At 68.7% G+C, this 57671-nt stretch carries 48 protein-coding genes and 1 tRNA gene (2 of these 49 cut by a window edge); 32 read left to right on the forward strand and 17 right to left on the reverse strand.

Annotation, left to right across the window (positions count from 1 at the left end):
• The 3 genes from xdhA to ABLE93_RS20070 form a co-directional block, all read left to right on the forward strand.
• Nucleotides 1–374 carry the 3' portion of a xanthine dehydrogenase small subunit gene (xdhA, locus tag ABLE93_RS20060; protein WP_348841601.1) on the forward strand. It extends 1039 nt beyond the left edge of the window, so the window shows 374 of its 1413 coding nt (coding positions 1040–1413); its start codon lies off the left edge, out of view; its stop codon occupies nt 372–374.
• The gene (gene xdhB / locus ABLE93_RS20065; RefSeq protein WP_348841602.1) at nt 371–2656 is read left to right on the forward strand and encodes a xanthine dehydrogenase molybdopterin binding subunit; all 2286 of its coding nucleotides are present in this window, start codon (nt 371–373) and stop codon (nt 2654–2656) included. The genes xdhA and xdhB overlap by 4 nt, the downstream gene beginning before the upstream one ends.
• Nucleotides 2657–2789: 133 nt before the next feature.
• Nucleotides 2790–3323: an invasion associated locus B family protein gene (locus ABLE93_RS20070; protein WP_348841603.1), complete on the forward strand. Its 534-nt coding sequence runs from the start codon at nt 2790–2792 to the stop codon at nt 3321–3323.
• A gap of 44 nt (nt 3324–3367) precedes the next feature.
• Here the strand turns inward: ABLE93_RS20070 and ABLE93_RS20075 are convergent, their stop codons facing one another.
• The 6 genes from ABLE93_RS20075 to ABLE93_RS20100 form a co-directional block, all read right to left on the reverse strand.
• Nucleotides 3368–5302 carry an AsmA family protein gene (locus ABLE93_RS20075; protein WP_348841604.1) on the reverse strand — a complete coding sequence of 645 codons (1935 nt, stop codon included), beginning with the start codon at nt 5300–5302 and terminating at the stop codon, nt 3368–3370.
• A gap of 127 nt (nt 5303–5429) precedes the next feature.
• Nucleotides 5430–7151: an ABC transporter permease gene (locus tag ABLE93_RS20080; RefSeq protein WP_348841605.1), complete on the reverse strand. Its 1722-nt coding sequence runs from the start codon at nt 7149–7151 to the stop codon at nt 5430–5432.
• Between the two features lie 13 nt (nt 7152–7164).
• Entirely contained in the window at nt 7165–8190 is a 1026-nt protein-coding gene (locus tag ABLE93_RS20085; RefSeq protein WP_348841606.1) for an extracellular solute-binding protein, read from the reverse strand.
• A 310-nt stretch (nt 8191–8500) separates the two neighbouring features.
• A complete protein-coding gene (gene bfr / locus ABLE93_RS20090) occupies nt 8501–8980 on the reverse strand; it encodes a bacterioferritin (RefSeq protein WP_348841607.1) in 480 nt (159 codons plus the stop codon).
• Nucleotides 8981–9108: 128 nt separating this feature from the next.
• The gene (locus ABLE93_RS20095; RefSeq protein WP_348841608.1) at nt 9109–9345 is read right to left on the reverse strand and encodes a (2Fe-2S)-binding protein; all 237 of its coding nucleotides are present in this window, start codon (nt 9343–9345) and stop codon (nt 9109–9111) included.
• A gap of 207 nt (nt 9346–9552) precedes the next feature.
• Nucleotides 9553–11895 carry a PAS domain-containing protein gene (locus ABLE93_RS20100; protein WP_348841609.1) on the reverse strand — a complete coding sequence of 781 codons (2343 nt, stop codon included), beginning with the start codon at nt 11893–11895 and terminating at the stop codon, nt 9553–9555.
• A 199-nt stretch (nt 11896–12094) separates the two neighbouring features.
• On the opposite strand from ABLE93_RS20100, the gene ABLE93_RS20105 reads away from it, so the two are divergent.
• From ABLE93_RS20105 to ABLE93_RS20145, 9 genes are all read left to right on the forward strand, one after another.
• Nucleotides 12095–12658 (forward strand): phasin family protein, encoded by a 564-nt coding sequence (locus ABLE93_RS20105; protein WP_348841610.1) that lies wholly within the window; start codon nt 12095–12097, stop codon nt 12656–12658.
• A 239-nt stretch (nt 12659–12897) separates the two neighbouring features.
• Nucleotides 12898–13371, forward strand: a complete 474-nt coding sequence (locus ABLE93_RS20110; RefSeq protein WP_348841611.1) for a phasin — start codon at nt 12898–12900, stop codon at nt 13369–13371.
• A gap of 96 nt (nt 13372–13467) precedes the next feature.
• The gene (waaF, locus tag ABLE93_RS20115) at nt 13468–14490 is read left to right on the forward strand and encodes a lipopolysaccharide heptosyltransferase II (RefSeq protein WP_348841612.1); all 1023 of its coding nucleotides are present in this window, start codon (nt 13468–13470) and stop codon (nt 14488–14490) included.
• Complete coding sequence (gene waaC / locus ABLE93_RS20120; protein WP_348841613.1) at nt 14487–15527, forward strand: lipopolysaccharide heptosyltransferase I; 1041 nt, start codon at nt 14487–14489, stop codon at nt 15525–15527. Before waaF ends, waaC begins: the two co-directional genes overlap by 4 nt.
• Nucleotides 15528–15585: 58 nt before the next feature.
• Nucleotides 15586–16599, forward strand: coding sequence for an ADP-glyceromanno-heptose 6-epimerase (gene rfaD, locus ABLE93_RS20125; RefSeq protein WP_348841614.1), 1014 nt, complete (start codon nt 15586–15588; stop codon nt 16597–16599).
• Nucleotides 16600–16611: 12 nt separating this feature from the next.
• Nucleotides 16612–18084 (forward strand): D-glycero-beta-D-manno-heptose-7-phosphate kinase, encoded by a 1473-nt coding sequence (gene rfaE1 / locus ABLE93_RS20130; RefSeq protein ID WP_348841615.1) that lies wholly within the window; start codon nt 16612–16614, stop codon nt 18082–18084.
• A 520-nt stretch (nt 18085–18604) separates the two neighbouring features.
• Nucleotides 18605–19156 carry a bifunctional adenosylcobinamide kinase/adenosylcobinamide-phosphate guanylyltransferase gene (gene cobU, locus ABLE93_RS20135; RefSeq protein ID WP_348841616.1) on the forward strand — a complete coding sequence of 184 codons (552 nt, stop codon included), beginning with the start codon at nt 18605–18607 and terminating at the stop codon, nt 19154–19156.
• Nucleotides 19153–19785 carry a cob(I)yrinic acid a,c-diamide adenosyltransferase gene (gene cobO, locus ABLE93_RS20140; RefSeq protein WP_348841617.1) on the forward strand — a complete coding sequence of 211 codons (633 nt, stop codon included), beginning with the start codon at nt 19153–19155 and terminating at the stop codon, nt 19783–19785. The genes cobU and cobO overlap by 4 nt, the downstream gene beginning before the upstream one ends.
• Nucleotides 19786–19789: 4 nt before the next feature.
• The gene (locus ABLE93_RS20145) at nt 19790–21256 is read left to right on the forward strand and encodes a cobyric acid synthase (RefSeq protein ID WP_348841618.1); all 1467 of its coding nucleotides are present in this window, start codon (nt 19790–19792) and stop codon (nt 21254–21256) included.
• Between the two features lie 3 nt (nt 21257–21259).
• Here the strand turns inward: ABLE93_RS20145 and cbiB are convergent, their stop codons facing one another.
• Complete coding sequence (cbiB, locus tag ABLE93_RS20150) at nt 21260–22225, reverse strand: adenosylcobinamide-phosphate synthase CbiB (protein ID WP_348841619.1); 966 nt, start codon at nt 22223–22225, stop codon at nt 21260–21262.
• Nucleotides 22226–22458: 233 nt separating this feature from the next.
• On the opposite strand from cbiB, the gene ABLE93_RS20155 reads away from it, so the two are divergent.
• The 4 genes from ABLE93_RS20155 (at nt 22459) to ABLE93_RS20170 (ending at nt 26684) form a co-directional block, all read left to right on the forward strand.
• Complete coding sequence (locus tag ABLE93_RS20155; protein WP_348841620.1) at nt 22459–23148, forward strand: metallophosphoesterase family protein; 690 nt, start codon at nt 22459–22461, stop codon at nt 23146–23148.
• A 277-nt stretch (nt 23149–23425) separates the two neighbouring features.
• Complete coding sequence (locus tag ABLE93_RS20160; protein ID WP_348841621.1) at nt 23426–24616, forward strand: polysaccharide biosynthesis/export family protein; 1191 nt, start codon at nt 23426–23428, stop codon at nt 24614–24616.
• A gap of 317 nt (nt 24617–24933) precedes the next feature.
• A complete protein-coding gene (locus ABLE93_RS20165; protein ID WP_348841622.1) occupies nt 24934–26106 on the forward strand; it encodes a vWA domain-containing protein in 1173 nt (390 codons plus the stop codon).
• Nucleotides 26103–26684, forward strand: a complete 582-nt coding sequence (locus tag ABLE93_RS20170; protein ID WP_348841623.1) for a hypothetical protein — start codon at nt 26103–26105, stop codon at nt 26682–26684. Before ABLE93_RS20165 ends, ABLE93_RS20170 begins: the two co-directional genes overlap by 4 nt.
• Here the strand turns inward: ABLE93_RS20170 and ABLE93_RS20175 are convergent.
• Nucleotides 26673–27677 carry a YcjF family protein gene (locus ABLE93_RS20175; protein WP_348841624.1) on the reverse strand — a complete coding sequence of 335 codons (1005 nt, stop codon included), beginning with the start codon at nt 27675–27677 and terminating at the stop codon, nt 26673–26675. The genes ABLE93_RS20170 and ABLE93_RS20175 overlap by 12 nt on opposite strands.
• A 197-nt stretch (nt 27678–27874) precedes the next feature.
• Here ABLE93_RS20175 and ABLE93_RS20180 point away from each other — a divergent pair, with 197 nt between their 5' ends.
• From ABLE93_RS20180 to ABLE93_RS20200, 5 genes are all read left to right on the forward strand, one after another.
• Entirely contained in the window at nt 27875–28606 is a 732-nt protein-coding gene (locus ABLE93_RS20180; RefSeq protein WP_348841625.1) for a cytochrome c biogenesis CcdA family protein, read from the forward strand.
• Between the two features lie 116 nt (nt 28607–28722).
• Nucleotides 28723–29439, forward strand: coding sequence for a metal-dependent hydrolase (locus ABLE93_RS20185; protein ID WP_348841626.1), 717 nt, complete (start codon nt 28723–28725; stop codon nt 29437–29439).
• Nucleotides 29440–29560: 121 nt separating this feature from the next.
• Nucleotides 29561–30058: a pantetheine-phosphate adenylyltransferase gene (gene coaD, locus ABLE93_RS20190; protein WP_348841660.1), complete on the forward strand. Its 498-nt coding sequence runs from the start codon at nt 29561–29563 to the stop codon at nt 30056–30058.
• Nucleotides 30059–30147: 89 nt separating this feature from the next.
• Nucleotides 30148–30711: a peptidylprolyl isomerase gene (locus tag ABLE93_RS20195; protein ID WP_348841627.1), complete on the forward strand. Its 564-nt coding sequence runs from the start codon at nt 30148–30150 to the stop codon at nt 30709–30711.
• A 191-nt stretch (nt 30712–30902) separates the two neighbouring features.
• Entirely contained in the window at nt 30903–31364 is a 462-nt protein-coding gene (locus tag ABLE93_RS20200) for a peptidylprolyl isomerase (protein ID WP_510183059.1), read from the forward strand.
• Between the two features lie 63 nt (nt 31365–31427).
• On the opposite strand, the gene ABLE93_RS20205 is transcribed toward ABLE93_RS20200, so the two are convergent.
• The 4 genes from ABLE93_RS20205 to ABLE93_RS20220 all read right to left on the reverse strand — a co-directional run bounded on the left by ABLE93_RS20205 (nt 31428) and on the right by ABLE93_RS20220 (nt 34782).
• Nucleotides 31428–32198, reverse strand: a complete 771-nt coding sequence (locus ABLE93_RS20205; protein WP_348841629.1) for a proteasome-type protease — start codon at nt 32196–32198, stop codon at nt 31428–31430.
• A 117-nt stretch (nt 32199–32315) separates the two neighbouring features.
• Nucleotides 32316–33488 carry a GNAT family N-acetyltransferase gene (locus ABLE93_RS20210; protein WP_348841630.1) on the reverse strand — a complete coding sequence of 391 codons (1173 nt, stop codon included), beginning with the start codon at nt 33486–33488 and terminating at the stop codon, nt 32316–32318.
• 64 nt (nt 33489–33552) lie between these two features.
• Nucleotides 33553–34296, reverse strand: a complete 744-nt coding sequence (locus tag ABLE93_RS20215; RefSeq protein WP_348841631.1) for a glycerophosphodiester phosphodiesterase family protein — start codon at nt 34294–34296, stop codon at nt 33553–33555.
• Nucleotides 34297–34317: 21 nt separating this feature from the next.
• On the reverse strand, nt 34318–34782 hold the full coding sequence (locus ABLE93_RS20220) for a RidA family protein (RefSeq protein WP_348841632.1): 465 nt from the start codon (nt 34780–34782) through the stop codon (nt 34318–34320).
• Between the two features lie 162 nt (nt 34783–34944).
• Here ABLE93_RS20220 and ABLE93_RS20225 point away from each other — a divergent pair, with 162 nt between their 5' ends.
• The 10 genes from ABLE93_RS20225 (at nt 34945) to ABLE93_RS20270 (ending at nt 48380) form a co-directional block, all read left to right on the forward strand.
• Nucleotides 34945–35769, forward strand: coding sequence for a cell envelope integrity EipB family protein (locus ABLE93_RS20225; RefSeq protein ID WP_348841633.1), 825 nt, complete (start codon nt 34945–34947; stop codon nt 35767–35769).
• Nucleotides 35770–35774: 5 nt separating this feature from the next.
• Nucleotides 35775–36065, forward strand: coding sequence for an acylphosphatase (locus tag ABLE93_RS20230; RefSeq protein WP_348841634.1), 291 nt, complete (start codon nt 35775–35777; stop codon nt 36063–36065).
• 217 nt (nt 36066–36282) lie between these two features.
• On the forward strand, nt 36283–37812 hold the full coding sequence (locus ABLE93_RS20235; RefSeq protein ID WP_348841635.1) for an ArnT family glycosyltransferase: 1530 nt from the start codon (nt 36283–36285) through the stop codon (nt 37810–37812).
• 41 nt (nt 37813–37853) lie between these two features.
• The gene (locus tag ABLE93_RS20240; protein ID WP_510183060.1) at nt 37854–38273 is read left to right on the forward strand and encodes a GNAT family N-acetyltransferase; all 420 of its coding nucleotides are present in this window, start codon (nt 37854–37856) and stop codon (nt 38271–38273) included.
• A 200-nt stretch (nt 38274–38473) separates the two neighbouring features.
• On the forward strand, nt 38474–39187 hold the full coding sequence (locus tag ABLE93_RS20245) for a glutathione binding-like protein (RefSeq protein ID WP_348841637.1): 714 nt from the start codon (nt 38474–38476) through the stop codon (nt 39185–39187).
• A gap of 101 nt (nt 39188–39288) precedes the next feature.
• A complete protein-coding gene (locus ABLE93_RS20250; protein ID WP_348841638.1) occupies nt 39289–41277 on the forward strand; it encodes a tetratricopeptide repeat protein in 1989 nt (662 codons plus the stop codon).
• A complete protein-coding gene (locus ABLE93_RS20255) occupies nt 41274–41714 on the forward strand; it encodes a DUF6165 family protein (protein ID WP_348841639.1) in 441 nt (146 codons plus the stop codon). Before ABLE93_RS20250 ends, ABLE93_RS20255 begins: the two co-directional genes overlap by 4 nt.
• Nucleotides 41715–41762: 48 nt before the next feature.
• Nucleotides 41763–41854, forward strand: a tRNA-Ser gene (locus ABLE93_RS20260).
• A 471-nt stretch (nt 41855–42325) separates the two neighbouring features.
• Nucleotides 42326–47173 (forward strand): VWA domain-containing protein, encoded by a 4848-nt coding sequence (locus ABLE93_RS20265; protein WP_348841640.1) that lies wholly within the window; start codon nt 42326–42328, stop codon nt 47171–47173.
• A gap of 346 nt (nt 47174–47519) precedes the next feature.
• A complete protein-coding gene (locus ABLE93_RS20270; protein ID WP_348841641.1) occupies nt 47520–48380 on the forward strand; it encodes a hypothetical protein in 861 nt (286 codons plus the stop codon).
• 318 nt (nt 48381–48698) lie between these two features.
• On the opposite strand, the gene ABLE93_RS20275 is transcribed toward ABLE93_RS20270, so the two are convergent.
• A complete protein-coding gene (locus ABLE93_RS20275; RefSeq protein WP_348841642.1) occupies nt 48699–49526 on the reverse strand; it encodes an oxidoreductase in 828 nt (275 codons plus the stop codon).
• 100 nt (nt 49527–49626) lie between these two features.
• Between ABLE93_RS20275 and ABLE93_RS20280 the strand changes: the two genes are divergently transcribed.
• A complete protein-coding gene (locus tag ABLE93_RS20280; protein WP_348841643.1) occupies nt 49627–50541 on the forward strand; it encodes an AraC family transcriptional regulator in 915 nt (304 codons plus the stop codon).
• 75 nt (nt 50542–50616) lie between these two features.
• Here the strand turns inward: ABLE93_RS20280 and ABLE93_RS20285 are convergent, their stop codons facing one another.
• The 4 genes from ABLE93_RS20285 to cheB form a co-directional block, all read right to left on the reverse strand.
• Nucleotides 50617–53427: an autotransporter domain-containing protein gene (locus ABLE93_RS20285; RefSeq protein WP_348841644.1), complete on the reverse strand. Its 2811-nt coding sequence runs from the start codon at nt 53425–53427 to the stop codon at nt 50617–50619.
• A gap of 159 nt (nt 53428–53586) precedes the next feature.
• Nucleotides 53587–54768, reverse strand: a complete 1182-nt coding sequence (locus ABLE93_RS20290; RefSeq protein WP_348841645.1) for an EAL domain-containing response regulator — start codon at nt 54766–54768, stop codon at nt 53587–53589.
• A 101-nt stretch (nt 54769–54869) separates the two neighbouring features.
• Nucleotides 54870–57416, reverse strand: a complete 2547-nt coding sequence (locus ABLE93_RS20295) for a response regulator (protein ID WP_348841646.1) — start codon at nt 57414–57416, stop codon at nt 54870–54872.
• Nucleotides 57413–57671, reverse strand: partial view of a chemotaxis-specific protein-glutamate methyltransferase CheB gene (cheB, locus tag ABLE93_RS20300; RefSeq protein WP_348841647.1) — the 3' end only. Its footprint extends 788 nt past the window's final position; 259 of the gene's 1047 nt are visible here — the last part of the coding sequence; its start codon lies beyond the right edge, outside the window — the gene reads right to left on this strand; its stop codon occupies nt 57413–57415. Before cheB ends, ABLE93_RS20295 begins: the two co-directional genes overlap by 4 nt.

The raw sequence follows: 57671 nt of genomic DNA on the forward strand, positions 1-57671 counted from the left end.
TGAAGCGCCTTGCGGCGGGCGAACGTCTCTTCGCCTGGAAGCTCTCGAAGCGCTTCGACCAGGACATCTCGACCCTGCTCGCGGCTTTCCGCCTGAAGCTCGAGGGGGCTCGGCTCGCGACCTTCGCCGCCGCCTTCGGCGGCATGGCCGAGCGGGCCAAGCGCGCGCCCGCGCTTGAGGCGGCACTGGTGGGCACGACCTGGGGCGAGGCGCCGCCTGAAGGGATCGAAGCGGCCATCGCCGCCGACTTCAGCCCGCGCTCGGACCTTCGCGCCAGCGCCGACTATCGCCGCGCCGCCGCCGCCAATCTCGTGCGGCGGCTCCATCTCGCGGTCACGCGGCCGGACCTGCCGCTGGAACTGGAGGCGTTATGACCCGCGCCGTCCATGTGCCTGCCCGCCACGACAGCGCCACCGCCCACGTCAGCGGCCGCGCCATCTATCTCGACGACATGCCCGAGCCGCCCGGCCTGTTGCATGCCGCTCTGGTGCTGTCCCCCCATCCCCACGCCCGCATTCTTGCGGTGGACGTCTCCGAGGCCCTGGCCCTCGGAAGCGTGGTGGCGGTGAGCGCGGCGGACGTTCCGGGCGTCAACGACATCGCTCCCATAAGGCCCGGCGAGCCGGCGCTGGCCGAGGGTGTCGCGGAATATGTCGGCCATCCCGTGGCGGCGGTCGCGGCCCCCACACTCGATCTCGCCCGCCGCGCCGCGGCGCTGGTGAAGGTGGACTATGAGCCGCTGCCGGCCCTGCTCGATCTCGACACGGCCTTCGCCACCGGCGCGCGGGTGGCGCCGGACCAGATCATCGGCCGCGGCGACGTGGAGGCGGCCCTTGCAGGGGCGCTGCATCGCATCAGCGGCGAGGTGCGCTGCGGCGGGCAGGACCATTTCTATCTGGAGGGCCAGATCGCCATCGCCGTGCCGGGGGAGGATCGCGACATGCTGGTCTATTCCTCCACCCAGCACCCAACCGAGGCGCAGCACGGCGTCGCCCATGTGCTGGGCCTGCCGTTCGCGGCGGTGACGGTAGAGGTACGGCGCATGGGCGGCGCGTTCGGCGGCAAGGAGAGCCAGGCCACCATCTTCGCCGCCATCGCTGCGCTTCTCGCCCACAAGGCGCGAAAGCCGGTGAAACTGCGCCTGCCGCGCGAGGCGGACATGGAGGCCTCCGGCAAACGGCACCCGTTCCGCATCCGCTACGACGTGGGGGTTGACGGTGACGGACGCATCGCCGGGCTGGACCTGGAACTGGCGGCCGATTGCGGCAATGTGGCGGACCTGTCGCCGGCGGTGGTCTCCCGCGCGCTCTGCCATGCGGACAATTGCTATTTCATCCCGGCGGCGCGGTTCCGCGGCGTGCCGGTGAAGACCAACACCGTCTCCAACACCGCCTTCCGTGGCTTCGGCGCCCCGCAGGGCATGTTCGCCATCGAGGCGGTGATGGAGGCCATCGCCCGCCGCCTCGGCCGGCCCATCGAGGCGGTGCGGGCGGCGAATTTCTATGGCGATGCCCCGCGCAACGTGACGCCCTACGGCCAGGAGGTGGAGGACAACATCATCGCCGAGGCCGTCGCGCATCTCGACGCGGTAGCTGACCTTGCGGCCTGGCGCGGCGCGGTGGACCGGTTCAATGCGGCAAGCCCGGTGATCCGCAAGGGCCTTGCCACCATGCCCATCAAGTTCGGCGTCTCGTTCAACCTGACGGCGCTGAACCAGGCCGGCGCGCTGGTGCATGTCTATACGGACGGCTCGGTTCATCTGAACCACGGCGGCACCGAGATGGGGCAGGGGCTGTTCGTGAAGGTGGCGCAGGTGGTGGCGGACGCCTTCGGCATCCCCCTCGATCATGTGCGCGTTTCAGCCACCAGCACGGGTAAGGTGCCCAACACCTCGCCCACCGCAGCCTCCTCCGGTTCCGACCTCAACGGCATGGCGGCGCTGGTCGCGGCGCGGGAGATCCGCGGCCGGATGGCCGGCGTTGCCGCCGCGGAGTTCGGCGTGGCGGTGGAGGATGTGACGTTCGCCGACGGCAGGGTGTCGGCGGGCAACCGCAGCCTGGGCTTCGGCGAGGTGGCGAAGCGCGCGTGGCAGCAGCGGGTGCAGCTCTCGGCGGCGGGGTTCTACAAGACGCCGAAGATCCATTTCGACCTCGCCACCGGGCAGGGCCGCCCCTTCTATTATTACACCTACGGCGCGGCGGCGGCGGAGGTGGCGGTGGACACGCTGACCGGCGCGGTTCGCGTGCTCCGGGCAGAAATCGTTCAGGATTGCGGGCGTTCGCTGAATCCCGCCATCGACCTCGGGCAGGTGGAAGGGGCCTTCGTGCAGGGGCTCGGCTGGCTCACCTGCGAGGAACTGGCATGGGATCCGTCCGGTCGCCTCGCCACCCGCGGACCGTCCACCTACAAGATCCCCGGCTCGCGCGACGTGCCGCCTGACTTCAGGGTCCATCTGCTCGACCGGCCGAATCGGGAGGAGACGGTGCTGCGCTCCAAGGCGGTGGGTGAACCGCCGCTGATGCTCGCCATCTCGGCATGGCTGGCCATTCGAGACGCCATCGCCGGCCTGCCGGGGGAGGGGCCTGTCGTGCTCGACGCGCCCGCGACGCCAGAGCGGGTGCTCGCCGCCATCGCGGCACGGCGCGCGGCGATCTGAGACGCCGCTGACGCTGGGGCGGGCGCAATTCCCGTTGCCACCGGCGGTCCGCGTCGGATATGTCCCCATGGCCTGCGCGGGCGAAGACCCATGCGGCGCATGGGCAGGGCGGCGAATTCAAAGGACGAGGCAGATGGCGCTTTCCGATCTTCTCCCCACCCTGCGGATCGCCGTGCTGCCTGCGGCGGCGCTCGCGGGCCTCGCCGTGGTCACTCCCGCTGCGGCCCAGACCGCCAAGGCCCCTTCCGAGACGCGGTCCACTCATGACGATTGGGCGGTGCGCTGCGCCGGCGCGGACGCCAAGCGCGAGTGCGAGGCGGTGCAGACCCTTCAGACCGCCGACCTCAAGGGCATCCTCGCCCATGTGGCGGTGCGGGCGGAGAAGTCCGGCCCCATCCGCCTTATCGTGCTGACCCCGCCCGGGGTGTGGCTGCCCTCTAACGTCACCCTGAAGGTGTCCGGCGTCGCCGATGTGGTGCTGACCTTCAAGCGGTGCGGCCAGCATTGCGTGGCCTCCACCGAGCTCACCGATCCGCAGGTCACGGCACTGAAGGCCAGCGCCGGCAAGGGCGAGCTGGTGTTCGAGAACGGCTCGCGCCAGCCCATCATCCTGCCCGTGTCGTTCAAGGGCCTCGGCGCCGCCCTGGAAGCCAGCCTGAAGGGCTGAGCGCCCGCATTCGGGATCGCTCCGCGGGTTTTGGCGCGGTGAGCTCAGTTGGCCGGGGCGGTGCGCTGCGCCGGGACGCCGGCCCCGTCTAGCGCCCGCTCCAGCGTCGCGCCGCCCGCGCGGCCCTTGACCGCCTCCAGCAGCGGAAGCGCGGCGCCCGAGCGTTCGATGAGGCTCAGCGGATCCGCCATGATGACCGGCGCGTCCCAGGCCCCGCGCACGCTGAACGGCAGCTCGATCCCGCCTGTCTTCTCGGCGCTGGCGCCGGCACGGGCGGGCGTCGCGGCCAGCGCCGCGCGGCCCGCGAGGTCCAGGGTGCGGTCGGCGATGGAGACGGTCCCGGTCATGTCGAGCTGGGCCTGGGCGCCGTGCAGCGCCAGTTCTTCCACTGTGCCGACGCCGTCGCTGATGGCGAGGCGGCCGCTGAGACCGGCGAAGGCGGTGCGCCCGCCACGCAGCTCGCTGTTGGCCGAGAGGGGCCGCCGCTCGATCCGCTGGAGCATCTGCGCCACGTCGAAACCGGCGAGATGGCCGTTGTCTGCTGAAACGGCGGCGCTGCCGGTGAGGCTGCGGGCAATGTCGAGCACGCTGCGACCCTTGCCGGCCACATCCAGCTGAAGCGTGCCGACGCCCTCGATGCGCCGGAAGGCGGCGATCTCGTCCAGCGCGCGGGCGAGGTCCACGTCGGTGGCCTCCGCCTCCAGCCGCACCTCCGCGCCGGTGGGCCGGCCGGGGGAGGCGTCCGCATCCGGAGCGCCGGGGGCCAGGGTGAGCGAGGCGCGCAAGGCGCCGCCCCAGCCGCGCGCATCGCCAAGCGCCACCACCAGGCGGCGGTCCGCAAGCACGGCACTGGCCGCCATGGAGTCGAGCGTAGTGTCGCCGGCCTGCAGCCGCGCCGCGGAGAAGCGCAGGTCGAGGTCGCAGGTGTCCAGCAGGGACAAATCGATGGACTGGCGGTCCCACGCCTTGCCGTCGGCCGTGGTGAGGCGCAGCGCGCCGTATGGGGTCAGGTCCATGTGGTCGGCGGCGAAGGTGCCCTGCACCAGCGGCCGGGCGCCGCCGAGCTTGAGCAGCAATCCCCCGTCGCCGCGATTGCCATCGAGCTCGATGTCGGCTTCCGTCAGCGCTGCCTCGCCCTTCTGGAGCGACAGCTCGCCGGTGAGGGAGAAGGAACCGAACCCGCCGCGGGTGGGCGCTTCATAACCGGCCCAGTCCAAGAGGTCGCGCAGGGAATCGGCCTGGGCCGTGGTCGTGCCCTTCATCATGGGGGCGTCGCCCAGAGCGGCCTGGCCCTGGAACCGCACCTTGGCGCCTTCCGTCGACACCACGAGGCGTGTCGTTGCCGGGGTGCCGGCCATCAGCGCGCCGGCGTCGTCGACGAACAGGGTGGCCGTGATGCGCACGTCGCGCCAGTCGAGGGCGGCGGCGATGGCGATGCCTTGGCCGTCCATGATCTTGTCGAGGCTGGCGTTGACGCCGCTGATGAGCTCGCGCGTCAGACCGCTCTCGGAACGCCATGCGATGGTGCCGTCGACGATGCGCAGCTCGGGGCGATCCGCCGCGGCAAAGATGGGCGCCACGGCCAGCGCCGGGGCCACGCCCTCGCCGGTGAGCACCAGAGTGGGGCGCTCGACGATCACGTCGGACACGTCCACCGTGCCGGTCAGAAGGTGCAGGAGGCTGAGCCGGGTGACGACGTTCTCGGCGTCGAGGGACTGCCCATCAGGAAGCGGGAAGCTGACCTTGCCAAGCATGACGCGCGGGGAGGGCAGGAGGCGGATGCTGGGCTCGCCGACAATCACCACCTTCTGGCCGGTGGAACCGGCGAGCGCCTGGGCCGCCACGCGACGCAGCTCCGAGGCCGGCACCAGAAGCGGCAGAACCGCCATGGCAACGAGCAGGAGCGCCACCCCGGCGCCGAGCGCCGTCGCGGCAATGAGCCCGGCCCGGCGGGCGTTCTGGCCGAAACGCAATATCAAGATACAGATGGCTCCGATGGGGAGGCCCGCGCCGCGCGCGAAGGTCTCGGCCGCGTCGATACGTGGCGGCACCTTCAGCGGGTTCTGTGTCGCTTTGATGGCCTCGGCCAGGCCGTCCGGAGGGCCCTCAGCGGCCTGACGAAGACGAGCCGCGGATGGTGTCCGAAGAGGAGCGCAAGGCGGAGGCGGACATGCGCGCCAGCAGGATGACCGGGCCCAATCCCACCAGCAGAATCACCAGCGCGGCGAGGGCGCCGTCCTCATAGGTGCCGCGGGCAGCCTCGCCATAGACGTGGGTGGCGAGGGTTTCGAGGCCGAGGGGCCGCAGAAGTAGCGTAGCCGGCAGCTCCTTCATCGAATCGACGAAGACCAGCAAGGCGGCGGTGGCCAGCGCCGGCCGCAGCAGCGGCAGATGGATCCGCCGCACCGTGCGCGGCTGCGACGAGCCGAGGCTGCGCGCCGCCATGTCGAGATGCGGGGAGAGCTTGGCGAATCCCGCCTCGATGCCGCCGATGGGAATGGCGAGAAAGCGGATGGCGAGCGCCGCCACCAGCGCGGCGCCGGACCCGGACAGCAGCAGGCCGGTGGAGATGCCGAGCATCTCGCGCGCCGCCGCATCCAGCATGTTGTCGAAGCCGGCAAGGGGGCTCAGCAGGCCCACCGCCAGCACGGTGCCCGGTACCGCATAGCCGAGGCTGGCGAGGCGCGCGAAACCCGATGCGAGGGAGGCCGAGGTGAGGCGCTGGGCCAGCGTGACCACCAGCCCGAAGCCGAGGGCGACGACGGTCGCGACCGCTGCGATGGTGGCGGTGGTCGCAGCCTCTCCCACCACCCGCTCGGGAAACCCCACTTCCGCGATCCGCCGCGCGGCGGAGACGGCCAGATGGACGAACGGCACGAGGAAGCCGACGGTGACCGGCACCGCGCAGAAGGCAGTTGCCGCAAGGCCCGCCACGCCGGTCAGGCGCTTGGGCGCCTGGGGCCGCGCCGAGCCCGACGCCACGAACCGCCGGGAGCGGCGTGCCGCCCGTTCGGCGAGGATCAGCATCAGCACGATGGCGAGCATCACCAGAGCGATCTGGGCCGCCCCCGGCAGGTTCGATCGATTGACCCAGGTGGAATAGATGGAGACGGTGAGGGTCCGCACGCCGAGAAACTCGGAGGCGCCGATGTCGCCGAGGGTTTCCAGCAGCACCAGCGTGAGGCCGGCGACGATGGCGGGGCGGGCGAGGGGCAGGCCGATGCGGAAGAAGGCCCGCCAGCGGCTGGCGCCCAGCGTGCGTGCCACCTCCAGCGCCGCCGCGGACTGGAGCACGAAGCTCGCCCGCGCGGACAGGTAGACATAGGGATAGAGGACCGCCGCCAGCACCAGGATGCAGCCGCCGGTGGAACGTACGTCCGGCAGGCGGAAGTCACGCGGGCTGGCGATGCCGAGCAGCGCCCGCAGCGCTTCCTGCACCGGCCCGAGGGGGTGCAGCACCTCCAGATAAGAGAAGGCGACAATATAGCCCGGCACGGCAAGCGGCAGCAGCAGCGCCCACTCGAGCAGCGCGCGGCCGGGAAAGCTGCAGGTGGCGACGAGCCAGGCGCAGGGCACCGCCACCGCAAGCGTCACCAGCCCTACGCCGAGCACCAAGAGGCCGGTCTGCGTGAGCGCGGCTGGCAGGACGGTGGCGATGAGGTGGGGCCACATGTCGCCCGACCCCTCTGCCGCGATGGCGGCGAGGGCGATCAGCGGCAGCAGCACGAAGAGCGCGACAAGACCGGCCGCCGCGAGCAGCAGCGAAGGACGCCCCGGGACGGCGAGGCGCGCCCGCAGGGGCTCCGGTGTCAGCAGCGCGTCAGCCACGTTGGCCCGGCCTTCAATTGTCGAAGCCGACCTTGTCGATGAGCTCGCTCGCCAGCTTGCGGTTCTTGGCGATCTCCACCAGCGGAATCGGATCGACCTTCAGCGGGCCGAGCTCGGCGATGATGGGATCGACCACCGCCGCGGAGATCACCGGATACTCCATGTTCTGCTTGGCGTAGATCGCCTGCATCTCCGGGGAGACGGCGAACTCCAGCAGCTTGATGGCGGCGTCCTTGTGCGGGGCGTTCTTCGCCACCGCCGCGCCGGACACGTTCACATGGGTGCCGCCGCCCTGGAAGGTGGGGAGCAGCACGCCGATGCCGTCGCCCCACTTCTTCTGGTCGGCGCCGCCCTTGCCGGAGCGCATGAGGCCCACATAGTAGGAATTGCCCACCGCGAGGTCGCAGATGCCGCCGAGGATGTCGCGCGCGCCTTCGCGGTCGCCGCCGGCCGGCTTGCGGGCGAGGTTGGCCTTCACCCCCCGCAACCACGCCTCGGTCTTCTCGGCGCCGTGATGCACGATGGCGGCAGCGACGAGGCCTACATTGTAGGGGTGCTGGCCCGAGCGGATGCACACCTTGCCCTTCCACTTCGGATCGGCGAGGTCCTCGTAGGTGATGGCGGACAGCTTGACCACGTCCTTGGCGGTATAGACCAGCCGGGCCCGCAGTGAGAGGGCAAACCAGTTGCCGTTGGGATCGCGCAGGTTCGCGGGGATGGCCGACAAAGCGGGGGTCGAGACCGGCTGGGTCACACCCGCCTCCACCACGTCGAGCAGGTTGCCCACATCCACCGTCATCAGCACGTCGGCGGGGGAGCTGGCGCCCTCGGCCTTCACCCGCTCGGCGAGGCCGTCCTTGATGAACACGCTCTTCACCTCGATGCCGGTCGCCTTGGTAAAGGCCTCGAACAGCGGCGCGGCGAGGCCCGGCTCGCGGGTGGTATAGACGTTGACCACTTCCTGGGCGCTGGCGCCCTGTGCCGCAAGAAGCAAGGCGCCGCCGGCGAGAACGCGGCGAAGGGTGCGGAACTGCGGCATGGAAACCCTCGAATGTTACGGCGGCCCGAAGCGGCCGAAAGAACTCGTGGAGCTTGGCTAGCCTCTAGCTTTGCCTAACGTCAATGAAGAAGCAGGTGAAGTGAAAGACATTGGAAGTTGTCTAAATCAAATCTGCATTGAACAATTCTAAGCTGGCCCGCTTTCGCTTCAATGCAGCACCTTTCGGAACGGAACTTGCTCATCGCGCGTGGTGACGGGACTTTGCTGTGCGCGCGTGCAGCCCAAAAACGCAAAAAGCCCGGCCAGAGCCGGGCTTTTCGAATGCGGGTGGGACCGGTCGGCTAAGCGATCAGTCTTCCAGCTCGCCGATGTGGTGTTGGGCGTAGAGCTGCAGACCGAGCTTCGACACCAGGTCGAGCTGAGTCTCGAGGAAGTCGATGTGGCCTTCCTCGTCGCCCATCAGTTCCTCGAACAGGTCGCGGCTCGGATAGTCCTTCACCGAGTGGCAGTAGGTGGCGGCCTCCTGATAGAGGGCGCGGGCGTCGAGCTCGGCGGCCAGATCGGCGTCGAGGATTTCCTTCACATCCTGGCCGATCCGCAGCGGATCGAGCACCTGCATGTTGGGGAAGCCATCAAGGAATAGGATGCGATCGGTGAACTTGTCCGCGTGCACCATCTCCTCGATGGACTCGGCGCGCCACTTCTTGGCGAGCGCCTTGTAGCCCCAGTTGTCGAGCATGCGGTAGTGCAGCCAGTACTGGTTGATGGCGGTGAGCTCCGAGCGCAGGCCACGATTGAGGTATTCGATGACCTTCGGGTCGCCCTTCATTTTCAGCTCCTGTGCCTTTGGCAATGGCAGTTTGAAGTCACAGTTAGACTAATTCTAATCTCGTGGCAAGACCGGTGCTAGCATACCCGGCATGTCCGCCGGGGCCAGCAGATGGAGGGGATGAGGCGCTACTCCGCTGCGACGAGACCAGTCAACCCGGCAACCGGGCATTCCTCGGCGCAGGCACCGCAATTATGCGCCTGAACCTGGTCCATCAGCGCGCGGATGGTCCGAGCGCAGCGTCCGCATTGGGGGGAGCATCCGAGGCAGCGATAAACTTCGCCGGGAGTGCGCAATCCCTGGGAACCGGCAAGAGCGTCGAGCACTTGACGGTCTGAAACGACGTTGCATGAACAAACGATCATGGCCGGCTCGAAGGCTAATTGGAGTGTTTCTAAAAACTTGGTTCTATTACATTTTTCGCAGAGGGGGCGTGCTTCCGTCAACTCCGTAGGAATGCGACATGGTGCTTCGCACGCCGTTCTGACAGTATCTGCAAGCACAATAGAGTAGTTCTATTATAGCGGACGCAGCCGTAAAAGGTGCTAAGGCACCGCCAGGGCCGGTCGCGCTCAAGCCATAAGGGTGAGGGAAGCGAGCATTCCGCGGCCTGAGCTCGGCCGCACCTCAAGTATTCCCCCCGCCGCCTCCGCCTCGGCCGCCATGCGCGCGAGACGCAGCGGCCGCCCCGCGGTGGCGAAGCGATCGTCAGCGGGCAGGCCAGACAGGGGATCGAGGGCGGCAGCCACCGCCGGCTCGTCCAGCCCGGGGCCGCCGTCGCTCACCTGAAGGCGCGCGCGGGCCTCTCCATCTTCCAGCACGGACAGCACCGAGACGGTCACCGTTCCGCCCGGGGGCGTGGCGTCGAGGGCTTCTTCCAGCATCCGGCGCGCCAGGCGGGCGACAAAAGCGCCGTGCCCCGTCACCGGGAGCTGCGCCGGAGCATCGAGGCGGAGTGCGATTCGCCGGCGGCGGGCGGTCGCTGCATGCGCCGCGACGGCATCGCGCACGAGGCGTGCGAGGTCGCACCGGTCCGCAGGCACCGGTGGCTCGGGCTCGGCGAGCGCGGAAAGGTCGTCAAGGGTGGCGGCGAGCGCATCGAAGGCGGCCTCGGCCGGCGCGGGCAGCCCGGCCGATCCCGCGTCCCGCAGTGTGGCCAGCGGCCCGGCCAGACCGGCGCGCAGCCGGCCCGCCAGACGCGGCAGCAAATCGGGCGCCGGGGGGTTGGGCAGCGCGGGCGCGACGGCGGGGGCCGCAGGACCGATCACGACGCAGAGCAACTGATCGTCGGCCCCGGCCCGCGTCACGGCGGCACGTCCCGGCGTGAGGGTGCCGGTCCGATCCCGCAGGGCAAGGGCGATCTCGTCAGAGAGGTTGGCCAGCGCAACGCGGTCGAGGGCTGCTACTGCCGCTGCCCGGTCCTCCGGTGCCACCGCGATGGTGAAGGGCTCCCCTGCCAGCTCATGGGCGGGGAAGCCCAGCCGCTCGGCGCCGGCGCGATTGACGAGGCGGATGGTGCCGTCCCCTTCCAGCAGGAAGATCGGCCACGGCACCATGTCGAGCGCAGCGCGGCGGGCCGAGGCCCGGGCCTCGCGATCGTCGGTTGCGTTCAGCGGGCGGACGACATGGATCAGGGCCGGCCGGCCGAGGAATGGCGCGGCCACCAGCCGAACCTCCACCGGCAGTCCGCCGCCGTCCGCCATGAGCGCATGCAGTCCGCCGCCTTCGCGGCTCATGACCCGCTCGAGACCGCCCGCCTCGGCAAGCGCCGCAAGGTCTGGCCAGCCGGTCATTTCCAGGAAGGTGCGGTTGGCATAGGTCAGGGCGCCGTCCTGCTGGACGAGCAGGCCCACCGGCAGGCGATCGAGCAGTTCCGCTTCGTCGCTCGGCGTGGGTGGGGCCGGCTCCTCCGTCATCTCCTCGGGGCCGTCGGACGGCTCGGGCATTTCGACGGCGCGGGGCTTGGGCCAGTCCTCGATGGCGGCGGCGAGCGTGCGGGCGATCTCGCTGAACGCCGAGCGTTCCTGCGGCGAGAGGGTCGCCGACCGCAGCGGCACCACGTTGCGGCCGAAGTCCGGGGCCTGCGGCGCGGTCTGCGCCGGCGGGGGGACTTCTTCCCTGACATTGGACGCCGCGGCGTCCGCCCGGGCCGAGGCGCAGGCGATGCCGAAGCCGCGCATGCCCACCCGGCGGCGCGCGGGATCGAGCATGGGCACGGCGCCCAGGGTCAGGTCCAGGGCAGGGTCGGCCCCCGCCGCGGGCACGAAAACCGCAAGATCGGTGAAGCTGGCGCCGGTGGCTATTGCGTGAGCGACCGCGCCCGCATCGCGGACCAGTCCGTCGTCCTCCAGCGTCGCAAAGCTCCGGCCGATCAAATGGGGCGCACGGGCGCCAAGGGCGGCTGCGAACAGGGGTGACAGGGCGCGCAGGCGTCCTTCGCCATCAGCCTCCCAGGTCACTCTCACCGGCTGGGCGAGGAGGGGACGCAGAGCCGCGGGCACCGCAGGCGCGACGGCGGGCGTCGGAGCGCCGGGCGCCGCATCGAAGGCCGCAGGATCGGCGAAGAGGATGGCCGCACCGTCCGGCAGCGCCAGCGGGGCGAAGCGGAACAGGCGGGGCGCGAGGCAGCCGGGCAGGGTGAGGCGCGCGAGGCCGAACCCGGCGGCGGTGCGGCGGGCAAGCCGTCTGGCGGTCGCGACGAGGGCGGGCGGCGCCAGCTCGCCGGGTCGCAGGCCGAAGCGCCCGACCGCGGCCGTCGCCGTGCGGACCCGGCCGGTGGGCAGCTCCAGCAGAAAGGCGGGCAGGTCGTGACGATCAAGGGGCGCCAGCACCGCCGCGGCGCCGGCCACGAGGCCGTCGGCCGATCCGTCGGCGGGGGAGGAGAGGCTGTGCTTGATGCCCTGCTGCTGCGTCATGGCCTGCCGTTGCGTCCTGCCGCCGCAAACCGGGAAACGCTGCGCGACGGTGGGACGATATTGTCACGGGGATTGATTAACGTCAGTGCAACTGTGGCGCGCGGCGCGCCATTCATATTGGCGAAGCGGGACCGCCGCATACTAAGATTGGTCACGGCGCGGTCGCTCGCGCCGCCCAAAACCCGGAGGAGTGACGGCCATGACGACGAAATTCGGCCCGGATCTCGAGCTGCCCGCCGAAATGCGGGCGATCGCCGAGAAGAACGTGGCGCAGGCGCGCCAGGCGTTCGAAACGCTGTTTCACAGCGCCCGCGAGGCGGTGGGTGACAGCGAGGGACATTTCGAGGAGGTCCGCACCGGCATGAAGGACCTGCGCCAGAAGGCCATCGGCCTAATGGAGGCCAATGTGGAGGCGAGCTTCGACTTCCTGCACAAGCTGGTGGCCGCCAAGAGCCCGCAGGAGATGATGAGCCTCCAGGCCGAATTCCTCACCAGCCAGATGAAGGCCGTGGCCGAGCAGGCCAAGGACTTCGGTGCCGACGCCAAGAGCATCGGCGAATCCACTGTGCGCAGCATGGACGAGCACGCCCGCGCCCTTGCCGAGCGCCTGAAGACCCTCGCCGCCTCCGCCGCCCAGAATGCCCAGGCCGCCGCTCAGGACTTCAAGTCCGTGAGCGAGACGGCGGTGCGCGATGCCAAGGCGACCGCCGAGCACGCCGCCACCACCGCCACTCAGGCAACCGATCCGAATCAGTCCTACTGACCGCGATTTCCGGGGCCACCCGGATCGGTTTCAGACCCCTTAAGCTTGGCTTGTGCAGCGCAGAATTTCATTTTGCGCTGCACGGTTGCTTGCGATATGATTTTTTCTGTCGGGGTCACATAGCTGCCATTGCAAGCGTTCGAAGGGTTGGTGCTGCGCGGCGCGCGACATCGTCTTCGGCATTGCGGGAAAGTCGCCTCGGCCACGCCGTCCGGGTTGCCCCGTTTTCCGAGGATGACATGAACGACACCTTCATCAAGGCCTATCAGGACCAGATCGAAGCCGCGAAAAAGGCGTTCGCGAGCAATGCCATTCCCGGCATGGAAGTGCCCCCGGCGGTGCGTGAGATCGCCGAGAAGGGCCTTTACACCTGCCGCGAGAATTACGCGAAGCTCAAGGACACCGCCGAGCAGGTGAACTCCGCCCTGGAAGACACCTACACCACCGCCTCCAAGGGCGTGGCGCAGTACAATGCGAAGGTGCTCGAGGCACTTCAATCGAACGTGAACTCGGCCTTCGACTATTTCACCTCGCTGCTCACCGCCAAGACGGTGGCCGAAGCCGTGGAGCTTTCCGCCGGCCACGCGCGCAAGCAGTTCGAGAGCCTGACCTCGCAGGCCAAGGATCTGTCGGCCCTGGCGCAGAAGGTGGCGGCGGATTCCTCCGAGCCCCTGAAGACCTCGGTCGAGAAGACCATCCGTCCCGCCGCCTGAGGCCTCCCGTCCTTTCCCGTCGCGTCCGGCCCCTGCGGCTTGACGCGGCGGGTTCGCCTTGTCATGACGCGGGGCGTCCCACCCCGCGAGCTTCGTATGCGTGCCCTTGGTTCCGTCTCGCCTTTGCTGCTCGTCGGCCCGTCCTGGGTCGGCGACATGGTCATGGCGGCGAGCCTCGTGGACGTCCTCCGCCTGCGTGAACCGGGCCGGCCCATCGACGTGCTGGCGCCCCCTGCCTCCTTGCCCATCGCCCGCATGATCCCCGGCGTCCGGCGGACCATTCCGCTGGGCCTCGGCCACGGGGAACTCGGCCTCCTCGCGCGCTGGAAGGCCGGTCGCGCGCTGAGGCACGAGGGATACGGCAAGGCCATCATCCTTCCGCGCGCCTTCAAGGCCGCCATCGTGCCGCTGGCCGCCGAGATCCCCGAGCGCGTGGGCTACCGGGCCGAGCTGCGCAGCGCCCTCCTTACCGATGCGCGCCCCGATCCCAACCGCAAGACCGCCCGCACGCTGGACCGCTTCGTGGCGCTCGGCCTGCCACCGGGTTCCATCGCCCGCGCGCCGCGACCCCGGCTGATCCTGCCCGACGGCGCGGTGGACGTGAGTGCCGCCAAATTCCCGCTGGAAGGCGAGGGGCCGGTGATGGTGCTGTGCCCCGGCGCCGAATACGGCCCGGCCAAGCGCTGGCCGGCCGCCAAGTTCGCCGAGCTGGCCGGCCTTGCGGTGCGGTCCGGCTATCGCATCCGTATCCTCGGCTCGCCCAAGGACCAGGAGGCCGCCGATGCCATCGCCGCCGGCGCGGGCGTGCCGGTGGACAATCTCGTCGGCCGCACCACCCTCATCGAGGCGGCGGCCATCCTCGCCGCGGCGGATGTGGTGATCTCCAACGATTCCGGCCTTATGCACGTGGCCGGCGCCTTCGACCGGCGGCTGGTGGTGCTCTATGGCGCCTCTTCGGAGAAGATGACGCCGCCCGCCTCGCCCTCCGCCAAGGTGATGGCGCGCGAGCTGCCCTGCCGGCCGTGCCACAAGCGGGAATGCCCGCTGAAGACCCTCGCTTGCCTGGAAGGGATTGCCGCGGACGAGGTTCTCGCCGCGGCCGAGCAGATCCGCCGATGAAGGTGCTTCTGGTGAAGCTGTCGTCGCTGGGAGATGTGGTTCACACTTTTCCGGCGCTGACGGATGCCGCCGCCCGCGTGCCAGACCTCGTTCTGGACTGGGCGGTGGAGGAGGCCTTCGCCCCCGTCGCCCGCCTTCATCCCGCGGTGCGCCGCACCCTCCCTGTGCCGCTGCGCCGGATGCTGCGAACCCCGGGCCTGGCCCTGCGCTCCGGCGAGGCCGGGCGGGTGCGGGCGGCGCTCGCCGCCGAGCGCTATGACCGCATCATAGACGCCCAGGGCCTGATGAAGAGCGCGGGTGTGGCCGCCCTTGCCCAGGGCCGGCGCCACGGCTTCGATCGGGCCAGTGCTCGCGAGGGGCTTGCCCCATTGCTCTACCATGTGCGCCACAATGTGCCCGAGGTGGAGCACATGGCGGTGCGCATCCGCAAGCTGTTCGCCGCCGCGCTGGGCTATGACCTCGACGGCCTCCCGGCGGATTCCGGCCTTCGACCGGCGCCGCTCTCCGGAGCGCCCTATCTCGTCTTTCTCCACGGCACCACATGGCCCACCAAGACCTGGACGCTGGACGGCTGGCGCGCGCTGGCCAGCCGCGCCGGGGCGGCGGGAATGGCCGTGCGCCTTTTTGCCCAAAGCGGGGAGGAACGCGTCCGCGCCGAGGCCATCGCAGCGGATCTCCCTTTCGTCCACCTTCTGCCGCCGCAGGGGCTCGACACGCTCGCACCGCAGATTGCCGGAGCTGCTGGCGTGGTGAGCGTCGACACCGGCCTCGGGCACCTGGCGGCAGCTTATGGCGTGCCGACGGTTGGCCTCTATGGCCCGACCGACCCGGTCCTGACCGGCCTCTACGGCCCGCGCGCGCTGGAGCTGAAGGCCCGCCGCGATTGCGCGCCGTGCGAGAAGGCCAGATGCCGCATCGCCCCGGAGGTGCGCGAGGGCCCGCCGTGCCTTGCCGACATCAGCGCCGTCGAGGTCTGGCAGGCGCTCGAGCGCCTCGGGGCGCTCGCCCCTGGTGGTCCCGAGATGGACAAGCGGTGAGCGGGGTGGCACACCCTGCGCCCGATGGAACGGATGGGGCGGCCAAGGAGATCGCTGCATGACCCGATCGGTGGCGCTGAGCCGCGACCTCCTGCTGGTGACCGGCGGGGCTGGCTTCATCGGCTCGAACATCGCCCGGGCTGCGGCCGAGGACGGCTACCGCGTGGTCGTCGCCGACTGGCTGGAGGACGGGCCCAAGTGGCGCAACATCGCCGACATCGTGCTGCATGATGTGATCCGGCCCGAGACGGTTAATGCCTTCGTGGAGAAGGAAGGCGGGCGCCTCGCCGCCGTGGTGCACATGGGCGCCATCTCCGCCACCACCGAGCGCGACGCCGACAAGATCGTGTCGCGCAACATCCGCGCGACCCTCGATCTGTGGGAGCTGTGCGCGCGCAAGGCGCTCGGGCTCGTCTATGCCTCCTCCGCCGCCACCTATGGCGACGGTTCCTCGGGCTTCACGGATTCGCAGGAAGAAGCGGACCTTGCCGCCCTCGCGCCGCTCAATCCCTACGGCTGGTCCAAGCTGTTCGTCGACCGGCGGATCATGGCCGACGTGGCGGCCGGCCTGCCGCGGCCGCCGCAGTTCGCGGGCCTGCGATTCTTCAACGTCTATGGACCCGGCGAGGCCCACAAGGGCGACATGCGATCGGTGGTGCACAAGATCTATCCCGCGGCGGCGGCCGGCGAGAGCGTGACGCTCTTCAAGTCCCACGACCCGCGCTATGTGGACGGCGGGCAGCTGCGCGACTTCATCCATGTGTCCGATTGCGTGGAAGTGGTGCGCTGGCTGCTGGAGAGCCCGGACGTCTCCGGCGTGTTCAACGTGGGCACCGGCGAGGCGCGCTCCTTCGCGGACCTTGCCACCGCCGTGTTCACCGCGCTCGGCAAGGCGCCGGACATCACCTACGTGGACATGCCCGAGACGCTGCGGCCGGCCTACCAGTATTTCACCCAGGCCGACGTGACGAAGCTGCGCGCCGCCGGGTTCAGCCGCCCCTTCACGTCGCTGGAGGAGGGCGTTTCCTCTTACGTGAACGGATACCTGAAGCCGCGCAACGCGGCGGTGTGAGGACAGGCGAACATGGTGCGTGAGATCGGGGCAGGGGCGGCGGGCCCCATCTGCGTCGTCGGCGACGTGATGGTGGACCGCTACATCGTCGGCTCGGTTTCGCGCATCTCGCCGGAGGCGCCGGTTCCGGTTCTGGTGCATGGCGCCGAGCGCGTCGTGCCCGGCGGGGCCGCGAACGTCGCGGCCAACGCCGCCGCCCTCGGCGCGCCGGTGCGCCTCGTGGGCCTCGTCGGCGCGGACGCGGAGGCCGGCCAGCTCGCCCGCGCGCTCGGCGCCTGGCCTGAGATCGACCTTTCGGGGCTCGTGGCAGACCCCACCCGCCCCACCATCACCAAGACCCGCGTGATGAGCGGGCGCCAGCAGATCGTGCGCATCGATGCCGAGATGTTGGCGCCGCCCGCGGCGTCCACCGCCGCCCGTCTCATCGCCGCGGCCGAAGCGGCGGTGGCCGGCTGCGTGGTGGTGGTGCTTTCCGATTACGCCAAGGGCGTGCTGGCCGATGCGGTGATCGCGGCGGTGATCGCGGCGGCCCAGGCGCGCGGGGTGCCGGTGATCGTCGATCCCAAGCGCCGCACGTTCGAGGCGTATCGCGGCGCCAGCCTCGTCACCCCCAACCGGCTGGAGCTCACGGCTGCCACGGGCCTGCCCGACGGCACCGACGAGGAGGCCGCCGCGGCGGCGGAAGCGGCGGCCCGCCAATTCGGCGGCGAGGTGCTGGTGACGCGCGCCGAGAAGGGCATGACCCTGTGGCGCAGCGACGGACGCGTGCTGCATGTGCCGGCGCAGGCGCGGGAGGTCTTCGACGTGTCCGGTGCCGGCGACACGGCGCTGGCTGCGCTCGCGGTATCCTTGGCCTCCGGCCAGACGCTGGAAACCAGCGTGCATTTCGCCAATGCCGCTGCCGCCGTGGCGGTGGGCAAGATCGGCACGGCAGTGGTGACACGGGCGGAGCTGAACGCCGCGCTGGACGCCGGCGTGCCCGAGGGCGCGCAGGCCGGCGCGCTGGTGGACCGGATCAGCGCGGCTTCCATCGTTGCCCGTTGGCAGGCTGCGGGCGCGCGGGTGGTTTTCACCAACGGCTGCTTCGACCTGCTTCATCCGGGCCACGTGGCCATCCTGGAAGCGGCGGCCCGTGAGGGCGACCGGCTGGTGGTGGCGCTCAATACGGATGCCTCGGTGCGGCGCCTGAAGGGTCCGGCGCGCCCGGTTCAGGACGAAAAAGCGCGGGCGCGGGTGATGGGGGCGCTGCGGTGCGTGGATCTCGTCGTGCTGTTCGACGAAGACACCCCGCTGGAGCTGATTACCGCGCTGCGGCCCGATGTTCTGGTGAAGGGCGCGGACTATCAGGAGGACCAGGTGGTCGGCGCCGATGTGGTGAAGGCGGCGGGCGGTCGCGTGGCCCTTATCCCCCTGGTGGAAGGCCGATCGACGTCCGCCCTGGTGGCGAAGGCGCGCGGGGGAGGGGATGGGAATATCATCCTATAATGAAATAAAATATTATTTTTCAATAACTTAAATCGATAACCTGCAGTCTTAATTCATCGCTTTAAGTCGTTATCCCGCCCCGCATTTAGTGGCTTTAATCCGCGTCTTAAAGTGAAGAATTAACCATAAATTATTGATTTTATTAGGCTTCGAGCGTCTTAGAGAGTCAATCAGAGGCGTGAATGGTAGCAGAATCCGCCTTTCGCTCGAATTCGGCTCCGGAAAGTGTCATAATTAACTATAATCCCACAAGAATTCTGCTCTCTTAATGCTCCTTGCGAACCCCGCGTGCGTTGACTGGGGCTTGGCTGAACGCGAGAGCCGTTGCGGCGTTGGGGGTGGACCCTATAGTCGCCGACTGGGCGCCAAGGGCGATTCCGCCGGCGCGAGGCGAGGGACTGCAGATGGTGGGAGAGACGGGACGACGCCGCACGTCTGCGCGGGGTATCCCGCGGCCGCATCGGCCGGCGACGCTGCCGGACCGAGGCCAGGCGCGCGCCTGCAGCCCGTCCTGCCCCTGATGACGGACGCAGCGGTGGGCGGCGGCCTCGTCCTGATCCTCGGCGGCGCGCGCTCGGGCAAGAGCCGGCATGCAGAGGCGCAGGTGGAGCTCTGCCCGCCGCCCTGGACCTATGTGGCGACCGCCGACCTTGCCTTTGGCGGCGTCCACGATGCGGAGATGAACGAGCGCGTGGCGCGGCATCGGGCGCGCCGCGGCGCCGGCTGGGAGACGCTGGAGGCGCCCCTCGCCCTCACCGATTGCCTTAACGCCCTGCCGTCCGATCGTCCGGTTCTGGTGGATTGCCTGACACTCTGGCTCACCAACCACCTCCTCGCCGACCACGACCTCGATGAAGAGGCGGAAAGGCTGGAGAGGGCGCTGGCAGCCCGCACCGGCCCCACGTTCTGCGTCGCCAACGAGGTCGGCTTCGGCATCGTGCCCGACAATGCGCTGGCCCGCCGCTTCCGCGACGCCGCCGGTCTGCTCAACCAGCGCCTCGCCCGCCGCGCCCGCGCGGTGGTGCTGGTGGTGGCCGGGCTGCCCCTGATCGTGAAGGAGGAGACGCCGTGAGCGATCCCGCCCCCGCCGCCCCGGTCTCGCCCGACGAGGCAGCCCGTCATCGCGCCAAGATGGAGAAGCGCAAGGCGGTGCAGGACAAGGAAGTGGCGCAGAAGACGGTCGAAAAAGGCCTCCTCATCGTCCACACCGGCCCCGGCAAGGGCAAGAGCACGGCTGCCTTCGGCCTCGCCTTGCGCATGCTGGGGCGCGGCGGCCGGGTGGGCGTGGTGCAGTTCATCAAGGGGGCCTGGCAGACCGGCGAGCAGGACGCCTTCCGCGCCTTCGGCGATCGCGTGAGCTGGCACACCATGGGCGAGGGCTTCACCTGGGAGACGCAGGACCTCGCCCGCGACAAGGCCGCCGCCGCCCGCGCCTTCGCCATGGCGCAGGAGCTGATGGCCGACGAGACCATTTCGCTCCTCGTCCTGGATGAGCTCAACATCGCCTTGCGCTATGAATATCTCGACCTCGCCGCGGTCGTCGCGGCCCTCGCGGCGCGCCGGCCCGACCTGCACGTGGTCGTCACCGGACGCAATGCCAAGCCGGAGCTTCTCGCGGCGGCGGACCTCGTGACCGAGATGGGGCTGGTGAAGCACCATTTCACCGCCGGGGTGAAGGCGCAGCCGGGCATCGAGTTCTGACGCGATGACCGCGTCGTCCGCCCGCGCGCTCATGTTCCAGGGCACAGGCTCCGACGTCGGCAAGTCGCTGCTCGTGGCCGGCCTCGCCCGCGCCTACACGTTGCGCGGGCTGAAGGTGCGGCCGTTCAAGCCGCAGAACATGTCGAACAACGCCGCCGTGACCGCCGACGGCGGGGAGATCGGCCGGGCCCAGGCGCTTCAGGCACGCGCCGCCCGTGTGCCCCTCAGCGTCCACATGAACCCGGTGCTGCTGAAGCCGCAGGGCGAGAGCGGGGCGCAGGTGGTGGTGCAGGGCCGCGTCCACGCCACCGCCAAGGCCGCGGCGTATCAGACCATGAAGCCGTCCCTCATGCCTTATGTGCTGGAGAGCTTCCAGCAACTGAAGGCGGAGGCGGATCTGGTCCTGGTGGAAGGGGCGGGCAGCGCCTCCGAGGTCAATCTGCGGGCTGGCGACATCGCCAACATGGGCTTCGCCCGTGCAGCGCACGTGCCGGTGGTACTCATCGGCGACATCGACCGCGGCGGCGTCATCGCCAGCCTCGTCGGCACCAAGGCGGTGATCGACCCGGACGATGCCGCGCTCATCCGCGGCTTCATCGTCAACCGTTTCCGTGGCGATCCGACGCTTTTCGCCGCCGGCATGGAGACGATCGCCCGCGCCACCTCCTGGGCCCCGCTCGGCCTCGTGCCGCACTTCGCTGAAGCCGCCCGCCTGCCGGCGGAAGATGCGCTGGCCCTCGCCGCGCCGCCACCGCCCAAGGCCGGGGCGCGGCTCAAGATCGCCGTTCCCGTGCTGCCCCACATCTCCAATTTTGACGATCTCGACCCGCTGGATGCCGAGCCGGGGGTGGAGGTGCGTCGCATCCGCCCGCACGAGACCCTGCCCCTCGATACCGACCTTGTCCTGCTCATCGGCTCCAAATCGACCATTGCGGATCTCGCGGCGCTGAAGGCCGGCGGGCTGCACCATGACATCCTCGCCTTCGCCCGGCGCGGTGGCCATGTGCTGGGCCTGTGCGGGGGCTACCAGATGCTCGGGGTGACCATTGCCGATCCCGAGGGCATCGAGGGCGAGGCCACGATCGCCCGCGGTCTCGGCCTTCTCGACGTGCACTCGGTTCTGTCGGGCGAGAAGCGGCTCGTGGAGGTGGAGGGCGTCGCGGAAGGTGCGCCCTTCCGCGGCTATGAGATGCACATGGGGGTCACGCAGGGGTCCGACACGGCGCGCCCGTTCGGCCACCTCGCGGATGGCCGCCCGGAAGGCGCACGCGCCGCGTCCGGGCGCGTGGCGGGCACCTATGTGCACGGCCTGTTCGCCTCGGACGCCTTCCGTTCCGTCAGTCTCGCCCACCTCGGCGGTGCGGCGGCTGGCTTCGCCTATGAGGACGGCGTGGAAGCGGTGCTCGATGGCCTTGCCGCGCACCTCGCAGCCCATCTCCACCTCGATCGGCTGCTCACGCTGGCCGCGTGAGGCTCAGGCCAGAAGGCTGAGCAGGGCGCCGACCAGCACAATAAGGATCATCAGGGCGTCGGCGCGGCGGTAGAGCCGCAGTGCAGCGCGCACGTCGAGCGCCGTCGCCTCGCGCCGGCCGTCGCCCATGTACGCGTCCTCTGTGGGGACACCGGCATAGACCTTGGGGCCGTTGAGCTTGAGCCCCAGGGCGCCGGCCATGGCCGCCTCCGGCCAGCCAGCGTTGGGCGAGCGGTGGCGTGGGGCATCGCGCAGCATGGCTCTGTGGGCGGCGCGGGCATCGGCCCCCGGGGTGAGCGCCGCCGCCGCTATGAGCAGCATGCCGGCGAGGCGCGAGGCCGGCAGGTTCACGTAATCATCCGCGCGGGCCGAGGCCCAGCCGAAGGCAGCATGGCGCTCAGTGAGATGGCCGATCATGCTGTCAGCGGTATTGAGCGCCTTGTAGGCGGCGCCTCCCGCCAGCCCGCCAACGCACATCCACAGGGCGGGCGCGACCACGCCGTCGGAGAAATTCTCGGCAAGGCTCTCGATGGCGGCGCGCGCGACGCCATGGTCATCCAGCGTCTGCGGATCGCGGCCGACGATATGGCTCACCGCACTGCGGGCGTCCTCGATGCTGCCACCGTCCAGCGCATCGGCGACGCGGGCGACGTGCCAATGCAAGGAGCGCTGGGCGATGAGCGTGCTGCCCGCGAGGCCGGCGAGGAGAAGGCCGAAGGGCAGCGACCGCAAGCCAAGTTCGAGAAGGAAGGCGGGCACCGCCGCGCAGGCAACCACCACCAGAATGGCAATCATGCCCATCAGGCGCCGCCGCGCCGCGGTCCAGCCGGCGCGGTTCAGGCCATGATCGAGCACGACGATCAGCCTGCCGATCCAGATCACCGGATGACCGATCCGCCGCACCAGTCCGGCCGTATAGCCCAGAGCCGCCTCGATCACGACGGAGAGGAACGCCAGATCGAACGCCATTCTTCCCCCTGCTACCGCGTTTTCGGCGATTTGAACCCGATCAGGTTGCTGTGGACGCGGTTCTTGTTGCAATGCAACGAAAAGTTCGCAAGACTCTCGAAGTGGAGATACACTGGTGTCTTCCCAAGAGATGCGGGGGCATTGACACCGTCGGGGATGTTGCGGTCATGACGATGCTAAAGCTCCGCCCGAATGCCGTCAGCGAAGGTTCTCGCGAGCCGACGATCCCTCTCGTGCCGGATCACATGCGCATCTACGCCATTGGCGACGTGCACGGTCGCCTCGATCTGCTCTCGGCGCTCCAGGCGGCCATCGACGAGGACATGGCCGCCCATCCGGGGCCGGACTGCGTCGAGGTCTATCTCGGCGATTATGTCGATCGCGGGCCCCAGTCCTCCGGCGTGCTCGATGCGCTGATGGCGCGGCGGGAGAGCCGCAAGGCGGTGTGCCTCTCCGGCAATCATGAAGCGGTGATGCTCGAATCGCTCATGTCGCAGGAATCCTTCTCGCGCTGGCTGCGCATGGGCGGGCTGGAGACCGTGTTCTCCTATATCCGTCCCACCGCCGGCGGCGACGAGGCGCGCATGTGGAACGAGTGGCGCAGCGCCGTACCGGCCGAGCACATTTCCTTCCTGCGGCAGCTCTCCAGCCATTTCGTCTGTGGCGACTACCTCTTCGTGCACGCGGGCCTGCGCCCCGGCATCCCGCTAGAGGAGCAGAGTCGCGACGACATGATGTGGATCCGCCGCGAGTTTCTCGACTGCGCCGACTGGTTCGGCCACTGCGTGGTGCACGGGCATACGCCGATGAAGGATCCCGAGGTTCTGGGCAATCGAATCAATATCGATACCGGCGCATACGCTACCGGCTGCCTGACCTGTCTGGTGCTCGAAGGCGCCGACCGGTTCCTGATCGCCACCTGAGCATCGGTATCCTGTTGATCCGGGCGGTAGGCCAGGGCTTGCTCCGGTACGGATGCGCGGCCTGCGTTAATTCCTCCGCGTCGCAACTCCCAGTCTTCGAACGCCGACATTAACCAAGCCAGCGCTAATGCCGTACCATAGTACGGATAGTTCTGTGGCACTTCGGCCACAACCCTGACGGAAACGGCCTCCGCATTACCGTTTCATCAGGCGTTGCAATAGGCGTCCCCCGGCCCTCGTGCTACTCAAGGGCATGTTTCGCAGGGGGGTCCAGGTAGTGCATTTCGCCCTGAACAATTTGCTCGGACGGTTCCGCATCGCGACCTGCGTGGCCGTTTCCGTTGCGTTGTCCGGCTGCAACCTTCTTCCCGCGTCGGGTCCCTACAGCGTGGAAGTCACGAGCCAGGCGACGCAGGACACGGACGGTGTCGGCTACAAGCTGGTGCCCATGACGGCCCAGGTGGTGCACGTCCTGACGCAGCTGGACTGCGAGGGGCTGATCGGCACCTTCCGCAACGATCGCCGTCCCATCCCGGACATCAAGATCGGCGTGGGCGACATCGTCGGCGTGTCCATCTTCGAAGCCTCCTCCGGCGGCCTCTTCATCCCCGCCGAAGCCGCCTCGCGCGCTGGTAACTTCGTCGACATCCCGACCCAGACGGTGGACAGCAACGGCTTCATCTCCGTTCCCTATGCCGGCCAAGTGCGGGCGGCGGGCATGCGCCCGGCCCAGGTGGAGCAGGAGATCGTCGAGCGCCTCCGCAACCGCGCCATCGAGCCCCAGGCCGTGGTTTCGGTGAAGTCGCAGCGCTCCAACTCCGTGACCGTGATCGGTGAAGTGACCGCTCCGATCAAGTTCCCGCTGACCTCGGCGGGTGAGCGCGTGCTCGACGCGGTCAGCCGCGCCGGCCAGACCACCAGCAAGGGCTACGACCTTCTGGTCACCCTCCAGCGCGGCAACCGCGAGGCGACCATCAGCTTCAACCGGCTGGTGCGCGAGCCCGCGAACAACATCTACCTCCAGCCGGACGACACTGTTTACGTGTTCAGCCGTCCGCGCACCTTCCTCGCCTTCGGTGCCTCCGGCCGCCAGGGTCAGTTCAACTTCGGCGACGACTCCATCAGCCTGAGCGAGGCGGTGGCCAAGGCCGAGGGCCTCGTGGACCAGCAGGCCGATCCGCAGTCGGCCTTCCTGTTCCGCGTGGAGAACCGCACCACGCTGGAGCGCATGGGCGTCGATGTCTCGGCCCTTCCCGAGCGGCGCATCCCGACCATCTACCAGATCAATTTCCGCGAGCCGACGGGCTTCCTCCTCGCCACCAAGGTGCCGATGCGGGACAAGGACATCATCTACATCGGCAATGCCGGCTCGGTGGAGATGACCAAGTTCCTCAACCTGGTCCTCCTCGGCGCCCTGACCGTGGAATCCATGACCAACGCCAACGCCAACATCTACGGCGTGAACTGAGCAGCCGGGCCGCTGCGGCGGCCCGTCCCGCGAGATCGAATGCCCCGGCCAGCGGCCGGGGCATTTGCGTTTTGGGGGCGACGCGCCATCGGTCCCTCGGTGCGCGAGAGCGGCAGGGTGAGCCCCCGAGGCTGCTCGTCCGGCATTGGGTCCGAGGCGACCGTGACGGAGTGGTGCTGGAACTGCGCGGGCTCTTGGGGGCGCCGGCGTTGCGGCGGACCTGGGCCGCGCTCGTGCGCCGCCGGGCTTTGGCGTTCGGCCGGGACCCGCGCTATCCTTCACATCCAGCGGGCGAGCGGCAGCGAGGATCGACCGGGATGTTCATAGCCTTCTTCGAGGCCCTCAAGGCGGCCGGGGTACCGGTCTCCGTCCGCGAATACCTGACCCTGATGGAGGCCATGGACCGCGACGTGGCCAGCCGGCAGGTGGATGCCTTCTATTATCTCTCCCGCTCCTGCCTGGTGAAGGACGAGCGCCATCTCGACCGCTTCGACCAGGTCTTCGGCCGATGCTTCAAGGGCCTGGAGACCGCCCTCGGCGAGGCGGGTCCGCAGATCCCCGAGGACTGGCTGCGCAAGCTCGCCGAGAAGCATCTCACCGACGAGGAGAAGGCCCAGATCGAGGCCCTCGGAGGCCTCGACAAGCTGCTGGAGACGCTGAAGAAGCGCCTCGAGGAGCAGAAGGGACGCCACCAGGGCGGCTCCAAGTGGATCGGCACCGCCGGCACCTCGCCCTTCGGCGCCTATGGCTATAATCCTGAGGGCGTGCGCATCGGCCAGGAGGGCAACCGCAACTTCCGTGCGGTGAAGGTGTGGGACAAGCGCGAGTTCAAGGACCTCGACGACGGCGTCGAGCTCGGCACCCGCAACATCAAGGTGGCGCTGCGCCGTCTGCGCAAATTCGCCCGCATCGGCGCGCCGGAGGAGCTGGACCTCGACGGCACCATCCGGGAGACCGCCCGGCAGGGCTATCTCGACGTGCGCCTGCGGCCCGAGCGGCGCAATGCGGTGAAGGTGCTGCTCTTCCTCGACGTGGGTGGCTCCATGGACTGGCACGTGGAGCAGGTGGAGGAGCTGTTCTCCGCCGCCCGCATGGAGTTCAAGCACCTGGAGCACTTCTACTTCCACAACTGCGTCTATGAGAGCGTCTGGAAGTCCAATGCGCGCCGCGCGTCCGAGCGTGTCGGGCTCTACGACGTGCTGCACACGTACGGCCACGACTACAAGCTGATCTTCGTCGGCGACGCGTCCATGAGCCCCTACGAGATCACCTTCGCCAACGGTTCAGTGGAGCACAACAATACGGAGCCGGGCAAGGTCTGGCTCTCGCGGCTCACCACCACCTATCCCAAGGCGGTCTGGCTCAATCCGGTGCCCGAGCCCCATTGGGGCTATACGGAATCCATTCGTCTCATGCGCCACCTCATGGAGTACCGCATGTTCCCGCTGACCGTCCAGGGCATTGATGCCGCCATGCGGGAGCTGACGTGAACGCACCGGCCTCGGCTGTCATCACCTACGCCTATCTTCCCCGCCTCGGCGGCGCCGGCGTGCGGCTTGAGCTCGTTCCGGGCGCGCTGCTGTGGTCCGTGGGCCCGAAGGAGGGCCGCCTTCCCCTGGCGGACGTGGCGGCGGTGGAGCTGCGCTTCCTGCCCGCCAAGTTCGCCGCGCCGACATTCGAGATGGCCATCGCAGGGCGCGATGGCACGCGAATCAAGGCGGGCTCGGCGTCGCGCATATCCCTCACCGGCGTGCGCGACCAGAAGGAGGACTATGCCGCTTTCGTGCGCGCCTTCCACCGCGCGCTCACGGCCGCCGGGGCGGCGCCACGCCTTTCCGGCGGCTATGCGCCGTGGCGCTTCTGGGCGATGGTCGCAGCCGGCGCACTGGCCCTTGCGGGGCTGCTCGCGGTGTTCGGCTTCGCGCTGGCGGAGAGTCAGTGGAGCTTCGCTTTGTTCCTCAGCGGCATGGGCGCCTTCGTGGTCTGGCCAACGGCGGAGATGATCTGGCGCAACCGGCCGGTCACCTACACCCCGGCCACGTTGCCGCGCCATCTCCTACCGGCGTGAGGCGACGGCCTCGTCCTCCTCCGCCTTGCGCATCAGGCCGCCTGCCACGTCGGTGAGGCGCGGCGCGGGCAGGGCGGTGAAGGGCAGGGGCCGGGTCACGGCAATGGCGGCGACCCCGAGGCGCGCGGTGAGCAGGCCGTTCACCACGCCTTCGCCCAGCCGCGCCGAGAGACGGGCGGCGAGGCCCTGGCCGACGATCTGCTGCACCAGCGTGTCGCCCGCCGCCATGCCGCCGGTCACCGCGAGATGGCCGAGCACGTGCCGCACCAAGCGGAAGGTGCCGAGCGTGCCGGGGCGTCCGCCGTACAGCATGGCGAGGCGGCGCATGAGCATCACGGCACTGTAGAGCACGAAGGCGAGGTCCACTGCCGCCCGCGGTGAGACCGCCGTGACCACAGAGACGTTGCGCGCCGCATCCGACACCATCTGCCGCGCGCGGGAATCGAGCCCTGCCAGAAGGGTGCGCTCGGCAAGGCGCAGCAGGTCTGCCCCGTCGATGATGCCGGAGAGGTGGCCCTCCAGCTCGCTGCGGGCGCGGGCGAGGGTGGGCATGCCGGCGGAGAGGTTCAGAACATCGCGTACCACCGCTTCCGCTGCCGGCCGGTCGTCGGCGGCCAGCGCCAGGGTCGCGCGTTCGCGGATCTCGTCGATGCGGGTGAGGCGGCGAAGGCCCGCCAGTTCGCGCCCCGCCAGCAGCACCGCTGCCGCCACCAGAACGCCGGTGAAGGCGACGCCCACGTATCCGAGCCATTCGGCCCGGGCGAACAGGCTCTCCACCAGCCGGCTCAGGCCCACATAAGCGGCAAGGCTCGCGACGCCGCCCAGCGCCGACCAGAACAGGCCTGCGAGGGACATGCCCCAGCTGCGGCGCGGCACGACGGGCACGGGAAGCGCCGCCTCCGCCTGCGCCACCTCCGGTGGGGCGAGGGTGATGCTGGCCTCGTCGAGGCGGAACACCTGGGGCCGGCGGGGGGAAGTGCGCTCGTCGCTCATGGCGATCAGATGTCCCTGAAGTGCGGCGGTTGCAAGGAGGTGCGGCGTGGAATGCCGGGGTCGGACCGGGGGTGAGGGGCGCTCCGGGCCCTGCTCACAAGCCGGCGAGCGCGGCGATGTGCAGCTTGCCCCGGCCGGCGGGCCGGCCCATGAGAGGCCCAACGGACCCGAACAGAAGAGAGCCGCGACCCGAAGCCATGGCCGATGTGACCCTGCCTGCCGCCTTCCTCGCCGGCCTCGTGAGCTTCGTCTCCCCCTGCGTGCTGCCCTTGGTGCCGCCCTATCTGTGCTTCCTCGGCGGCAGCACGCTGGACGACCTCGCCGGGGCCGAGCCGGTGAAGGAAGTGGAGCGGCGGGCGCTGGCGGGAGCGGCCCTGTTCGTGGCCGGCTTCTCGGTTGTGTTCGTGGCCCTGGGCGCCGGCGCTTCCGCTGTCGGCGATCTGCTGCGGGCGCATCTCGACGTGCTGTCCATCATCGCCGGCCTCGCCATCATCGTCATGGGGCTCAATTTTCTCGGGGTGTTCCGCATCCATCTGCTGCATCGCACGGCGCGGCCCCATGTGCACGAGGTGACAGGCCTTTGGGGTGCGTTCGTGATGGGGCTGGCCTTCGCCTTCGGCTGGACGCCGTGCCTTGGCCCGGTCCTCGGCGCCATCCTCGCGGTGGCGGGGTCGGAGGCCACGGTCTCCAAGGGGGCCGGCCTGCTGGCGGTCTATTCGCTGGGTCTCGGCGTGCCGTTCCTGGCCGCCGCCTTCGCGGTGCGCCCCTTCCTGCGCAGCCTCGTCCACATGCGCAAGGTGCTGCCCATGGTGGAGAAGGCCATGGGCGCGCTGCTGGTGCTCACCGGCATCGCCTTCATGTCCGGCTGGATCGCCCATGTCAGCTACTGGCTGATCGAGACTTTCCCCGCGCTCTCCACCATCGGCTGAGCGCTCGTCGCGGCACGCGTCCGCGGCCCGCGCGCCGCCATGCCGCCGTTGCCTCTTGCGGGACGTTCCGGGATACTCCGCGGCCCGAGCTTCCACCTTTCCAAGGCCCCATCCCCATGAAGATCACCTGGTTCGGCCACGCCGCATTCCGGCTGGATTTCGGCGACAAGGCGGTGCTGATCGACCCCTTCTTCACCGGAAATCCCACCTTCCGCTCCACCGTGGAGGAAGCGGCCCGCGGCATCACCCACATCCTCCTCACCCACGGCCATTCGGACCATGTGGGCGACACGCTCTCCATCGTCGAGGATGCCGCCGACGCCAGCCGTACCCTTCCGGTGGTGGCGAACCCTGAGCTGTGCGCCTTCCTCGCCGCCCGCGGGGCCGGCAATGTGGGCCAGATGATGAACACCGGCGGCACGCTCGACTGCGGCGGCTTCACCGTAACCATGGTGCGCGCCGACCATTCCTCGGGCGGTGACGGCAAGCCTTCGGAATATCTCGGCAATCCCACCGGCCTCATCATCAAGGCGCCGGGCGAGCCGACCATCTGGCACATGGGCGACACGGACATCTTCTCCGACATGGCGCTGATGTGCGAGATCCACGCGCCCAAGGTGGTGTTCATCCCCATCGGCGACCGCTTCACCATGGGCCCCGCGGTGGCGGCCATGGCGGTGAAGCGCTTCCTCCCCGGGGTGGAGGTGGTGGTGCCCATCCATTACGGCACCTTCCCGCTGCTGGTGCCCGATGCCTCGGCCTTCGTAGCGGCGCTGGAAGGCCACTCGGTGAAGGTTATGGTGCCGGAGAGCGGCGCCCCGTTCGAGGCGTAGCCCGAAGGGGCGGCCACCGCCCGCGCCGCCCCCATTGCGTCCCGGCCCGGGCAAGGCTACGCCTTCCCGCCCAGAGACGTCGCGAGACCCGCAGCATGAGACGAGCCGCGTGAGCGCCCATATTCTGCGCACCGCCATCTATGGCGGCTCCTTCGATCCGCTCACCAACGGCCATCTGGACGTGGTGCGCTCGGCCTGCCGGCTCGCCGACCGGCTGGTGCTGGCGGTGGGCATCCACCCTGGAAAGGCGCCGCTGTTCGCCGCCGAGGAACGGCTCACCATGCTGCGCGAGGTGTGCGGGCCGGTGGCGGCGGAAGAGAATGCGACGCTGGAGGCCATCACTTTCGACGGCCTCATCGTCACCGCCGCCGAGCAGATGGGCGCGACTCTGCTCATCCGCGGCCTGCGCGACGGCACCGATCTCGATTACGAGATGCAGATGGCGGGCATGAACGGCGTGCTCGCGCCGGGCATCCAGACCGTGTTCCTGCCGGCCTCGCCGCGGGTACGCCCCATCACCGCCACTCTGGTGCGGCAGATCGCGGCCATGGGCGGAGACGTCTCCGCCTTCGTGCCGGCCGAGGTGCTGGCGCGACTGAAAGACAAGTTCAAGCGTTGAGTGCCCGCGCAGGCCCGCCTGCGTTCCCCGCCGGCGCCGTCCGGCGCAGCCAACCAGCCCCGCGGAAGGGGCGTTTCCGGGAGATCTTCATGACGCGCCTCTTCGGCCGCTTCATCGCCGCAGCCCTGCTCGCGCTCGCCTTTGCGCTGCCCGCCGCGGCCCAGACCAAGCCGGACCCGCAGAACACCCTCTATCTCGAAACGCCCTATGGCCGGGTTGTGATCGCGCTGCGGCCTGATCTCGCGCCCCAGCATGTCGAGCGCCTCAAGACCCTCGCGCGCGAGGGCTATTACAACAACGTGCCGTTCCACCGGGTTATCGACGGCTTCATGGCCCAGACCGGCGACGGCCAGTATGGCAACGGCACCGGCGGCTCGAAGTACCCCAACCTGCCGGCGGAATTCTCCAGCGTGCCGTTCAAGCGCGGCGTGGTGGGCATGGCCCGGGCCTCCTCGCCCAACAGCGCCAATTCCCAGTTCTTCATCATGTTCGACGACGCGCCGAGCCTGAACGGCCAGTACACCGTCGTCGGGCAGGTGGTGTCGGGCATGGAGTATGTGGACAAGATCAAGAAGGGTCCGGCCTCCGCCAACGGCGCGGTCACCGGTCCGGACAAGATCGTGAAGATGCAGGTCGCCGCCGACGCCAAGTGACTGCCGACGCCAAGTGACTGCCGAGGCTAAGTGACCGCCGAGGTCAAGTGACCGCTGGCGCGGTTCTGCGAACGTTTTGAATGCTGCGCGAGGTCCGGCTCAGCCGGCCCGCGCGGATGTCCCCCCGCCCGGCATGACCGGGCCGACGCGGCGGCCGGCTCTCCGGTGCCGCCCTGTGAAGGATGAGATCCATGAGTGACGAAGTTCTGATCCTCGAGACCACCAAGGGCCCGGTGACCATCGCCTTCCGCCCGGACCTCGCGCCCAACCACGTCGCCCGCATCAAGGAGCTGGTGAACGAGGGCTTCTACAACAACGTGCCGTTCCACCGCGTCATCGAGGGCTTCATGGCCCAGACCGGCGACGGCCAGTATGGCAACGGCACCGGGGGCTCGGGCAAGAAGCTGAAGGCCGAGTTCAACGCCCAGCCGCACGTGCGCGGCACCTGCTCCATGGCCCGCGCGCAGGATCCCAATTCCGGCGACAGCCAGTTCTTCATCTGCTTCACCGACGCCCGCTTCCTCGACCGCCAGTACACGGTGTGGGGCGAGGTGATCGAGGGCATGGAGAATGTGGACCAGATCAAGCGCGGCGAGCCGGTGCGCGATCCCGACATGATCGTCACCGCCAAGCTCGCTCCCAAGGCGGCCTGATCCGCCCGGCGCGCCGATGCGGTCAAGAAAAGGGCGCCTCGCGGCGCCCTTTTTCGTTGCGGCTCAGACCTCGGTGGTGAGGGGGGCGCGGGCGTTCTTCAGGTAAGGCGGGCGCGGGATCGAGGAATGGGCGGAGCGCAGGGCCGCCGACCAGCGTTCGCGCAGATCGTGAAAATAGGGCTCGCCGGGCTCGATGCGATAGTTGAGCTCCGATTTCAGCGAGTCGGGACCCACCACCATCACGTCGATGGGCAGGCCGACGCCGAGGTTTGACCGCATGGTGGAATCCATGGAGATCAGGCTCGATTTCAGCGCCTCGGCGATCTCCATCTCATAGGTCACGGCGCGGTCCAGCACGGGCTTGCCGTATTTGTGCTCGCCGATCTGCAGGAAGGGGGTGTCCTGCGTGCACTCGATGAAATTGCCGGCGGAATAGATCATGTAGAGGCGGAGGGCGTCTCCAGCGATCTGGCCGCCCAGCAGGAACGACACCTCGAAGCTGACGCTGCTCTGCTCCATATAGGCGCCGTTGACCTTATGGACCTGCCGGATGGCCGTGCCCACCAGCTGTGCCGCCTGGAACATGGTGCGGCAGTCGCGCAGCTGCTTGCGCTCGCCCGCCTCGTGATCCTCCACGCCCTCGTGCAGCATGCTGACGACGGACTGGGACACCGAGAGATTGCCGGCGGTGGCGAGGCCGAGCACATGGTGCCCCGGCTCCTCGAAGACGTGGAGCTTGCGGAAGGTCGAGATGTTGTCGAGGCCCGCGTTGGTGCGGGTGTCGGCGATCATCACCAGCCCGTCCCGAACCAGAACCCCACAGCAATACGTCATCGCCATTCCCCGATTGCGCGGCGCGACTATAGCGATTGCCGGCCGAATCCGGCAACGGCCGGATGACGGCAGATGCGCGCAGGCCCGGGAAGTCTCCCTTGCCCCGACCGTCCCGGGTCAGTCCTGCTCGTCCTCGCTGCAGCGGCGGAAGGGACCGAGCTCGGTGAGCACCGCGGCGTCCTCCTCCACATGGGCGCGTTCGCGCTCCAGATACTGCGCCACGGCCCCCTCGAGGCCCTTGTGAACGATGTAGTGGGCCGAATAGGTGGTGGTGGGCAGATAGCCGCGCGCCAGCTTATGCTCGCCCTGGGCACCCGCCTCCACCACCTTGAGCCCGCGGGCGATGGCGAAGTCGATGGCCTGGTGGTAGCAGACCTCAAAATGCAGGAAGGGGTGGTGCTCCACCGCGCCCCAGTAGCGGCCATAGAGCGTATCGGCGCCGATGAAGTTGAGCGCCCCGGCGATATACCGCCCGTCGCGCCGCGCCATCACCAGCAGGACCGTTTCCGGCATGCGCTGGGCGATCAGGCTGAAGAACTCCCGGTTGAGATAGGGCGCGCCCCATTTGCGGCCGCCGGTGTCCAGATAGAACATGAAGAAGGCGTCGAAGGCCGCTTCCGTCAGTTCGGATCCGGTGAGCCATTCGATGGTGATGCCCGGACCGAGCGCCTCGCGGCGCTCCTTCTTCAGCGCCTTGCGCTTGCGGGACGCGAGCTCGCCGAGGAAATCGTCGTAGGTGGCGTAGCCGTTGTTGGTCCAGTGGAACTGCCGGTCGGTGCGCTGGAGGAAACCGACCGCCGCAAGCGACTCCCACTCCTCCTGCGTCGAGAAGGTGACGTGGGCGGAAGAGGCCCCGCGCAGGCGCACCAGCTGCTTGATGCCCGCCGCCAGCGCCGGCCGGCCCACGGGGTCCTGCGGGTCCTTCAGCAGCAGCCGCCGGCCGGTGACCGGGGTGAAGGGCACCGCCACCTGAACCTTCGGATAATATTCGCCGCCCGCGCGGTTGTAGGCGTCGGCCCAGCCCTGGTCGAACACGTATTCGCCGCGGGAATGAGACTTCAGATAGGCCGGCGCAACCGCTGACGGCGTGCCGTCCGGCCCTTCCAGGATGAGATGCTGCGGCAGCCAGCCGGTGCGGGCGGCGGCGCAGCCGGACTCCTCAAGGGCGGACAGAAAGGCGTGGGCGAGGAAGGGCTCGGGCCGTGCCGCCCCGCCCGCCGCGCAGGCGTCCCACTCGGCCGGCCGGACCTCGGAGAGCTGCGAGAGGATGCGGATGCGGGCGTCGGGCATCGAGCATATTTGTGCGCTGCATCAGGGCCTGCCTACCGCGACAGGACGCCGCAGCTTCGCCATGTCAGGCCCGGAACCCCTCGAAGACGATCTGGTCGGCGACACCCCGCGCCCGCGCTTCGTCGACGGGGCTGCGAACCGTCCAGGCGAGAATCGGGATGCCCGCGGCCTTGGCCGCAAGCACCGCCGGCCGTTCCAGATCGGTGAAGTGATAGTTGATGAACTGGTAATCGGTTGTGTCGTGGTGATCCATGTCCGCGAGCACCCGGGCGCGCTCGGCGTCGATGCCGGGCCAGTGGGCCCCGCTATAGCTGCCTTGCGCCACGATGCCCCGCACGACCCCTGGCGCGCGGGCCCTCACCTCGGTCACCTGATCGGGATCGAACGACATGAGCGCGGCCTTGCCGTCATAGGCGGCGACCAGCTCCGCCGCCCGCGCCGCTAGGCGCATGTCGCCGGAGAATGCGCTCTTGATCTCGATGACGAGGGGTACCCGTCCCGCCACGCGGGCGAGCAGCTCAGGGAGCGTCAGGAGGGTGTCGCCGGAGCCGCGCAGGGCGATCTCCCTGAGCTCCGCCGCCGTGCGGGCCGCCACGGCGCCGCGCGCCGCGGTGAGCCGGTCGAGGGTGAAATCGTGGAACACCATGGCCTCGCCATCGGCGCTCGCCTGCAGGTCGAGCTCGATGGGATAGCCGGCCGCGATCGCGGCATCCATGGCGCCGGCGGAATTCTCGACGATCCCGCGCGCCGCGTCATGCAGGCCGCGATGGGCGACCGGGCGCGCGGTGAGCCATGCCAGATCGCCCATCAGTCCTGCCTCCCGGTCCGCTCAGGCCACTTCCACCACGGCTTCCACCTCGACCGCCGCATTGAAGGGCAGGGCCGCGATGCCCACGGCCGAGCGGGCGTGACGGCCCTTGTCGCCGAGCACCTCGACGAACAGGTCGGACGCACCGTTCACCACCTTGGGATGGTCGATGAAGTCGGGCGCGGAATTCACGAAGCCGACGAGCTTCACCACGCGGACCACCTTCTCCAGGTCGCCGACGGCGGCCTTCACCTGGGCAAGTATGTTGATGGCGCAGAGGCGAGCCGCGGCGCGGCCGGCGTCGATGTCGAGGCCGGCACCGAGCTTGCCAGTGGCGATGGTGCCGCCTGCGTCGATGGAAACCTGGCCGGACACAAACAGGAGGTTGCCGGTGCGCACCACGGGCACATAATTGGCGACCGGCGGCACGGGGGTCGGCAGGGTGATTCCGAGCTCGGCGAGCTTGTTCTCGATCGGGGATGTCATGGAGGTCTCCTGCCACATGCTGTGCGCAATTGGGGCCTCCTCTTCGCCGAAGCGCGCGCCGTGCGCAAGGCGTCCAGGCGGCAGCCGAGGCGGGGTGATGGGATCGTCGGGGGACGAACGGTCGTGCGCATGATGCGCGGGGCGGACTGAAGGAGTGGCCACATGACGTTTCGTTCGCGCCTTGCATCGGCGGCCGTGGTCGGCCTGTGGTGCCTTGCATCAGTACCCGCAAGCGCGGCCGCCCTGCTGCCGCACAAGGCCACCTACCGCCTTTCCCTCGACGGGTCGAAATCCTCCGGCCAGCTGGAGGAGATGAACGGCGAGATCAATTACGAGATTACAGGCGACGCCTGCACCGGCTACACCACCTTCACCCGGCAGAACAGCATCGCCTCCACCGGCGAGGGCGATCCGCTGAAGCAGTCGGTGACGTCCAAGGCTTGGGAGGACGGGCAGGCGAAGTCCTACCGCTTCCTGTCCGTCACCGAGGGTGGGGAGGACGACGGTCTGGAGCTGCAGGCCAATGTGGAGAGGCGGGGCCGCGAAGGCCTGACCGTGACCGTCAGCAAGCCGGAGGCCGCAACCCTGCAGCTGAAGGGCGACATCCTGCTCCCCACCGAGCATATCCGGCGCGTGCTCGCCGCCGCGGCGGCGGGAGACAGCGTGCTGCAGGCCAAGGTCTATGACGGGGCGAGCGACCCGGAGAAGGTGTTCGACACGCTGGCGGTCATTGGCCGCCCCAGCACGGATGAGAGCCGCATCGCGCCGCCGGCGCGGTCTGCCCTGGCGGGGCGCACGTTCTTTCCGGTCACAATCAGCTATTTCGACGAGGGCGGGGTGGACCGCACGCCCTCCTATGTCATGACCTTCTCGCTCTACGACAACGGGGTGGTCGGCGCGCTGAAGATCGACTACGGCCGCTTCGCCCTGGTGGGCGCCATGGCGTCCTTCGAGGCGATGAAGGCGTCCGGCACCTGCGCTGAGTGAGGCCGATGCGCTACGTGCACGTGATGCTGCGCGGCCGGGTCCAGGGCGTGGGCTACCGCGCCTGGTGCGCCCGGGAGGCGGAGGCGCGGGGCCTCCTCGGCTTTGTCCGCAACCGCGCCTCCGGCGCCGTGGAAGCCGTCTTCGCCGGGCCCGACGACACGGTGGAGGCCATGCTCGCCGCCTGCCGCACCGGCCCTTCCGGCGCCCGGGTGGATGACATGCTGGTGCATGACGCCTCCGAGGCGGCCCTCGCGGCCGGCGGACGCCAGCGTTTCTTGGTGCTGGAGACCCTCTAGGTTCGCGGCGGCGCCCGCGTCGGCAGCAAAAGCAGCCCAATATGCCTGCCACCCTCGGGCGGGGGCCGGGCAAGCCAGCCTGAAATGAACCGTCGGCCCCTCACCTTGGGGCATGACCGGATTGCCACACTCGCGGCTCCCCGGCACGCCGGGGAGGGCGGTCCGGTGGCGCCTCTCCCCCCGCGCGGCTATAGAGGCGGCGCATGAGGAGTGCCCCGTGACAGACACCTATCTCCCCCGGGAGGCGCCGGCCGCCGCGGTTCCGAGCCGCGATGGCGTCCCCTTCTGGGCGACGCCCGGTGGCGTCGCGCTCATCGTCGGCATTTGGATGGTGCTGCACGCGCTCATCGCCGTGGTCTTCGAGATCGCGGTGAATGCCGACGACGCCATCGAAAGCTACATGGTGCAGTCGCTGGAGCTGTCCTACGTCCCGCGCAACCCGCCGCTGTACGACTGGCTGCTGTGGGGGCTCCAGCGCATCCTGGGCGTCGGCACCCTGTCCTTCGCCGTGCTGCGCTATACGCTGCTGTTTGCCTGCGCCATGCTGGTCTACCGCGTGGCGCGGCGGATGATCCTGGACCCGCGGCTGGCGGCCCTCGCCACCTTCTCGCTCTCCACCATCTGGGTCATCGGCTATCACAGCCACCGGATCCTCACCCATTCCAACGTGATGATCGTTGCCATCGCCGGCGCCTTCCTCACGCTCATGGCCCTGTCGCGCCGGCCCTCCCTCGGCCTCTACGCCGGTCTTGGCCTGTGGATCGCCGCGGGCGTATTGGGCAAGTTCGGCTTCGTCGCCTTCCTCGGCGTGCTCATCATCGCCTGCCTGCTGGAGCCGGCCTACCGGCGGGTGATCCTCGATCCCCGGCTGCTGGTGACACTGGCGGTCGCCGCCGTGCCGCTCGGCATCTACGGCTTCGCCTTGTGGCGCTTCGGCCAGAACGTTGCCGAGGCCACGGCGCAGACCATCGGCGCCACCGGCGCCGGCTGGGATGACGTGCTCGCCTCCATGCTCGGCGCCCTCGCCGGCTACGTGCTGCCGCTGGTGCTGCTGATGGCGGTGGTGTTCCTGCCCTACAATCGCGGCGGCGACGCCGGGCAGGACGATGCCGACCGGCGCGCGGCGCGGCGGGTGCTGCGCACGGTCATCGTCATCGGCATCGTCGCCACCCTCGCCACCACCCTGGCGGTGGGCACCACCAGCCTGCGTGACCGCTATTTCCACGTCTTCCTGCTGCTTTTGCCGGTCTATCTGTTCGCCGAGCTGGAACGTCTCGGCGGCTGGCGCGGGCGGGTGTGGATCTACGTCACCTTGCTGGCGGTCATCAGCGCCGGCGTCATGGTCTCGCGCATCGCCGTGCCGCTGTGGCCCGACCCGCGCCTGTGCGGGCGCTGCATGGCGGCGGAGCCGCTCTACAAGCTTCAGGTGGCGGTGGCGAACCGGCTCGGGTCCGCACCGACCCTCGTGGCCGACGACCGCACATCCGCCGGGCGCCTGCGGGCCGCCATTCCCGGCGCGCGGGTGGTGATCGTGCGCGAGTTCCAGTACCGGCCGCCGCCGCGTCCCGCCACCGGCTGCGCCCGCGTCACCGGCATCGCCAATGGCCTGCCGAAACTGCTGCTGCCGCCGCCGGACCAGAACACCATCGAGATGTCGGTGAAATGGTGGTCGCCCTGGATGAACCCGCACCGCTGGAGCGACTGGCAGATGACCATCCTGCCGCCCGGGGATCCGCTGTGCCGCTAGGGCAGGCGGGTCTCCTCATCCGGCCCGCCCGGAGGGAGGATCTGCCGGCCTTGGTCGCTTTGTTCGCCGCCGATGCGGTGGGCGGGCATGGCGACACCTGCGCTTCCGAGGCGGCGCAAGCCTATGGCGCGGCGTTCGACGCCATCGCGGCCGATCCCCGGACGCAGCTTTATGCTGCGGAGCTGGACGGCCGGGTCGTGGGCACCTTTCAATTGGCCTTCGTCACCAGCCTGCCGGGGCGCGGCGCCCTGCGGGCGCTCCTGGAGGCCGTGCAGGTGGATGCCGGCCTGCGCAGCCGGGGCATCGGCGAGGCCATGGTGTCCTTCGCCATGGACAAGGCGCGCGCAGCCGGCGCGGCGACGCTGGCGCTTACGTCCAACAAGGCGCGGCTCGATGCCCACCGATTCTATCGCCGGCTCGGCTTCGCCAATTCCCACGAGGGCTTTAAGATCGGTCTGTGACACCGGCTTGCGGGGCTGGCAACTGGCCCTTGCCCTTGCCGATGGCGCTGTCTACCTCTAGTGCACGCATCGACCAGCCCGCAGGGCGGGCGGGTCGGGGGCGCAGTTTCGTTCTTCAGGGGCGACGTGTCCGCGCAAGGGTTTGACCCGCTCGGATCGCGCTCGAGCGCTGGCCGCGGACCGGCCGGAGGAGGGCACCCATGGCCGCAGTCCAGTCTTCGCCGATCGAGCTCTATTACTGGCCGACGCCCAACGGTTACAAGATCTCCGTAATGCTGGAGGAGTGCGGGCTGCCCTACGAGGTCAAGCTCGTGAACATAGGCAAGGGCGACCAGTTCAAGCCCGAGTTCCTCGCGATCTCACCCAACAACAAGATGCCCGCCATCATCGACCCGGAAGGGCCGGGCGGGGCGCCCATCTCGGTGTTCGAGTCGGGGGCCATCCTGCAGTATCTCGGCCGCAAGACCGGCCTGTTCTATCCCACCGAGGAGCGCGCCCGCGTCGAGGTGGAGCAGTGGCTCTTCTGGCAGATGGGCGGCCTTGGCCCCATGGCCGGGCAGGCGCACCACTTCCGCATCTATGCGCCGGAGAAGATCCCCTACGCCGTTGAGCGCTACACCAATGAGGTTCACCGGCTCTATGGCGTGATGAACACCCGCCTCAAGGACCGGGAATATCTCGCCGGCGACTATTCCATCGCCGACATTGCCTCCGTCGGCTGGGCCAAACTGTGGGAACGGCAGGGCCAGAACATCGAGGAATTCCCGCATCTCAAGGCCTGGCTGGAGCGCGTGCTGGCGCGTCCCGCCGTTCAGCGCGGCCTCGCGGTGAACCAGGAAGAGCGCGCCAAGATGGACCTTTCCAAGGACAAGGAGGCCCAGAGCGTGCTGTTCGGACAGCGCGCCCGGACCTAAGGGCACTCGCGGCGTTTGACGCGGGAACGTGTTGTCCCTCAGATGGCTGATCGGTGCCTGCTCCGTAACGGCAGGTGCATCGCAACAAATGCGGATCGGTCATGTCGGGGCGGCAGCGCGGGACAATCAAGAACAGTCGCGCCGATCTCGCGCGGGCTGGAATCCTGCACCGCGACGGCCGTCTGGACGAGGCGGTCGCCATCTACCGCGACCTCCTGCGCCAGACGCCCGGTGCCTTCGACGTTGCCCGCGTGCTCATTCTGGCCCTGCTCCAGTCGGGACGGGTGAAGGAGGCCCACGCGGCGGCCCGTAAGGCGCGTGACGGACATCGCTCCAATTCCCATGCCCATCTCCTGATGGGTGCCGTGCTTCAGGCCGAGCAGAAATGGGAGCGTGCGCTCGCCGCCTTCGAGCACGCGAGCCAGCTCGATCAGGGCCTCGCCGAAGCGCATTATCTGTGCGGCAAGACGCTGCTGCGTCTCGATCGGCCGCACGACGCCGTGGATCGCTTCGAGCGCGTCCTCGCTCTCGATCCGTCGGCGGCGGAGGCCCTCGCCCTCCGCGCGTCGGCGCTGATGCGTCTGTCGCGGCCGCTGGAAGCGCTGGCGGATTGCGACCGCCTGATCGAGATGCAACCGCTGGACGCGCGCCATCCCCTGGCGCGGGCGCGGGCGCTGCTGCAGCTCGGCCAGCCCGCCCAGGCGACGGCAGCAGCCCAGGCGGCGCTCCGACTCGCCCCGCGGCTGGCAGAGGCGCATTTCCTGAGGGGGCAGGGGCTGGCCGCCCAGAACGACGTAAGCGGCGCGCGCGCGGCCTTCGCCGACGCGGTCACCGCCGAGCCGGACAGCCCGGCATTCCAGGCGGCGCTGATCCGCACCGAACGCCAGCTCGGGGATCTCGATGCCGCCCGCGCGCGCGCCGAAAAGGTGGTTTCCCGCCTGCCGGGCGCCGTGGCCGTGTGGCAGGAACTGGCGGAGGTCAGGCGCGCGCTCGAGGACCCTGCGGGTGCCCGTGAGGCCGTGGAGAAAGCGCTCGCCGCCGATGCCAAGGCGCCGTCCGCCCTCACCGTGAAGGCACGCCTGCACCTCGACGCCGACCGGCCGGCGAAGGCCCGCGTTCTTGCGGAGAAGGCGCTGGCGACCGACCCTTCGCTGCCCATGGCCCGCTATCTGCGGGCCTGCGACGAACTGGCCGAAGGGCGGTGGGAGAGCGGCTGGGCCGACTATGAGTCGCGCCCGTCCCTCCCGCCGCCGCTCCCCTTCGCCCGGTGGGACGGGCGTTCAACGCCGGCCCGGCTGATCGTGGTCGGCGAGCAGGAGGTGGGCGACCTGATCTTGTTCGGCCGCCTGCTTCGGCTCCTCGCCGACCGAGGCGTGCCGACGACGCTTTTGACCACCGCTCGCCACGCACCGCTTGTGGCGCGCATGGACGCGCGCGTGGAGGTCATCACCGACCCGTCGCGCATCGACGAGACGGTACCTGGCCTGTTCTGGGTGCCGCTCGCCAGCCTGCCCGGCCTGATCTCGCCCGATCCGGCCCATTGGCCCCGCGCGCCCTACCTCATCGCGCCGCCGGAACGTGTCGCCCGCGCGCGGGCGGCGGTGGGCGAAGCCTTCACCTTGGGGATCAGCTGGCAGGGCGACGCCTTGCCGATGCAGGAGATGGGCCGCGCGGTCCCCCTCGATCTCTTCGCCCCGCTTGCGGCCCTGGACGGGGTGGAGCTGGTGAGCCTCCAGCAGGGCGCGGGCGCCCAGCAGCTGGACGACTGCCTGTTTGCCGGCCGCATCGCGCGCCTCGGGCCGGATTGGGACGAGGACGGCACCTTCCTCGACACTGCCGGACTTCTGCAGCATCTCGACCTCGTCGTCACCGCGGACACCGCGCTCGCCCATCTCGCCGGCGCACGGGCAAGACCGGCCATCGTCGCGCTCAAGGCGGCTCCCGACTGGCGGTGGGGCCGGGCCGGTGACCGCTCGGCTTTCTATCCCAGCCTTACCCTGGCACGGCAGGAGACCTCCGGCGACTTCGCCGGACTGTTCCGCCGGATCGCCCGCATGGTGGCCGATCGCAAGCGGGGTGAAACGCCATGAGCGATGAGGGATCAGAGGGGAACACAGGCCAGGGGCAGGAGGCGCCGGGCCTTATCCTGGCACCCATCTCGGTGGGCGAGCTGTTCGACAAGATCTCGATCCTGGAGCTGAAAGCCGCGTGCGTCTGCGATCCTGCCGCGCGGGCGAACGTGGCCACGGAGCTGGCGGCGCTGCGCCGCCTGCGTGACGCGCACGGCCTCTCCGCTCTCGTGGGGGATCTCGCCGATGCCCTTGCCGAGGTCAACCGCATGTTATGGGACGTCGAGGATGCGGTGCGCCGGCACGAGGCGGAGGGCCGCTTCGACGAGGCCTTCGTGACCCTCGCGCGCTCCGTCTATCGCGAGAACGACCGGCGCGCGGCGTTGAAGCGGCAGATCAGCCAGATCGCCAAGTCCCTGATTGTGGAGGAGAAGGTGCATTTCGGCGCAGGCTCCTGAACGGCGGCTTGCATTGCCGCTTTGCCTCCGGCATAGGAGGAAGGCGCTGGAGACGTGGCCGAGAGGCTGAAGGCACTCGTTTGCTAAATGAGCAGACCCCCAAAAGGGTCTCGAGGGTTCGAATCCCTCCGTCTCCGCCAGTCTCTTCAGGTAACCATCTGAAGAGCAACGCTAATTCATGTTGCTCTCAACCTTGCCTCAGCACGTGCGTTCGCTCGTGGTGGTCCTTCATGGGCACAAGGGGATCAGCGCGAATCGCACGGGAGGGGCGGGCCGCTGCAACTCAGGCAGCTCCCGCGGCCGATGGAGGGTTCGTGCAGCAAGGGCCTCCTCAGCCTACGGCAAAACCAACCCCCCGGGGTTCGCGACTATTTCCGGTTCGAACGAACGCATTACTTGCCCACCCGGTGGTACCGGTTACGAAAAGAATTTAGCGAATGCGCTACCCTGATAATGCATTCGACGCCGGGCAAGTGCGTCTCGAAAATGAAAAAAAGACATTTCGTGCGCCAAAAAATAAAAAGGTGCCTGTTGGACATCGATTTTACTACTTCGGATCAAGAACTCGTGCTTAGCTTCGGCTTGGTTTTTGGCAGTGCCGGGGGCGGTTCATGCTTAGGACGTCGGGCTTCGTTGCCCTCGCTATGTCTTGCATGTTCGCGCTGGCCGGTCCCGCTGCCGGGCAGGTGCCGCCTGCACCTCTCATTGGCCTCGGCGATGCAGTGGTCACCGGATTTTCCGGGGCCATAGCGCCAGATCCGTCGGCGCCCCGTCCGGCGGGCAAGAGCGTCGCCGACCTCACCTTCGTCGATCCGGACGGGGCGGCAGCGCGCATCCTGGACGTCAGCCGTGCCGGCGCTCCCTGGAATGCAGCAGTCATCGCGGCACCAAGCCGTCTCGATTTGCCAGCGAAGACCATCGGCCAGGTCTTCGGCGTCGCCATCGATGACGCCCCGGCTCCCAATGCCTATCTTGCCGCAACCTCAGCCTTCGGCCTCGCCATCGTCGGCCGCGGTCGGGACGGCGCGCCCGATCGTCGCCGGCAGGGCGGGCCGGGCACGTCGTGGATGGTTGGCCAGTTCGGCCTCGACCTCTCCGGCGGGCCGGGCAGCATCTATCGCGTGGACGGCGTCACCGGCGCGGTCACGCTGTTCGCGGAGGTGATGCTGAACGGCGTCGCCAATCCGGCAACGGGCCTCGGCAATCTCGCCTATGACGCGGCGGGCCGGCAGATCTTCGTTTCCGACCTGCACACCGGCATGGTTCACCGCTTCTCCGTCGACGGGGGCACCGAGCCAGGCCCGCCCTACGACCATGGCCAGCAGGGGCGCGCCGCGGCCGGGCTTTCACCGATGGCGTTTGATCCGGCGGGCCGGCCAAACATCGCCAGCGCGCGGTTCCACGCCGACGACCCGAGAACCTGGGGCTTTGCTCCGCCGGAGCGCCGGGTATTCGCGCTCGCGGTTCATGACGGGCGCCTTTTCTATTCGGTGAACAACGGCGCGCAGGCCGAGGCGCCGCAGGTCTGGTCGGTGGGCCTGACCCGGGACGGCGGCTTCAGCAACGACTCACGGATCGAACTGACGCTGCCGGCGGCCCCCGGCCCCTATCCCGTGACCGACATGGTGTTCTCCCATCGCGGCGCCATGATCCTCGCCCAGCGGGCGCCGCCCGCCGCGAGCTGGGATTTCTCCAGTTTCACCCTGCCGGGCGAGCCGCGCGTCCTGCGCTACGTCCTCGAGACGCCGGACGATCCGGCGACGCCCGGCCGCTGGATTCCCGAGCCGGAGGAATACGCCGTCGGCTTTGCCGGAACCTTCCGCAATGCCAATGGCGGCGTGGACCTGGGCTATGGCTATGGACGGGACGGGCTGCTTGTCACCGGCGCGGGCTGCGAATCCACCCTTTGGGCCACCGGCCAGAAGCTCAGGGACGCGCCGGCGCTCAGGGCGCGGCTCGATCCCGGCGGCCCGCTGCTTGTGGATGGGCTGCAGGCCAGCCCCTCGGGTCCCGTGCGCGACTTTAACGCGCCGCCGGATACGACCTATTTCGTCGATTATGACGCGCGCCCCGCCGATGCGAAGGACGCTGGCCACATGGGCGGCGTGCGCATCCGCAAGGCACCCTGTGCGCCGCCCGTCGCCTGGTACGGCGGCCCGCTCTATCCCTATGCGCCACCCTATGTGGTGGTGGTCTCCGACCCGCCCGTCTGGCCGCCCGGCGTGTGTCCGCCCGGCGCGGGCTGGGGTGGCCCGTTCGGCGGCTGTGGTGGCATCGACGGCGGCTGTCCTTGGGCCATGGCGCCGGGCGGCTGGTGCGGCCCTGTCTTCATCGACTGCAAGGTCAATCCGGACCCCGCGCTCTGCCCGCTGCCGCCGGTGGACGTGAAGCTGGAAAAAACCTTGTCGGGTGAGCCGAAATACGATCCCAAGACCGGCCTGTGGACCCTCACCTTCACCCTGACGGTGACCAATGCGGGCGCCCCGTTCGCGCCCGGCGCGACACTCGCCATCTCCGACCCGGTGCCCGCGGGCATGACCTTCGTCAGCGCCACCGGAACCGGCTGGCTGTGCATTCCGGCGCCCCCCCTATCTTCCGGCAACCTCAACTGCCGGCACAATTTTGGCCCCGGTCTGCTTGGCGCTGGCGGCAGCGTCAATCCGCTCACCGTCACCGCCACGGTGAAGGAGCCGGGCAAGTACGAGAATTGCGGCACGGTGGGCCTGTGGCCCGGCGCGCCCTTCATCGAGACCAGCCTGGACAACAACAAGTCCTGCGCCGGCGTCGAAGTGAAAAAGCTTCCGGTGGACGTGGCCGTCAAGAAGACCGGCAAAGTGGAGAAGGGTGCGCAGGGGCCCGTGGGAGAGGGGCCCGCCACGCTTTCCTTCACGCTCGCCATCACCAATGTCGGGCCGGGATTTGCCGGCGCCAACGTCATCACCGTGAGCGACGTGGTGCCCGCGGGCCTCACCTTCACTGCCATCACGGCGCCTGCGGACTGGACCTGCAGCCCCGCTCCCATCGCCGCCGGCGGAACCCTCACCTGCACTTACACCGGGACCGGGCCGGCTGCGCCCGGCGCCGCCCTCGGCAACATTGCCATCACCGCCACCCCTGCCGGCAAGGGACCCTGGGAGAATTGCGCGGGCGTGGCAGTCACGCCTGGCTTCGCCGAGGATGCCGACCTCTCCAACAACAAGTCGTGCGTCACCCTGAATGACGACGGCTTCGACAAGCCGACCGACCCGCCGCCGGTCCCCAAGATGTGCGGGCTCAACGTTATCTTCGTGGTGGACGAGTCGGGCAGCGTGGGCAGCGCGGCGGGCCAGGTGATGAATGCCCTTAACAACGCCGCCGCGATTCTCAACACCAACGGTGCCCAGGCCGCGCTGATCCATTTCTCCGACACCGCGCAGGTGGTGTACCCCATGGCCACGACCACGTGGGGGACGATCGCCTCGGGTTATTCTCCGGTGGGCGGCACCAATTGGGAGGCGGGCCTCGCCGCGGCCGCGTCGCTGTTGCCCGGGCCGCCGCCGGCCACCATCGTGGTGTTCATCACCGATGGCGTTCCCAATGCTGCCCTCGACGGGTCGGGCGGCACCCTCTACACGGACTCGGTCACCGCGACCAACGAGGCCATCCCGGTCGTCAACCAGCTTTACGCGGCCGGCGTGCCGGTGATCGGCATCGGCATCGGCTCGGTCTCCACGCACCTCACGGCGCTGCTCGGCGGCAATGTGCAATTGACCAGCTTCGGCGGGCTCTCCGGTGCGCTCAGCGGACTTGCCAAGCAGCTCTGCCCCTCGCTCTACCTGACCAAGGGCGTCTCACCCGCCTACATCAACCTCCACGACACGCCGAACGTCAGCGATGTGACGGTGACGCTCCAGCTCACCAACACCGCCGGCAACCTGACCAATGTGGTGGTTCAGGACAACCTGCCGGCTCAGCTCACCAATCCGACCGCGCTCACACCCTCTGCAACCCCGCCCTCCAGCGCCGTGGCTGGCGATCCCGTGGTGTGGACCATCCCGGCCATGGCCCAGGGCGACGTTGCGACCCTCTCCTTCAAGGTGACGCTGGTGCCGTCGGCGCCTGTTCCGACCGATGGCTCGTGGCTGTGCTACCGCAACTTCGCCCAGGTGACGGGCGTCGGCACCGGCACGGTGGGCTCCGTACCCAACAACATGGCCAATGCCGAGACCGGCCCGGTGCAAGAGCCGGACGAGGCGTCTGGGCAGGTGTGCATCCGCAATTATGATCCGCCGGACCCTCAGCCCTGCACCACGCCCTACCTGTGGGTGAAGAAGACGCCACTGAACGAGGTCTGCCGCCCGCCCGTGCAGGGGGTGGAGAGCGGGCTGCCGTGCAAGTTCACGGTGACGGTCACGGCCCAATGCACCAATTTTACCGGACCGGTGCTGTTCGGCGACGGCCTGTTCTCCGGCTCCTCGCCCAACTCAATCCCCATCGCTTCCATCACTTCGAGCCCGCCGGTCGGCTGCACCTGGACCTCCGGCTCGCCCTCCACCTGCGCGGTGGCGAACCTGAACCTGCCGCTGAGCCAGACCATCACCTTCACGGTGACGCTGGGCGGGCCGATTGCTGCCGGCACCTACAAGAACTGCTTCGTGGCGGACGGCAAGACGCCGGTGCCCACCGATTTCCCCGGCGCCTATGCGGACGTCAATCCCGGCACCAATCCGAACGGCGGCCAGTGGGGCAATTGCACCAACTTCGTGGTGGCTGAGCCCGCCCCCGCCATTGCCGTGTGCCCGGCAGGCCTCTCCCGGGTTGGCGACAAGTGCGTTCGACCGCCACCTCCGCCACCTCCGCCCCCGCCGCCTCCCGCGGGGTGTCCCGCTGGGATGCTGCTGCGCTCGGGCACCTGCGTGAAGGTGGAGGCCTGCGCCCCGCCGCGGGTCGCCGTCGCCGGAACCTGTCAATGTCCGCAGGGCAGCGTGGAGCGCGGACGCGAATGCGTGCGGCCGCCGGCCTGCGCGCCCCCGCGCCTGCTGACCCCCAAGGGATGCGAATGCCCCCAGGGCACCATCGCCCGGGGCCGGGAATGCGTGAAGCCTCAGGCCTGCGCGGCACCCCGCGTGCTGAGCCCCAGGGGCACGTGCGACTGCCCGGCAGGCACCCGGCAGCGCGGTCGCGAATGCGTCAAGATCCAGGCGTGCGCTCCGCCCCGGGTGGCGACCGCCTCCGGTGCGTGCCGCTGCCCGGACGGGCTGGTGGAGCGGGGCGGAGCCTGCGTGAGGCTGCCGCCGAAACCGGAACTTCGCTGCGTGGCGCCCGCCTTCGCTGACCGCACTGGGACGCACTGCCTGTGCCCCCAAGGCATGCGCAGCATGGGCCGCACCTGCCTGCCGGCACCCCGCAGGCCTGAGTCCGATCCGCGCCAGCCCAGACCACCAGAGCAGCCATTTCCAAAGCCAGGCCAGCGCAACTGACCCGGACTGCCGTCGAGGACTACGAGTGCCGACAGAGGGTGAAAGCGGCCTCAACGGCGATCCGGCGCCCCCTTGGCACTCTCTCCGACCAACGTCGACGCCTTCAAATTGGCCGCCTTAACTTGGATGGACCGGTTTAAAAATCGCCGGAAGCCGCAACCGGCTTCGCCCCGGTGATCACGGTGATGAATATTATTATGCGAGGCTGGACTCGCCCGCATGGCCGGGTCGCTTGAACGTAACGAACTCTGAAAATATCGGCGCAGGTTAGATTTCGACCCTATCGACGCTTCCCGGAATTTTGCGTACAAGCCATCGCAAACTGGGCTCTTGGGAGGGGCGTCCATTGACCAAAGCATGGGTAGGGGCAGCGCTTTTTCTCGCACTTTCAACGTCAGCGGTGGTCGCGCAGCAAGAGCCTTGGGGCGCCAATGTGCCTGGGTGGAAATTTACTCAGGCATCGGAGGCAGGCGGCATCGCCAATTGCCGGGCGATGCAGGGGGATTACCTTGTCTCCCTGAGCACGAACGGGCGCACCTATCTGTCCATGTCCGTCCCGGCTGGTCTACCGAAAGGGTGGTACAGGGAAGGCCGGGCTTCCGTCATCATCGGAGGCAATGCGGAACCTGTTGACGCAGAAGTCACCAACCGATTGCTCTTCTATATCGACAGTGGGAATTACCCGGGCCTCATCCGGGCGCGGGGCTATCAATGGCGCATCATGGGGCCGAAAGGCGCGTTGACAGGCACCGTGTCGTTTTCCGGCGACATCGCGAATGTCATCGCGGCATTGAGAGCCTGCGTTAAAGCCAACACGGTTGCCGCCCAGCCCCAGCCAGCACCGCAGGCTGCCAGCAGCATTGCCAAGTGGTCCGGCATGTGGTCCTGGGTGCGCCCGCTTGAGTTCAATTTCAGTGGTGGTCCGGCAGCGCCACCTCCGGGCCCGCAGGACGTGACCGTGCGCAAGCGAGAGAATGTCTCCTTCGAACTGCTGCCGAATAATCACGTGAAGATTTGCTTCGCGTCGAGCCCCTGCAGTGTCTTTCCGTTCACGCAAAACAACGGCATCTTCGAGATTGACTACCACTCGGGCATCATTTCGGTGGTGACGGATGATCAGGGCCGCAGCCTGAACGGTCAATTCTGGTGGCAGAAGCAAAATCGCATGCGGACGACCCCAGACGCAATGATCTTGGTACGGCAATAGTTCGAGCCAAGAGGTCCTTGCACCTGGCGGGGTGCGTTGCCCCGTCCACATTCCGCCCCGGCATGGTCTGCGCCGCGGCCGTGCGCGCGTCAGCCTCTTCGTCTCGCAGCCCATCTCTGCCCCGTCGAACGTCAGCAACCGGCGATAGGGGGAGGCGTTGGAAACATGGGATAAAATCGAGCTCATCGCGCGATCCGATCCTCGGCGAACCATAGTATGCCGGGCGCCGTCTCCGCCACCCCGGCCGAACCGGCCGGGGAAGGTTGCCAGCAAATGGACGGTCTCGTCCGGTGTTGCTGCATCGGCGATGCAGAAACCTCAGCCGTCGGTGGACAGGCTCAGCGCTTTCCAGCCGTCGATTTCGCGCTGCAGCCGCTCGATCCGTGCGGACACGAGCTCGACCGCATCGCTGCCCAGCAGCAGTTGAGGCGGGGGATCTTCGGATTCGATCAGGGCAAGGACCGCAGCCGCCAGTTTGGCAGGGTCGCCGAGTTGCTTGCCGCTCTTGGCCTGCCGGGCCGCACGTATCGGATCGAACAGGGCATCATAATCTGCGATGGAGCGCTCCGTTCGAACCATGGAGCGGCCAGCCCAATCGGTCCGGAAGGAGCCCGGGCACAGAGCGACGACGCGGACCCCGAAGGGCGCCATCTCGGCGCGCATCACTTCCGAAATGCCCTGAAGCGCAAACTTGCTTCCGCAATAATAGGCGATGCCGGGCATGGTGATCATGCCACCCATGGAGGTGACGTTCAGGATGAAACCGCTCCGCCTCTGACGGAACAATGGCAGAAATGCCTTGGCCATTGCCACGGCGCCGAACACGTTCACGTCGAACTGGCGACGCATTTCTTCCAGCGGTGATTCTTCTAGAATTCCCTCATGGCCATAACCAGCGTTATTGATGAGCACGTCGACGGGCCCGCACGTCTCCTCCACGTGCGTCACCACATTGGGGATATCGTCGAATTGCGTCACATCGCACAGAACGGGTCGGGCTTCGGGCAGACGATCGGCCAGAACGGTCCACGCCTCCTGCGAACGCACGGTGCCGACGACGCGGTGTCCCTGGCCGATGGCCGCCGTCGCGATGGCGAGGCCGAAGCCGGAGTTGGCGCCGGTGATGAAGAAGGTTTTGGGTGTCATGCGGGCTCTCACGATCCTGCTTGGCTGCGGGTCGTTTGCTAAATAATATTGCTGGCGGGCTAATTCGATCGCGAATCCTATGCCAAATTTGTCAAATCCTATGAAGCGCGGCAACGCTGGCTCAGATCGGACCGGACTGGCGCGATTGGCGGAGACCCTTGCGCCCGTCCACGGCTACAACCCAACGCGCATTCCCAGCGTTCGCATCCTCAGGAGCGAGGCGGCGCTTCACGACGTTCCGGTTCTCTACAGGCCGGGCGCGGTCTTCGTATTGCAGGGGCGCAAGCAGGGCGTCCTCGACGGGACGGTCTATCGCTATGACGAGGAGCATTACCTCGCCGTGTCGGTGCCCGTGCCGTTCCGGATGGAATCTGCTGGCAGCCCGAAACGGCCCTTGCTCGCGGTCTATGTGGAGTTCGACATGGCCTTGGCCGCCGAGATCGCCTCCGCCGTGGCGGACCAGCAGCCGGACGGGCAGCGGGTGAAGGCGCGCAGCCTCGTGTCCAGCAGAATGACCTCAGAGATTGCGGATGTCGTGCGGCGTCTGCTGGGGATCCTGCAGGAGCCGCTCGACACAGCGGTTCTGGGAGACGCCATTCTGCGCGAACTGCATTACCGGGTCTTCATCGGCCCCCAGGGCGGCGCGATGGTCGCGGCGCTGCGCCGTCAGGGGATCGCCGGACGGATCATCCAGAGCCTTGTGCGATTGCGCGAGAGCTACAATTCCAGCTTTTCTGTTGCAGCGCTGGCGCGCGATGCGGGTATGAGCGTGCCGTCCTATCACGCGCACTTCAAGGCGCTGACCGGAAGCAGCCCAATCCAGTATGTGAAGGCCATGCGCCTTCATGAGGCAAGGCTGATGATCGCGCGGCAATACAAGTCCATCGCCGAGGTCGCGGCGTCGGTCGGATACGTAAGCCAGGCCCAGTTCAGCCGCGATTTCAAGCGCCACTTCCACCGCACCGCCTCCGAGGAAGCCCGATGGGTGCGAGAGCATCTGGGAGAAGTCGGCTGACCCGGGAACAGACGGCCGCCGTCGCGTCGCGAGGCCGGTCCGTCGAGCGAGCCGGCCCCCGCGCGCGACGACGGATCAGAAGAGCATGCGGAGGCTGCCGCGGACGGCGGAGGACTGCGCATTGTCGGCGATGAGGCCGTCGTAGGCGATCTCCGCCGTCACGGTCTCGCTCACGCGATAGGCGAGGCCGGCATTGAGCAGGAGGGCATCGCGCGCCAGGGGCACGCCGGCGGCCGCGAACGGTGCGGAGCCTGCGATGGTGAGCACCGCCGCCGTATCCACATCTCCCATGGCATGCTGCCACCCGAGGGTGAGGCGCGGCGTGAGGGTGCCGGCGCCGAGCGCGAAGTCGGTGGAAAGGCGCACGCCGAGGGTGGCCAGCGTGGTGTCGAGCGCCGCCGGCGCGCCAGACAGCGCCGCGGTGCCACCCTGCTCCACGAAGCCGTTGAAATCCTGATGGAGATAAGCGAGGCCGACGAAGGGCGAAGCCTTGAAGGCGCCGAAGGCGAGATCATAGGCGGCTTCCCCGAACACCTGTCCGACCGTGCCGTCATAGTCCGCCGTCAGCACCTGGGCGAAGGGCGCGACCGAGATCGCCCGGGAGGTCGCCAACTGGTTCCAGCTCCACGCCCCGCCATATTTCAGCGCCAGCGACCCGACACGGGTGGAGCCGTAGACGGCAAGATCCTGATGGTCGTTGTCGGCGGAGGCGCCGAGCGCGTCCAGCGAACCGGATGATCGACCCGCCCCCGCCGCAATGCCGAGCCGCGTCGTGTCGCCGAGATCGAGGCCGATGTCGGCGCCCGCAACGAATCCACCCTGAGTCCAGTCGAGCTGGGCGGCGCCCGCGCCGGAGGCATCGCTCCATCCGCCGTAGCCGCTGGCCCACAGCATGAGGTTCCAGCCCGGCGCCACCGCGGCCGCCATGGCGGGGCGGCTGCCACCGTCGTCCAGCCGGTCCGCTACGGCGGTCCGCACCTGCCGGGCGTCATCGAAGATCATGGCCGATGCGGACGCGTGGATCTCTCCGCTCATCTGAGCGAGGGCGGCCGGCAGGGCGGAGGGAGCCACCTGATAGAGCTGCGCAAAGAGGAGGCCGGCGCGATCAGCCGGCGCGAGGCCGGCGTCGGGGCGGACGCTGTCGAGCGCGCGTCCCAGTGCCGTGGCATTGGCAGTGGTGGCGAGGCCGTTGGCGGCCAGGGCGCCATAGGCCTCGGGCGTCACCACCAGGGTGAGGGTGTCGTCGCCGTAGATGGCATCGAAGCGCGTCGCGTCCGCCAGACCGACGGGCTGCACCAGCCGGTCGAACGAGCCGGCGAGGCCGCCCTGCGCGCTGATGATCCCATAGGTCGATCCCAGCGCGGGCACATAGGTGTTGGAGGCGCCGGCGATCCCGCGCAACTCGGGCGCCAGGGTGCCGTCGACGACGACGACGCCGTCCACCGCGAGGCGCGAGAAACTGCCGGCGCCGGTGCCGCCCGCCGTCCCGTCGATGGCGACGGCCAGGGTGGCCGCCTCGGTCATCCCCACCGGCCCGGAGATGCTGAGCGTGCCGGGCCCGTTCCAGCCGGGCGCTATGGTGCCTTCGGCAAAGAGTCCTGTCCCGATGTGACCGGTCCCGGCGACGGTGCCATCCTTGAGCACGGTGACTTGCGAGGTGACAGAGCCGGTGATGGCGAGCGTCCCACCCGCGACGACGGAGCCGCCCGCATAGGTGTTGGCGCCAGACAGGATGAGCGTGCCTTCGCCCGCCTTCACCAGCGCCCCGGCGCCGGAAATGTCGTTGGAGAAGGTGGAGGTGTAGCCCTTGGTATCGAGGATGGTGGTGGTGGTGAACATGCCGTAGCCGCGGACGGCCTTTTCGGCATTCACGAGGCCCCAGCCATAGATTTCGTCGACGCCGGAGGCGCCGAGGTCGGTGGCGGTCGTCAAAAGGGTCTGCTGGAGGTCGTGCCCCGTCATCCAGGGATAAGCCTCCTTCACCAGCGCGGCGACACCGCTGACGACGGGCGCCGCCTGCGACGTGCCGGAGAGGGGCTTGTAAGTGCCGTTGGGCGTGGTCGAGTAGATGTTGACCCCCGGGGCGACGAGGCACCAGTCCTTGGCGACGCCACAGCGATTGCTGTCCGACCAGATGACGTTGTTGGCGTCCACCGCCCCCACCGTCAGCCAGGTGTCCTTCAGCTCGGGAAAGAGATAGGGCAGGCCGGGCAGGGGGTCGGGGCTTGCGAGGCCGTCGTTGCCGCTGGCGACAACCATCAGCACGCCGGCGGAGGCGAGGGCGAGCGCCCGCTCCACCGTATGCGGAAAGCTCGCCTCGATCTGCGCGCGCGTGAAATCTGTGACGGAGCAGTCATCCTTCGCGTAACCGCAATTGGTCATGCGATAGCTGGCGTTGATGATGGACACGCCCTGCGCGGCCAGGAAGGGCCAGGGATTGGAGATGTAATTGTCGAAGCTCGGGCTTGCCGTGGCGCCGAGCGCGGTGGGGATGATACTCGCGCCGAACGCCACGCCCTGCATCTCGTGGCCGTCGCGCGCGGCGCCGACAATGCCGCTGACGTGGGTGCCGTGGCCGTCGGTGTCGTCGTTCTGGCCAGGCAGGAGCGGGGCGTTCGTCCTGAAATCGAAGCCCGGAAGGACATGGCCGGCGAACTCCGGATGGGTCGTGTCGAGGCCGGAATCCGCGACGCCAACCATCACGCCGGCACCCGTGTAGCCCTGGGCATAGGCGCCCGACGCGTTGATCTGGGCCAGCGCGCCCGAACGGAAATATTCCGGCGTCTCCCAGTCCGTCGGGCTCTGGGCGAGGGCCGGCAGAGGCGAGGCGAGGGTTGAACAGACGGCACCAATGCGGAACGACGCCGCCAAGCGTCCGCGGGACATGCTGATTCTCCGAGGGGCCACAGGAAGCGGGCCTACGCGATCACCTGACCCACATTAGAGAGGTACTATGGCATGGCGCAACAGGCCAGCGCCGCGCCTACCGCGCGATCGTCGGGGCCTTGGCGCCGGAGCGGGTTGCGGCCGGGATTCGGTGTGCGGTCAGGAGACCGCGCCGCCGTGCTCGCGCCACCATTTCTCGGCGAGGTCGGGGGGAAGGGGCCGGGCGAGAAGATAGCCCTGCACGATGTCGCAGGACCAGCCGCGCAAAAGGTCCAGCGTTTCCTCATCCTCCACGCCCTCGGCCACCACCGCGAGGCCGAGGGCGTGGGCGAGGTCGATGATGGCCTTCACGATGATCCGCGACTGCTCCGACGAACGGCAGTCGGAGACGAGGGAGCGGTCGATCTTCAGCTCCGCGAAGGGCAGGCGCTGGAGCTGGACGAGGGAGGAATAGCCGGTGCCGAAATCGTCCAGCGACAGGGAGAAGCCGCGCAGCCTGAGCCGCGTGAGAACATCCAGCGCGCGCTCCGGATGCTCCATGGCGGCGGATTCGGTGATCTCGATGGTCATCGACTGGTGGTTCACGCCGCTGCGCGCGCACTGGTCCCACAGGCGGTCGGCGAGGGTGATGTCCTCCACGTCCGAAGCCGACATGTTGATGGCGAGATTGGCGCGCACCCCGCTCTCCTTCCAGCGCTTCAGGGTCGCCAGCGCGAGGTCGAAGATATGGTCGCAGAATTGCGGGCTGAGCCCCAGCGCATGGATCTGCGGGATGAAGGCGTCCGGCATGGTGAGACCGCGCGAAGGCGAGTTCCAGCGCGCCAGGCCCTCGAAGCCCAGCGGGACGTAGCGGCCCGAGCCCACCGGCTCAAGCGAGATGCGCGCCTTCGGCTGAAGGTAGAGCACGAACTCTCCGGCGGCCATGGCATTGACGAAGTCGGTCTTGCTCGGCGGCAGCCGGTCGCTCGACTTCAGGCGTGCGAATGCGCGCCCGAGTTCTTCCACCCGCACGGGCTTCGGGATGATGTCGCTGACCGCGAGCCGGTGCGCCTTGGCAAAATGGCGCGCGGATTCCAGCACCTTCAGGTCCATGCCGCTCATGATGAGGATGGGGCTGCGGAACTGGAGCGCGGACAGCCGCCGTAGCACCTCGATGCCATCGAGCCCCGGCATCTGCAGATCGATGGCGACGCATGTCGCAGGCGAGACCACCAGCGCGGCAAGAAATTCTTCCGCGTCGGAAAAATAGCGGCTGTCGAAATCGTTCATCCGCGCAACGGCGCAGATGTACTCACCGATTTCGCTTTCGTCATCGAGGACGAAGATCTTGTGTTCGGGCATCAAACTCTCCCGCCGGACGATGCGCGAGGGGGCATCCCGCACAGGTCGAGCCATTCATGGGCACACCTCTCGTCCGGCGGCTCGGGCCGCCCCGACAGGCGTCAGAACAGGCCTGCCACCGCCTGCTTCAGGTCGTCGCTGCGGAACGGCTTGGCCAGCACGCGATAGGCAAGGCGCTCGTTCGTAGGCATGAGTTCGCCCGATCCCGACATAAGCAGGATGCGGCAGGCCGGGCGGCGCCGCGTCGCGAGGTCGGCAAGGTTGAAGCCGCTGACGCCACCGGGAAGGCCAACCTCCGTCAGCAGCACGTCGAACGCACTGCCCTCGTCGATGACGGCGAGCGCAGCCTCGGCATTGGCGACGTCGTGCACGCGGTGGCCGATGAGCTCCAGCGTTGAGCGGATGGTGCGGCGGATTTCGTCCTGCCCTTCCACCAGCAGCACCGATCTGGCCTCGTCTGCCTGGCCCGCAGCCGCATCCGTGACAGACCTGTCGGCTGTCTCGGCCTCGTCGACGGCGGGCAGGACGAGGCGGAAGCATGAGCCCTTGCCGAGCTCGCTCCGCACGGTCAGGGATCCGCCGGACTGATTGGCGAAGCCATGGACCATGGCGAGCCCCAGACCCGTGCCCTTGCCCGCGGTCTTGGTGGTGAAGAACGGCTCGAAGATGAACTCCATATTCTCCGACGGGATGCCGGTGCCGGTGTCGGCAACGCTGAAGGCCACCCGCCGCCCGCCTTTTCCCCTGCTGCCGGCCACCAGCTCGACGCCTATGGTCAGGCGCCCTCCGCCGGGCATGGCGTCCCGGGCATTGATGGCGAGGTTGACCAGCGCGGACCCGAGCTGGGCCTGATCGGCGTAGACATTCGGCACGTCGTCGGGGACCGACACCTCCAGCGTCACCTCGGCGCCAAGGCTGGTTTCCACCAGAAGGCGCGTCTCCGACATCAGGGCACGCACGTCCAGCGGTTTCGGCTCCAGCGGCTGCTTGCGGGCGAAGGCCAGCAGCTTGCGGATCAGCTCCGCGCCCCGAAGGCTCGAACGCAGCGCCACGTCCACCATCGCGCGGGCATCGTGACTGCCGATCTTGAGAAGCGCGAGATCGAGATTGCCGATGATGACCGTGAGCAGGTTGTTGAAATCGTGCGCAAGGCCGCCGGTGATGTTGCCCACCGCTTCCATCTTGCGGGCCTGATGGAGCGCCTCCATCACCTTTCGCCGCTCGGTCACGTCGTCCACCGCCAGCACGGCGCCGCGCAGGACGCCTGCCTCGTCGATCAGCGGCTCTCCGGCCAGATGGAACACCCGCGGCGTCCCATCGGCGATGGCGGCCTCCACTTCGACGCTCGTCACCTCCAGGCCCTGGCGAAGATCCGCCATGGCGTGCTCCAGGGCGGGCGGCGGCGCGGCGAACAGGCGTGACCAGGCAAGCCCGAGCACGCAGTTCTCGTCGGTGTGGAAGATGTCGCGGGCGGTGCGGTTGGACGTGGCGACCTTCAGCTGGGAATCGAGCGAGATGAGCCCCACGGGTGAAGCATTGAAGATGGCCGTGATGGTTTCCGTCGCCTGCCGGCGCTCCGCCACCTCCTCCTGAAGGCGACGGGTGCGCTTCAGCACCTCCTCTTCGAGCTGGGTATGCAGCAATGCGCGCTCGAGGGCGATGGAGATCTGGCTCGCAATACCCGCCAGAGACCGCAGGGCAGCCTCGTCGGAGATCGCGGCTTGCGCTCCCGCGAGATGCAGAAAGCCCATCATGCGCTCGCCGATCCGCAGGGGCATGCTCGCATGGAGCCGCGCCGGCTCGCCGGGCAGGGTGAAGTCGCGCACCAGCGGCTCGTCGTCTGCCTCTGCTGCGCCATCCACGGATGCCGTCGGTTCGGCCGGCAGGGCGGGCGGAAAGGGGTCGGAAAGGCGGGTCCGTCCGGCATGGTGCTGGGCAGCGCTCACGAGATCGTCGCCTTCGCGCAGGTAGATCCAGGCATCGCGGACGCCGGGCAGGCCGAGGCTGCGTGCGACCGCGATGGTGGCGACGTCGGCCGGCGTACGGCAGCGGTTGAGGCCCTCGGTCAGGTCGTAGAGGGCCTGGAGCACCTCGTAGGACTGGGACAGCTCCTGGCGTCCCTGGTCCAGGGCGCTGAATAGGTGCACCGCCTGGGCATAGGTGGAGATGAGCAGATCGAGGATCTGCTGCTTGCGGGCGGTGACCTGATGGCGCTGGCCCGCCACCTCCACCTCCACCGGATCGACAGAAGCCTCGATCCGCCTCAGGCTGCGGTTGCGCAGCAGGTAGGTGATGCGCGAGGAGAGGATCTGCTCGTCATACGGCTTGATGATGAAGTTGTCGGCCCCCGCCTCGAGCCCCGCCAGCACGTCCTGCGGCTGGGACAGGGAGGTGACGAGGATGACCGGCGTCTGGTCGAGGCCGGGCGTGCTCTTGAGGCGGCGGCACAGCTCGTAGCCGTCCATGCCGGGCATGACGATATCGCTGATGAGGATGTCGGGCCGCTCCGCGATTGCGAGATCGTAGGCCTCCTTGCCCTCGCGGGCAGCGGAGACATCGTAGCCAAGCTTGGTCAGGAACTGGACGATATGGGCCTGCTGGGTGGGGCTGTCTTCGGCAATCAGGATGCGCGGGACGAGCTTCGTCATGACGGGAGGCTCTTTCGGGCCAGTTGACCCAGGATGAACGGCGCGATGTCGGGCGGGGCGAGCATCCGCTGGACCGCTCCGAGCCGGAGGGCGGCGGCGGGCATGCCAAACACCACGGAAGTATCCTTGTCCTGGGCGACAGAGATACCACCACATCTGGAGATGTGCGCCAATCCCTCCGCCCCGTCTTCCCCCATTCCGGTTAGAAGAACGGCCAGCGCGGCAGAGCCGAAGGAATCGGCGGCGGAGCGGAAG

This window comes from Xanthobacter pollutisoli (assembly GCF_040044995.1).
Classification (GTDB): Bacteria; Pseudomonadota; Alphaproteobacteria; order Rhizobiales; family Xanthobacteraceae; genus Xanthobacter.

Excerpts from the sequence above, each read along its gene's own strand:
- xdhB (WP_348841602.1), top strand. The coding sequence starts at position 371 with ATGACCCGCGCCGTCCATGTGCCTGCCCGCCACGACAGCGCCACCGCC.
- ABLE93_RS20070 (WP_348841603.1), top strand. The coding sequence starts at position 2,790 with ATGGCGCTTTCCGATCTTCTCCCCACCCTGCGGATCGCCGTGCTGCCT.
- ABLE93_RS20085 (WP_348841606.1), bottom strand. The coding sequence starts at position 8,190 with ATGCCGCAGTTCCGCACCCTTCGCCGCGTTCTCGCCGGCGGCGCCTTG.
- bfr (WP_348841607.1), bottom strand. The coding sequence starts at position 8,980 with ATGAAGGGCGACCCGAAGGTCATCGAATACCTCAATCGTGGCCTGCGC.
- ABLE93_RS20095 (WP_348841608.1), bottom strand. The coding sequence starts at position 9,345 with ATGATCGTTTGTTCATGCAACGTCGTTTCAGACCGTCAAGTGCTCGAC.
- ABLE93_RS20100 (WP_348841609.1), bottom strand. The coding sequence starts at position 11,895 with ATGACGCAGCAGCAGGGCATCAAGCACAGCCTCTCCTCCCCCGCCGAC.
- ABLE93_RS20105 (WP_348841610.1), top strand. The coding sequence starts at position 12,095 with ATGACGACGAAATTCGGCCCGGATCTCGAGCTGCCCGCCGAAATGCGG.
- ABLE93_RS20110 (WP_348841611.1), top strand. The coding sequence starts at position 12,898 with ATGAACGACACCTTCATCAAGGCCTATCAGGACCAGATCGAAGCCGCG.
- waaF (WP_348841612.1), top strand. The coding sequence starts at position 13,468 with ATGCGTGCCCTTGGTTCCGTCTCGCCTTTGCTGCTCGTCGGCCCGTCC.
- waaC (WP_348841613.1), top strand. The coding sequence starts at position 14,487 with ATGAAGGTGCTTCTGGTGAAGCTGTCGTCGCTGGGAGATGTGGTTCAC.
- rfaD (WP_348841614.1), top strand. The coding sequence starts at position 15,586 with ATGACCCGATCGGTGGCGCTGAGCCGCGACCTCCTGCTGGTGACCGGC.
- rfaE1 (WP_348841615.1), top strand. The coding sequence starts at position 16,612 with ATGGTGCGTGAGATCGGGGCAGGGGCGGCGGGCCCCATCTGCGTCGTC.
- cobU (WP_348841616.1), top strand. The coding sequence starts at position 18,605 with ATGACGGACGCAGCGGTGGGCGGCGGCCTCGTCCTGATCCTCGGCGGC.
- ABLE93_RS20145 (WP_348841618.1), top strand. The coding sequence starts at position 19,790 with ATGACCGCGTCGTCCGCCCGCGCGCTCATGTTCCAGGGCACAGGCTCC.
- cbiB (WP_348841619.1), bottom strand. The coding sequence starts at position 22,225 with ATGGCGTTCGATCTGGCGTTCCTCTCCGTCGTGATCGAGGCGGCTCTG.
- ABLE93_RS20165 (WP_348841622.1), top strand. The coding sequence starts at position 24,934 with ATGTTCATAGCCTTCTTCGAGGCCCTCAAGGCGGCCGGGGTACCGGTC.
- ABLE93_RS20175 (WP_348841624.1), bottom strand. The coding sequence starts at position 27,677 with ATGAGCGACGAGCGCACTTCCCCCCGCCGGCCCCAGGTGTTCCGCCTC.
- ABLE93_RS20180 (WP_348841625.1), top strand. The coding sequence starts at position 27,875 with ATGGCCGATGTGACCCTGCCTGCCGCCTTCCTCGCCGGCCTCGTGAGC.
- ABLE93_RS20185 (WP_348841626.1), top strand. The coding sequence starts at position 28,723 with ATGAAGATCACCTGGTTCGGCCACGCCGCATTCCGGCTGGATTTCGGC.
- ABLE93_RS20195 (WP_348841627.1), top strand. The coding sequence starts at position 30,148 with ATGACGCGCCTCTTCGGCCGCTTCATCGCCGCAGCCCTGCTCGCGCTC.
- ABLE93_RS20200 (WP_510183059.1), top strand. The coding sequence starts at position 30,903 with ATGAGTGACGAAGTTCTGATCCTCGAGACCACCAAGGGCCCGGTGACC.
- ABLE93_RS20205 (WP_348841629.1), bottom strand. The coding sequence starts at position 32,198 with ATGACGTATTGCTGTGGGGTTCTGGTTCGGGACGGGCTGGTGATGATC.
- ABLE93_RS20210 (WP_348841630.1), bottom strand. The coding sequence starts at position 33,488 with ATGCCCGACGCCCGCATCCGCATCCTCTCGCAGCTCTCCGAGGTCCGG.
- ABLE93_RS20215 (WP_348841631.1), bottom strand. The coding sequence starts at position 34,296 with ATGGGCGATCTGGCATGGCTCACCGCGCGCCCGGTCGCCCATCGCGGC.
- ABLE93_RS20220 (WP_348841632.1), bottom strand. The coding sequence starts at position 34,782 with ATGACATCCCCGATCGAGAACAAGCTCGCCGAGCTCGGAATCACCCTG.
- ABLE93_RS20225 (WP_348841633.1), top strand. The coding sequence starts at position 34,945 with ATGACGTTTCGTTCGCGCCTTGCATCGGCGGCCGTGGTCGGCCTGTGG.
- ABLE93_RS20230 (WP_348841634.1), top strand. The coding sequence starts at position 35,775 with ATGCGCTACGTGCACGTGATGCTGCGCGGCCGGGTCCAGGGCGTGGGC.
- ABLE93_RS20245 (WP_348841637.1), top strand. The coding sequence starts at position 38,474 with ATGGCCGCAGTCCAGTCTTCGCCGATCGAGCTCTATTACTGGCCGACG.
- ABLE93_RS20250 (WP_348841638.1), top strand. The coding sequence starts at position 39,289 with ATGTCGGGGCGGCAGCGCGGGACAATCAAGAACAGTCGCGCCGATCTC.
- ABLE93_RS20255 (WP_348841639.1), top strand. The coding sequence starts at position 41,274 with ATGAGCGATGAGGGATCAGAGGGGAACACAGGCCAGGGGCAGGAGGCG.
- ABLE93_RS20265 (WP_348841640.1), top strand. The coding sequence starts at position 42,326 with ATGCTTAGGACGTCGGGCTTCGTTGCCCTCGCTATGTCTTGCATGTTC.
- ABLE93_RS20275 (WP_348841642.1), bottom strand. The coding sequence starts at position 49,526 with ATGACACCCAAAACCTTCTTCATCACCGGCGCCAACTCCGGCTTCGGC.
- ABLE93_RS20280 (WP_348841643.1), top strand. The coding sequence starts at position 49,627 with ATGAAGCGCGGCAACGCTGGCTCAGATCGGACCGGACTGGCGCGATTG.
- ABLE93_RS20285 (WP_348841644.1), bottom strand. The coding sequence starts at position 53,427 with ATGTCCCGCGGACGCTTGGCGGCGTCGTTCCGCATTGGTGCCGTCTGT.
- ABLE93_RS20290 (WP_348841645.1), bottom strand. The coding sequence starts at position 54,768 with ATGCCCGAACACAAGATCTTCGTCCTCGATGACGAAAGCGAAATCGGT.
- ABLE93_RS20295 (WP_348841646.1), bottom strand. The coding sequence starts at position 57,416 with ATGACGAAGCTCGTCCCGCGCATCCTGATTGCCGAAGACAGCCCCACC.